The following is a 56945-nucleotide window of genomic DNA, read 5'->3' as shown; positions in this document are numbered from 1 at the left end:
TGCGGCCAGGAAGCGGAAGTCGCAGCCGGTGTCGGCCTGGGTGATCTGTTCCTGGTAGAGCGCGCCGTAGCCGCGGCCGTAGCGGGGCTCGGGCGCCCGCAACCCGGCCCTGCGGCGGTCGAGTTCGGCGTCCGGGACCTCCAGGCGCAGGGTGCGGGCCGGCACGTCGAGGGTGACCGGGTCGCCGGTGCGGACCAGGGCGAGCGGGCCGCCGACGTAGGACTCGGGGGCGATGTGCAGGACGCAGGCGCCGTAACTGGTGCCGCTCATCCGGGCGTCGGAGATCCGCACCATGTCGCGGACTCCCGCTCTGAGCAGGTGGTCGGGGATCGGGAGCATGCCGTACTCGGGCATGCCGGGGCCGCCGAGCGGGCCGGAATTGCGCAGCACCAGCACGCTGTCCGCGGTGATGCCCAGATCCGGGTCGTCGATGGTGGCCTGCAGCGTCCGGTAGTCGTCGAAGACCACGGCGGGCCCGGTGTGGGTGAGCAGCTGCGGCTCGGCGGCTATGTGCTTGATGACGGCGCCGTCCGGGCACAGGTTGCCGCGGAGCACGGCGATCCCGCCCTCGCCGGCCAGCGGGTCGGCGGCGGTGCGGATCACGTCGTCGTTGTGCACGGCCGCGCCGGCCAGCTGCTCGCGCAAGGTGGCGTGGCCCGCGGTGGGGCGGTCCAGGTGCAGCAGTCCGGTGATCCGGGACAGCAGTCCGGGCAGGCCGCCGGCGAAGTGGAAGTCCTCCATGAGGTACCGGCCGCCGGGGCGTACGTTGGCGAGCACCGGGACCGTACGCGCCAGCCGGTCGAAGTCGTCCAGGGTGAGCCGGACCCCGGAGCGGCCGGCCATCGCGATGAGGTGGATGACGGCGTTGGTGGAGCCGCCCAGGGCCAGCACGGTGGTTACGGCGTCCTCGTACGCCTCGGGGGTGAGGATCGCGGAGGGCCTCAGGTCGCGCAGCACCAGGTCCACGACGCGCAGGCCGCTCGCCGCCGCCATCCGCTCGTGGGCGGAGTCGACCGCGGGGATCGAGGACGCGCCGGGCAGCGTCATGCCCAGGGCCTCCGCTGCGGCGGTCAGCGTGGAGGCGGTGCCCATCGTCATGCAGTGGCCGGCGGAACGGGCCAGACCGTTCTCCAGTTCGGCCAGCTCGCAGTCGCCGATCAGGCCCGCGCGCTTGTCGTCCCAGTATTTCCACATGTCGGTGCCCGAGCCCAGCACCTCGTCGCGCCAGTGCCCGGGCAGCATCGGCCCCGCGGGCACGAAGACGGCCGGCAGGCCGGCGCTCGCGGCGCCCATCAGCAGCGCGGGGGTGGTCTTGTCGCAGCCGCCGAGCAGGACCGCGCCGTCCACCGGGTAGGAGCGCAGCAGCTCCTCGGTCTCCATCGCCAGCAGATTGCGGTAGAGCATCGGGGTGGGCTTCTGGAACGTCTCGGAGAGGGTGGCGACCGGGAATTCCAGCGGGAAGCCGCCGGCCTGCCACACTCCGCGCTTGACGGCCTGGGCGCGGTCGCGCAGGTGGCTGTGGCAGGGGTTGATGTCCGACCAGGTGTTCAGCACCGCGATCACCGGCTTTCCCAGGTGCTCCCGGGGCAGGTAGCCGAGCTGCCGGGTCCTGGCCCGGTGGCTGAAGGCGCGCAGGCCCTCGCCCTCGTACCAGTGGCTGCTGCGCAGCGCGGGCGGGCGGGCGGCTCTGTCCTCGCTCACAGTCCCCAGCCCTCCACCGCGGCGGCGACCTCGGCCCGCCGGGCCTGCGGCAGCGCGCTGCTGGGCGGCCGTACTTCGCGGCGGCACAGGCCGAGCGCCGCCAGCGCCTCCTTGACCACGGTCACGTTGTCGGCGGACTGGCGGGCCGCGCGCAGGTCCTCGAACCCGCGGATCTGCTCCCAGACCTTCATGGCACCCGGGTAGTCGCCGGCCCGCAGCGCGGCGAGCATGTCCAGCGAGATCCGAGGCGCGACATTGGCCAGGCCCGAGGTGAAGCCGGTCGCGCCGGCCGCGAAGTAGGCGGGCGCGTACAGCTCGGCGAGGCCCGCGAGCCACACGAAGCGCTCCAGGCCGGCGTCCCGGGCGAAGGCGGCGAAGCGGGCGGCGTCGGGCACCGCGTACTTCACGCCGACCACGTTGGGGCAGCGCTCGCCGAGTTCCGCCATCCGGCTGCCGTCGAGCAGCGGGTTGCGGATGTAGGGGACCACGCCGAGTTCCGGCACAGCCCCGGCGATGGCGGCGTGGTAGGCCACCCAGCCGTCCTGCGAGACGTACGGGTGCACGGGCTGGTGCACCATCACCATCCGCGCGCCGCAGTCGCGGGCGTGCTCGGCCGCGCCGATCGCGGTCGGCAGGTCGTGGCCGACGCCGACGATCACGGTGACCGGGCGCCGCGCGGTCTCGGCGAGGGTGTCCTGCACGACCGCCTGGCGCTCCTGCGGGGTGAGGGCGTAGAACTCGCCGGTGTTGCCGTTCGGGGTGACGGCGGCGATGCCGCCGTCCAGCAGCCGGCGCAGCAGCAGCCGGTAGGCGGGTCGGTCGATGCCGCCGCCGGCGCCGAAGGGGATCACCGGGATCGCCACCACACCGGCGAGGGCGGTCGCGAGCGCGGTCCTGTCCATCACTGGCCCTCCTGTCCGTCGTCGGGGAACGCCCGGCGGACGAAGTCCGCGATGTGCGCGTGCAGCAGCCGGGCGGCATCCTGCGCGTCGCCGGCCAGGGCGACCCGCAGGATCTCCTGGTGCTCGTGCGCCTCGCGCTCCCACGACGGGTCGGCGGCCCAGGCGACGGTGGACACCAGCGCCGCCTGGTCGCGCACCTCGTCGAGCATCCTGGCCAGCAGCGGATTGCCGCACGGCAGGTAGAGCGCACGGTGGAAGTCCCGGTTGGCCAGGCTCCGGTCGGCCCGGTCCTGCGCCTGCTCGGCGCGCACCAGCGCGTCCTGGGCCGCGCCGAGCGACGCCTCCCGGGTGATGGTCCTGCGCAGCGCCTCCGGCTCCAGCAGCAGGCGTACGTCGTAGACCTCGCGCGCCATCGCGGCGTCCACGGTCCGCACGGTGACGCCCTTGTACTGGCTCATGACCACAAGACCGGTCCCGGCGAGCGTCTTGAGCGCCTCGCGCACCGGGGTCTTGGACACCCCGAACTGCGCCGCCAGGTCCGCCTCGACCAGGGCCTGTCCCGGGCTGAGCTGCCCGGTGAGGATGCGGTGCTTGATCGCTTCGAGGACGTACTGCGTCCGGGAGGGGATCGGGGTGGGAGCGAAAGTCATAGGGCTCTCAGATCTCGCGTATCAGGTCTCATATATGACGTACGAAGTACGACGCGATGAAAGTAGGGCCGCGGGGAGCCGTCGTCAATGCTCCGCGCGGGATCGGTTGCGCGCCCGGCCGTGCGCCGCCGCGGACCGCGGGAGGTCAGGGGACGACGAAGCCCCCGTCGCCGCGGGGTGCGCGGGTGACGGGGGCGGAGGGTGCGTGCGGCGCCGGGGCGGCGGCCGGTCAGCGGCAGTCGGTCAGCGGCAGTCGGGGTGGCCCCAGCCGTCGGGGTTCTTGGTGATCGGCTCGCCAGCGGCGTAGGACCGGCCGCAGCGGCAGCGGCCGGGGAATTTCGCCTTGAGGGTGCGCGGCGCTCCCCCGCCCCTGGTGTCGGACCCGGCCGTCGCCGTGCCCGCGGCGGCGCGGGGGGCCTTGCGCACGGTGTCGGTAGTGCGCGGCGGCAGCGGCGAGCCGAGGTCGCTGCCGGCCGGCTCCTGGACGATGGCGGCATGGCTGGCGGCGCGGTCCGCGAAGTCGTTGAGCCGGTCGCCGTCCACCTGATGGGCGGGGACGTAGCGGAAGTCCACCGTGCGGCCGGTCAGCAGCGCGTCGATCCGTACGACCAGCTCCTGGTTGGCGACCGGCTTGCCCGCCGACGTCTTCCAGCCCTTGCGCTTCCAGCCCGGCAGCCAGGTCGTCACGGCCTTCATGGCGTACTGCGAGTCCATCCGGATCTCCAGCGCCACCTCCGGGTCCACGTCGGTCAGCAGCCGCTCAAGCGCGGTCAGTTCCGCGACGTTGTTGGTCGCGGTGCCCAGCGGACCAGCCTCCCAGCGGACCGGTTCGCCCCGGTCGTCGGCGATGACCCAGGCCCATGCGGCGGGCCCGGGATTGCCCTTCGATGCGCCGTCACACGCGGCGATGATGCGTTCACCCACGTGTCCGAGCATGCCAGTAGACCGCCCCGGAAAGCACATCGCCCCCGTCGCGCCGCCCGGGCGCTCCGCATGCGGGCACCGCGGTCGTCGCCGAGCATGGGTACCGACAAGGACCACACCCGTGGCGGGAGGGCGCCGGATGGGCAAGGGAGCGGAGGGTCCGGTGGAGCGCGAGCAGTCGGCGGCCGGCGCCGCGGCCGACAGCGCCGACAGTACGGACAGCACGGAAGTGCGGCAGATCGACGCGATGAACCGGTTCGGGGCGGGGACCGGCGGCCCCGGGACCGGGGCCGCGCCGGATTCCGCCGCCGCCGCGGAGACCGGCCCCGCACAGGGCAGGCGGCGCGACGCGCTGCTGCTCGAAACCGGCCACGCGCTGGCAGAGGCGGAGTCGCTGCCCGCCGCCCTCACCACCGTGGCCAGGCTCTTCGCCCCGGATTTCAGCCTGGACGGGCTGGTGGTCTTCGGCGTCACCGACAAATTCCTCAACCTGCTCGGCCAGCACGGATACGCCGCCAGCGGGGCCCAGGGGATCTTCCGGATGCCGGTGACGACGGCCTTCCCGGCCACCGACGTCGTCAGGTCGGGCCGGCCGGTCTATCTGTCCTCGCCGGGCGAGTACAGCGCTCGCTATCCGGCCACCTGGCCGCTGGCCGCCCGCAACGGCCGGGAGTCGTGGGCGTTCCTGCCGCTGGTGACCTCGGGACGGATCAGCGCGGTGTGCCTGATGGCCTTCCGCCGGCCGATGGCCTTCGGCGCCGACGAGCGGGCCCTGCTGGTGCTGACCGCCCGGCTGATCGCCCAGGCCCTGGAGCGGACCAGGACCAGCAGCGCCGAGCTGGCGCTGTCGCGCGGGCTGCGGCGCAGCATGGGCGCCGCGGCGCCCGCGGTGCCCGGGATGACGGTGGCCACGCGGTACGTGCCGACCGGCGGCGGCCTGGTGGTGGGCGGCGACTGGTACGACGTGATCAACCTGCCGGAGGGCCGGCTGGCCGTGGTGATCGGTGATGTGCAGGGCCATGATGTGCACGCGGCCGGCCTGATGGCCCAGTTGCGCACCGCCGTGTACGCCTACGCCGCCGAGGGCCACGGGCCGGACGCGGTGCTGGCCAGGTCGTCGCGCTTCCTGGCCGCGCTGGACGAGGACCGCTTCGCCACCTGCCTCTACATCGAGGCGGAGCCCTCCACGGGGATGCTGCACATCGCCAGGGCCGGCCATCCGCACCCGGTGCTGCGGCTGCCGGACGGCACCTGCATGCTCAAGCACGTCGGCGGCGGTCTGCCGCTCGGTCTGATGCCGGGCACCGAGGACTACCCGGTCACCGACCTGGAGCTGCACCCGGACGAGATCCTGATGCTGTGCACCGACGGGCTGATCGAGACCGGCGGGCACGACATGTACAGCGGCTGGGTGCGGGTCAGGGACGCGATGTCCCCCGGTCCCACCGAGGACCTGGAAGGCATCGCCGAGCGCCTGATCCGCGCGGTGCACCATCCGCTGGCCCAGTCGGCGCAGCAGGAGCTGGACGAGCGGGCGGCGGACGGCGGGGGCGGGCAGCGGGAGCCGGACGCCGCCGGTGTCCGCGCCGATCTCGCGCCGCGCAACGAGGACGACATCGCGCTGCTGCTGCTGCGCCGCGACGGCGGGGTGCAGCAGCGGGTGGTGCCGGAGCGGAAGCTGGTGCTGACCATCGAGCAGGACCAGGCGGAGGGCCTGTCCGAGGCGCGGGCGGAGCTCCAGGCGCTGCTGCACGACTGGGCGCAGCCCGACCAGGTCGACACCGCGGTGCTGCTGACGTCGGAACTGGTCGGCAATGTCCTGATGCACACCGACCAGTCGGCGGCGCTGGCGGCGTCGCTGACCGGCCAGCCGGGCCGTCGCGTGCTGCGGGTTGAGGTCTCCGACACCGGCGACGAGCTGCCGCACCAGCGCACGCCAGGCGAGATGGCGTCCTCGGGCCGGGGGCTGATGCTGCTCGACATCCTGTCGGGGCAGTGGAGCGTACGGCCGGAGTCGGAGGGCAAGACGGTGTGGTTCTCGCTGTGGGAGGACGAGCAGCCGGACGAGGACCCCGAGCCGGCCGGCCCCGGATCCTCACCCTCCCCCTCGATCCCGCCGGACCTGCCGGACCTGCCGGAACAGGACCTGGCCTAGAGCCCTCTCCGGCGGAGGGGCTCCGGGCCTGCGGCTCGCGCCGGCTCAGGCCCGCGCCGCCGCGCCGGCTCAGGCGCGCGGCATCGCGTCGGCGACCTGGTCGCGCAGTTCCTCGGGCGACAGATACGCGTTGGTGAATTCGAAGTCCCGCAGGGTCGCGGCCTTGCGGGACTGGAAGCCGGTGCGGACGAAGTCGTTGCCGGCCACCGCGTTGAGCATCCAGTTGGTCAGCACCCGGGTCTTGGCCACGTTGGTGCGCAGCGCCGACCAGTGGTAGCCGCGGGCGACGGCCTGGGCGGGCAGGCCGCGCAGTTCGACGCCCATCGGCTTGGAGACCGCGTCCCTGCCGCCGAGGTCGACGACCAGGCCGAGGTCCTTGTGCCTGTACGGCTGCAGGGGCTGGTTGCGGATCGCGGCAATGACGTTCTCGGCGGCCTTGCGGCCCTGCCGCATCGCGTGCTGCGCGGTGGGCGGGCAGACCGCGTCCTCCTCGTCCTTGGCGAGGTCGGGTACGGCCGCAGCGTCGCCGAGCGCGTAGACCCCGTCGACACCGGGCACCGTCATGTCCGCGGCGACGGCGAGCCGGCCGCGTACGGTCTCCGCGCCGAGGGTGGCGATCAGCGGGCTGGCCACGACGCCCGCGGTCCAGATCAGGGTGCGGCAGGGCACCACCCGGCCGTCGGTGAAGGTGACCTCCTCCGGGCCAGCCTTGGCGATCGACACCCCGAGCGAGATGTCGATACCGCGGTCGGTGAGGATCTTCTGCGCGCTCAGGCCCAGTTTCTCGCCGAGTTCCGGCATCAGCCGGGGCGCGATGTCGATGAGGTGCCACTTGATCAGCTTCGGGTCGAGCCGCGGATAGCGGTGCAGCGCGGCGGTGGTCAGCCGCTGGAGGCAGGCCGCCGTCTCGGTGCCGGCGTAGCCGCCGCCGACGACCACGAACTGCAGCCGCGACTCCCGCTCGGCGGCGTTGTGCGAGGCGTCGGCGAGGTCGAGCTGCGCGATCACGTGGTCGCGGATGTACGCGGCCTCGGCGAGGGTCTTCATCCCGCGGGCGTTGTCGACAAGGCCGGGGATGTCGAAGGTGCGGGTGATGCTGCCGGGGGCGAGCACGATGTGGTCGTACGACTCGTTGACGATCTCGTCCGTTATCGTGCGGACCACGCAGACCTTGGCCTTGGTGTCCACCCCGACCGCCCCGCCGGGCACGATCCGGGTGCGGTACTTCTTGCTGCGGCGCAGCGAGACCGCGATCGACTGCGGGGTCAGCACACCGGAGGCGACCTGCGGCAGCAGCGGGAGATAGAGCTGGTAGGAGAACGGGGTCACCAGGCAGATGTCGGCCTCGTCCGGGGCGAGGCTGCGCTCGAGTCTGCGCACACATCCCACCCCGGCGAAACCCGCGCCCACCACGAGGATTTTCGGTCGTGCCACGATGTCCGTCCCTTCTGGGGCTGCCTGCGGTCGGCGGGACGTCTGCCCGCCGACCGCGGCTTCGCACCTCCTGTCCTACCTCGCGCGCACCCGCCCCGCCAGCCGGGTGGTACGACCGGAGGCCGGGCCGGGCGGCACCGGGGGGGCGGACCGCCGCCGAGCGGGGTCCGTTCGCGCCGCTCCTCGCTAGCATGCTGATGCTCCTGCACAGTTCGCCCCTCGCGTTCCGGGGCCGCGAACGGCCCCGGTACCCCCATATCCGGAGGTAGACATGCGCAGCAGGCACCATCGCTTACGTTCTCTCGGCACCGTCGCGGCCCTGGCCGTGCTGGGCGGTACGGTCGGCCTGTCCTCGGCCGGCGCCGCCGTGGTCTCGCCGCTCCCGGTCGGGCCGGGCCAGACCTTCGTCGGGCAGGTCAACGGCGTGACGATCGGCGCGGTCGTCAAGGTCGGCTGCTCCGGTGTGGTGACGCCCACCTCGGTCGGGCACCCGCTGGCGGGCCAGCACGTGTCCGTGCAGCTGGTGTCGGGCACCACCCCCGCCTCGGCGACCGTCGGCTACACGGGCTCATCGGCCAACGGCGACGTGGTCAGCTTCGGCAACGCGTACTCGACGGCGCCGGTCACCGAGGTCAAGGCCTACGGTCTGGCTGTCGAGATCCCGCAGACCATCAACCTGCCCTGCAACGGTCCCGGCACGGTCGCCTTCGTCCCGGCGCCGACCAGTCACACCGCCCAGACCGCGCTGGTGGATGTGACCTTCGTCAGCGTGGGTGTGAACCCGGGCGGCTGAGTCCGGCGCCGGCGGCGTCCGCCGCGGAGCCGCTGTCCCCGGCCGCCGGCAGCCCGGCGGAACGGGCGACGAGGCGGCCGGGGCGGCGGGCGCCACCGCTTTCCAGCGACATCGACAGCACCGCGAGGAGCAGCGCGACGCCGGCCAGGGCCACGCCGACCCAGCTCGCCGCGGTGTAGCCGTGGCCGGCGGAGATGACCAGGCCGCCGATCCAGGCCGCGAGCGCGTTGCCGAGGTTGAAGGCGCCGATGTTGACGGCCGAGGCGAGCGTAGGGGCGCCCGCGGCCTGGTCGAGCACCCGCTTCTGCAGCGGCGGGGTGGTGGCGAAGCCGAGCGCGCCGATCGCGAAGACGGTGACCGCGGCGGCGGCCTTGTTGTGCGCGGTGACCGTGAAGAGGGCGAGCGCCACGGCCAGGCCGCCCAGCGCGGTCATGAGCACCGGCATCAGGCGGCGGTCGGCGAGCCTGCCGCCGACCAGGTTGCCCAGCACCATGCCGAGCCCGAGCAGCACCAGCAGCCAGGTCACCGACCCGTCGGCGTATCCGGTGACGTCGGTCAGCATCGGCACCAGGTAGGTGATGGCGGCGAAGACGCCGCCGAAGCCGAAGACGGTCATGCCCATCGCGAGCAGCACCTGCACATTGCGGAAGACGGCGAGTTCATGGCGCAGGCTGACCCCTTCGGGCCGCGGCAGGTCGGGGACCAGCCGGGCGACGCCGAGCAGCCCGAGCACGCCGAGGCCGGCGACGATGACGAAGGTGATCCGCCAGCCAGCGCTCTGCCCGACGAAGGTGCCCAGCGGCACGCCGACGACATTGGCGACGGTCAGCCCGGTGAACATCGTCGCGATGGCGCCGGCCCGCTTGGCCGGGGCGACCACTTCCGCGGCGACGACCGAGCCGATGCCGAAGAAGGCGCCGTGCGCGAGCGAGGTGATCACCCGGCCGATCAGCATGACGGCGAAGACCGGGGCGGCGGCCGAGACCAGGTTGCCGATCACGAACAGACCCATCAGCAGCACCAGCATCCGCTTGCGGGTCACCTTGGTGCCCAGCGCGCTCATCAGCGGCGCGCCGGCCACCACGCCGAGCGCGTAGCCGGTGACCAGCAGGCCCGCGGTCGGGACGCTGACGCCGAAGTCGCCGGCGACCTGGGGCAGCAGCCCGATGATGACGAATTCGGTGGTGCCGATCCCGAAGGCCCCGATGGCGAGGGCCAGGAGCGCGAGAGGCATGAGGGACACCCTTCCCAGATGAGTGCAGGAGCGCTTAACAGGCGCTGACAATAATTGTGCACGCGGGTTATTTGCAAACGCGTTAGAGTGGTGCATGCGCCCATCACGGCACCGCGGCCGGGCGCCGACCGCCCGCGGAGGGCCTGGAGGACCGATGACCGCCACGGATCCGGCACTGACCGCCATCGCCGACGGCTGGTGCGCGCTGTCCCTGCTGCACGGCCGGATCGAGGCGCACATCGAGCGGGCGCTGCAGGCCGGGCACGGGCTGAGCGTCCGGGAGTTCTCACTGCTCGACGTGCTCAGCAGGCAGCACGACGGCCCCGGCGGGCGGCTGCAGATGAAACGGGTCGCCGACGCGGTGGTACTCAGCCAGTCCGCCACCACCCGGCTGGTCACCCGCCTGGAGGAACGCGGTCTGCTGGCGCGCTATCTGTGCCCGACCGACCGCCGCGGGATCTACACCGATGTGACCCCGGCCGGCTCGGACCTGCTCGCCGCGGCCCGCCCCACCAACAACACGGCGCTGCGCGAGGCGCTGGACCTGGCCGCCCGCGACCCGCAGCTGGCCCCGCTGGTCACCGCGGTCGAGCAGATCCGCCGCCCGGTCGCGGCCTGACACCGACGCAGGGCACGCAGGCGGCGGGACGCCGGCCAGGGGCGGGGCGAGGGCGGTGGGCACCTCTGCGGCGGACACCCGAGGTGGGGACGGCACAACAGCGGGGGCACCCGGGCGCGGCGGGGACGCCGGCGTCCGGTCACCGGCGGTCCTGAGCGGTGGCCGGTACGCTCGGCCGGGGTCGTACCCGCGGCCCTGGCGCCACCGCGCCGAGCCGGGGCCGGGCGGCCGCCGCCGCACGCCCGGCCGCACCAGGAGGACACCGTGCGGATCGTGGTCTTCGGCAGCACCGGCGCCACCGGACGCCAGGTCGTCGCGCAGGCGCTGGACGCCGGCCACGAGGTGGCCGCCTTCCTGCGCGACCCGGCCAAGGCGCCGCCCGCCAGGGGCGGCCTGACCATCGCGGTCGGGCAGGTGACGTCGGACCAGGCCGCGGTGACCGCGGCCGTCACCGGCGCGGACGCCGTCGTGAGCGCGCTGGGCGTGGAGCGCAGCCTGCGGGGCCTGCGCTCGCCCGGGGTGATGGCCGCCGCCGCGCCGCGGATCGTGCGCGCGATGCAGGACGCGGAGGTCGGCCGGCTGGTGTGGCTCTCGGGCCTGGGCGTCGGCGACACCATGGCCGAGGTGCCGCCGCTGCCGCGGCTGAGCTACCGCGTGCTGCGCCGGGTCTACGCCGACAAGGCGGCCGGTGAGCAGGTGCTGCGCCGCAGCCCGCTGGACTGGACGCTGGTCTACCCGGTGATGCTCACCAACCGCGCCCGCACCGGCCGCTACCGGCACGGCGAGCACCTTGAGCTGCGCGGAGTGCCGACGGTCCCGCGGGCCGATGTCGCCGATTTCATGCTCGGCCGGCTGACCGCGGGCGACTATCTGCGCAAGATCGCGGTGATCGCCGGCTGAGCGGTACGCGGCGGGCGCTACCATCGTCCGGCCCGCGAGTGCGTCCGCACCCGCAAGGACGGCAGGAAGGCGGCGGCGAACCGCGATGAAGGTGGTGGTCTTCGGTGCCTCGGGCATGGTCGGGCACGGTGTGCTGCGGGCCTGTCTGCTGGACGACGAGGTGACCGAGGTGGTGACGGTCGGCCGCGGCCCGCTGGGCACCGCGCATCCCAAGCTGCGCGAGGTCACCCACGCGGACTTCACCGACCTGTCCGCGATCGCCGGTGAACTGGCCGGCGCAGACGCCTGCTTCTACTGCCTCGGGGTCTCCACCGCGGGGCACAGCGCCGAGGTCTACCAGCGGGTCAGCTACGACTTCCCGCTGACCGCCGCGCGCCTGCTGGCCGCCGGCAACCCCGAACTGACCTTCACCTACGTCTCAGGCGCGGGCACCGACAGCACCGAGCAGGGCCGGGTGGCCTGGGCCAGGATCAAGGGCCGCACCGAGAACGCGCTGCTGGCGATGGACATGCGCGCGTACATGTTCCGGCCCGGCTGGATCCGGCCGATGCACGGCGCGGTCTCCCGCACCAGGACCTACCGGACCATCTACGCGCTGACCTCCTGGCTGTACCCGCTGGTGCACCGGCTCGCGCCGGACCAGGTGACCACCACCGAGCTGCTGGGCCGGTCGATGCTCGGCGTCGTACGCCTCAAGGGCGCCGGGCCGCACATCCTGTCGCCGCGGGACATCAACCGGCTGGGCGCCGGGCCCGCGGCCTGACCCGTTCGGCGAGTCGGGCGGACTTCGCGGCGGCGGGACATACCCGGGCGGGTCAGCGGGCACAAGCTGCGTCATGACCGAGATCGGCCTGCCCGCTACTGTCCGCGCCTGCCTCTTCGACCTCGACGGGGTCCTCACTCCGACGGCTCTGGTGCACGCCGCCGCGTGGAAGGAGACCTTCGACTCCTTCCTGCGCCGGCTCCAGGGCCCGGAATTCGAGCCCTTCGACGCGACCGCCGACTACGACGAGTACGTGGACGGCCGGCCGCGCGCCGACGGGGTGCGCACCTTCCTGGCCTCGCGCGGCATCGAACTGCCCGAGGGCGACGAGGACGACCCGCCCGACCACGACACGGTCCACGGCCTGGGCAACCGCAAGAACGTCATCGTGCTCGACAAGATCCGCGAGGACGGCGTCGAGGCCTACCCGGGCTCGGTGCGCTACCTCAAGGCGGTACGGGCCGCGGGGCTGCGCACCGCGGTCGTGTCGTCCAGCGCGAACTGCCGTGACGTACTGGTGTCGGCCGGCATCGAGGACCTGATCGACGTACGGATCGACGGGGTGGTCGCCAGGGAGCGCGGGCTGCGCGGCAAGCCGAAGCCCGACACGTATCTGGAGGCGGCGGGCGACCTCGGGCTCGGGCCTGACGAGGCGGCCGTCTTCGAGGACGCGCTGGTCGGCATGGACGCCGGGCGCGCCGGGCGGTTCGGCTACGTGGTGGGCGTGGACCGCACCGGGCAGGCCGACGAGCTGCGGCGGCACGGCGCCGACACGGTGGTCACCGACCTGGACCAGCTGCTGGGGGCGAAGTCGTGATCACCGACCCGGCGTTCGAGGTGTCACCGTGGTCGCTGCGCGAGTGCGAGCTGAACCTGGACCTGCTGCCGCAGAGCGAGTCGGTGTTCGCCCTGTCCAACGGGCACATCGGCTGGCGCGGCAATCTCGACGAGGGCGAGCCCAACGGCCTGCCGGGCACCTATCTCAACGGGCTGCACGAGCTGCACCCGCTGCCGTACGCGGAAGCCGGCTACGGCTACCCGGAGTCCGGGCAGACCGTCATCAACGTCACCAACGGCAAGCTGATCAGGCTGCTGGTGGACGACGAGCCGTTCGACCTGCGCTACGGCACGGTCCGGTCGCACGAGCGGGAGCTGGACCTGCGGGCCGGGGTGCTGCGCCGGACGTGCGAGTGGGTGTCGCCAGCCGGACGGGCGGTGCGGGTGCGCTCCACCCGGATGGTGTCCTTCCAGCAGCGCGCGGTGGCCGCCATCGCCTACGAGGTCGAGCCGCTGGACGGCGAGGTGCGGGTGGTGGTGCAGTCGGAGCTGGCCGCCAACGAGGAGGTGCCGCACTCCCCCGGCGACCCGCGGGTGTCGGCCGTGCTGCAGTCGCCGCTGCAGCCCGAGGAGCACTCCGCGGACGGGACCAGGCTGCAGCTGGTGCACTCCACCACCCGCAGCCGGCTGCGGCTCGCCGTGGCCGCCGACCACCGCATCGACGGCCCCGACGGCACCACCCAGGTCTCGGCGGACTCCGGCGACGACGTGAGCCGGCTGACCATCACCTCGGTGGTGAAGGCCGGCCAGCGGCTGCGGCTGGAGAAATTCGTCGCCTACGGGTGGTCGGCGACGCGGTCGCTGCCCGCGCTGCGCGACCAGGCGGACGCGGCGCTGGTGGGCGCCCGGGACACCGGCTGGCAGGGCCTGCTGGACCAGCAGCGGGCGTATCTGGACGACTTCTGGGAGCGGGCCGACGTCGAGGTGGACGGCGACACCGAGATCCAGCAGGCGGTGCGCTTCGCGCTCTTCCATGTGCTCCAGGTCGGGGCGCGGGCGGAGGAGCGGGCCATCCCCGCCAAGGGCCTGACCGGGTCGGGCTACGACGGCCACACCTTCTGGGACGCCGAGACGTTCGTGCTGCCGCTGCTGGCCTTCACCTCGCCGCGGGCCGCCGCCGAGGTGCTGCGCTGGCGGTACAACATGCTGCCGGTCGCGAAGGACCGGGCCGGCCAGCTGGGCCTGGCCGGAGCCGCCTTCCCGTGGCGGACCATCAACGGCGAGGAGGCGTCCGGCTACTGGCCGGCCGGCACCGCCGCCTTCCACATCAACGCCGACATCGCCGACGCGGTCGTCCGCTACGTGGCCATCACCGGCGACACGGCCTTCGAACGCGACACCGGCCTGGAACTGCTGGTGGAGACGGCCCGGCTGTGGCGTTCGCTGGGCCACCACGACAACTCCGGCGCCTACCACATCGACGGCGTCACCGGACCCGACGAGTACAGCGCGATCAGCGACGACAACGCGTACACCAACCTGATGGCGCAGGCGAACCTGACCGCGGCGGCCGACGCGGCCGAACGGCACCCGCGGCACGCGGCGACGCTCGGCGTCAGCGCCGAGGAGACGGCCGCCTGGCGTGACGCGGCGGCGGCGATGACGCTGCCCTACAACGACGAACTCGGAGTGCACGAGCAGTCGGCCGGCTACACCCAGCACCAGACCTGGGACTTCGCGAACACCGCCGCCGACCGCTATCCGCTGATGCTGCACTACCCGTACTTCGACCTCTACCGCAAACAGGTCGTCAAGCAGGCGGACCTGGTGCTGGCGATGTACCTGCGCGGCGACGCCTTCACCGACGAGCAGAAGGCCCGCAACTTCGCCTACTACGAGCCGCTGACGGTCCGCGACTCCTCGCTGTCGGCCTACTGCCAGGCGGTGATCGCCGCCGAGGTCGGGCATCTGCAACTGGCCTACGACTACCTCGGCGAGTCCGCGATGATCGACCTGGAGGACCTGGAGAACAACGCGCGCGACGGGCTGCACATCGCCGCGCTGGCCGGCACCTGGACCGCGCTGGTGGCCGGGCTCGGCGGGATGCGGCTCTTCGACGGCGACTCGATCCGCTTCGCGCCGCGGCTGCCCGACGCGCTCAGCCGGATCGCCTTCCGGCTGCTCTTCCGCGGCCGGCGGCTGCGGGTGGAGTTCGGCAGGACCACCGCGACGTACTCACTGGCGGACGGCGAGCCGCTGGAAATCCTGCACTACGAGAAGCCGTTCACCCTCACCGCGGACAAGCCGGTGGTCCGCGACCTGCCCGTGGCCACCCACCGCCCGCCGCCGTCCCAGCCGCCGGGCCGCCGCCCGCTGCGCCGCCCCCAGCACCTGAACTAGGACCCGCGGTAGGAGGACTCCAAGGACGGACCCCCGGGCGGCCGTCCTTCGGGAGGAGAAGCGGTGACGCGGGGCGCGGCGGGCTGACAGACTGGGCCGGTGCGCGACTTCGACATCCTGGTGATCGGTTCCGGCCCCGGCGGGCAGAAGGCGGCCATCGCGGCGGCCAAACTCGGGCGGCGGGCAGCGCTGGTGGACCGTGCCGACCGCCTCGGCGGGGTGTCGCTGCACACCGGCACCATCCCGTCCAAGACGCTGCGCGAGGCGGTGCTCTACCTCACCGGGCTCAACCAGCGTGACCTGTACGGGCAGAGCTACCGGCTCAAGGAGGACATCACCGTCGCCGACCTGACGGCCAGGACCCAGCACGTGGTCGGCCGCGAGGTGGACGTGGTCCGCAACCAGCTGTCCCGCAACCGGATCACGGTGCTCGACGGCACCGGGCGCTTCCTCGACGAGCACACCGTGGCGGTCAGGGACGCCGGCGGCCAGGACCGGGTGCTGACCGCCGACCACATCGTGATCGCCACCGGCACCCGGCCGGCCCGCCCGGCGACCGTCGAGTTCGACGACCGCACGGTGATGGACTCCGACAGCGTGCTGAACATGGAGCGGGTGCCGCGCTCGATGGTGATCGTCGGGGCTGGGGTGATCGGCATGGAGTACGCCTCGATGTTCGCCGCCCTGGGCAGCCGGATCACCGTGGTCGAACAGCGCGACTCCATGCTGGACTTCTGCGACACGGAGATCGTCGAGGCGCTGAAGTACCACCTGCGGGACCTGGCGGTGACCTTCCGATTCGGCGAGACGGTGGCGGCGGTCGAGCGGCACGAGCGCGGCACGCTGACCGTACTGGCAAGCGGCAAGAAGATCGCGGCCGACGCGGTGATGTACTCGGCGGGCCGGCAGGGCCTCACCGACGGGCTCGGCCTGGAGCAGGCGGGCCTGACGGCCGACAAGCGCGGCCGGATCTCGGTGGACGGCGCCTACCGTACGGCCGTGCCGCACATCTACGCGGTCGGCGACGTCATAGGTTTCCCCGCGCTGGCCGCGACCTCGATGGAGCAGGGCCGCAATGCCGCCTACCACGCGTTCGGGGAGCCGGTGAACGGGCTGCAGGACCTGCAGCCGATCGGCATCTACACCATTCCGGAGATCAGTTTCATCGGGCGGACCGAGGACCAGCTCACCGAGGCCTCGGTGCCGTTCGAGGCGGGCGTGTCCCGCTACCGGGAGCTGGCCCGCGGCCAGATCATCGGCGACGCGCACGGCATGCTCAAGCTGCTGGTCTCGCCCGTGGACCGCAAGCTGCTCGGGGTGCACTGCTTCGGCACCGGGGCGACCGAGCTGATCCACATCGGGCACGCGGTGATGGGCTGCGGCGGCACCGTGGACTATCTGGTGGACGCGGTCTTCAACTACCCGACGCTGGCGGAGTCCTACAAGGTCGCGGCGCTCGACGTGACGAACCGGATCCGGCAGATCGACCAGCTCGGCGCCTGACCCGCAGGAGCGGCGGCCGGGGCCGGTTACGTACCGGGGCATTGACAAGAAGCACCGCCGCGCCAAATATGGGAGCGCTCCCACGCGTTCGCACGCCCCCCACGTCCCGCCTCGCGAAGGTGAGAACTTCCGTGCGCCCAGGCATTTCGCTCAGCTCGGCCCCCCTGCGCAGACGGCTCGCCGCCTGCGCCTCCGTCGTGGCACTCGGCGCCACGCTGCTGGCCGGCGGCGGGACCGCCCTGGCCGACCCCGGCGACCCGGCCGCCCCCGCGGTGGACGTCACGGTGAACGCCGCCGAGGGGCAGGGCACCATCCCCGGCACCGCCTACGGCCTCAACAGCGCGGTGTGGGACTCGCAGATGAACGTCCCCGAGGTCCAGAACCTGCTGTCGGCGGCGAACATCGGCATGCTGCGCTACCCCGGCGGCTCCTACGGCGACATCTACCACTGGCAGGACAACACCGCGCCGGGCGGCTATGTCGCGCCCGGCACCGACTTCGACTCCTTCATGGGCACCGCCAAGAAGGTCGGCGCCCAGCCGATCCTGATCGCCAACTACGGCTCGGGCACCACGAAGGAGGCCGCCGACTGGGTGCGCTACGCCAACGTCACCCAGCACTACGGCGCGAAATACTGGGAGATCGGCAACGAGCTGTACGGCAACGGCCATTACGGCTCCGGCTGGGAGCAGGACGACCACGCCGACACCTCCCCGACGGCGTACGCGCACAATGTGATCGACTACGCGACCGCCATGAAGGCGGTGGACCCCTCGGTGAAGATCGGCGCGGTCCTGACGCTGCCCGGCAACTGGCCGGACGGGGTGATGGCCGCGGGCGAGACCGCCGACTGGAACCACACGGTCATCCCGCTGATCGCGGGCAAGGCCGACTTCGTCATCGTGCACTGGTACCCGGGCGGCTCGGACGCGGCGGGGATGCTCAACACCCCCTCCCAGCTGGCCGGTGAACTCGCCCAGCTCAACGACCAGTTGACCGCAGGCGGGGCGGGCGGCACGCCGGTCGCGCTGACCGAGCTGAACTCCAACGTCTTCGAGGACACCCAGCCCAACGCCCTCTTCGGCGCCGACGCGTACCTGACCGCGCTGCAGAGCGGTGTCTTCACCGTGGACTGGTGGGACACCCACAACGGCCCCGGCAGCATCAGCACCGCGCCCGACGGCGCCACCGACTACAACGACTACGGCATCCTCTCCAGCGGCACCTGCGTCGGCACGGTGTGCGAGCCGCCGCTGAACACCCCCTTCGCGACCTACCACGCCATCTCGATGCTCAGCCGGCTCGGCACACCCGGCGACCAGCTCGTCGCGGCGGGCAGCGGCAGCCCGCTGGTGGCCGCGCACGCGGCGCACCGGGCCAACGGCGACCTGAGCGTGATGCTGATCAACAAGGACCCGGCGAATTCCCGAACCGTCGCGCTGCACTACGCCGGCTTCACCCCCGACGGGTCCGCGGCGACCGTGGCCACCTTCCGCGACCAGGCCTCGGCGGTCGACACCACGACCGCGGCGGACACCGGGACATGGACGCTGCCGCCGTACTCGATCACCACCGTGACCGTGCACCCGAAGTCCGGCACCTCCTCGGCCCTGTCCGCACCGGGCGCGCCGAAGGTCACCGCGGCAGGCGCCACCAGCGCCACCGTCAGCTGGACGCCCTCGGCCGGCGGCAAGGCCGACCGCTACGAGGTCTACCGGCAGCTCGGCACCACCAGCGAGCTGCTGGCCACCAGCACCGGCACCTCGGCGACCGTGCCCAACCTCACCCCGGGCAGCACCTTCACCTGGAACGTCCTCGCCAGGGACGCCAACGGCAGGCTGTCCCGGCCCTCGGACCCGGTCACTGTGCGCACCGGGACGCCGCGGAACGCGCCCTGCACGGTCTCCTACGGCCTGACGGGCGGCTGGGGCAACGGCTTCAACGCCAGTGTGACGGTCACCAACACCGGGCCGACGCCGATCACCGGCTGGACGCTGGCCTTCACCTTCCCCAGCAGCGGTGAGTCGGTCAGCGGCTTCTGGAACGCCCACCTCACCACCGAGGGCGCCCATGTGGTGGCGACACCGGTGGACTGGAACGGCACACTGGCCGCCAACGGCGGCAATTCGGCGACCTTCGGCTTCACCGGTGCCAACAACGGCGCCTATCAGGATCCGACGGTCTTCACCCTCAACGGGGCGGTCTGCACGACCCTGTGACAGCGCCGCCCCGACGACCGCCTGCCGCGTCCGGTGCCTGCCAGAGGCCGCCGGACGCGGCAGGTCCACTCAGGTCCCCGGGTCCGCCGGTACCTGCCGGGACCTGGTCCAGCCGAGCAGGTCGTCGGCGGTCCAGGTGGTGATGATCCGCCCGGCCGGGATGCCGGCCTCCTCCGCGCGGGCGCAGCCGTAGGCCTGCCAGTCGAGCTGGCCCGGCGCGTGGGCGTCGCTGTCGATCGCGAAGAGGGCGCCGGCGTCCCTGGCGAGCGCGAGCAGGCGGCGCGGCGGGTCGAGGCGCTGCGGGCTGCTGTTGATCTCCACGGCGGTGCCGCCCGCCGCGCACGCGGCGAAGACCTCCGCCGCGTCGAAGCCGGACTCGGGGCGCTCGCGGGAGCCGATGAGCCGCCCGGTGCAGTGGCCGAGCACATCGACCAGCGGATTGCCGACCGCGGCCAGCAGCCGCCGGGTGTAGGCGGGGGCGGGCATCCGCAGCTCGGAGTGGACCGAGCCGACGACCACGTCGAGCCGGTCGAGCAGGTCGTCCTCCTGGTCCAGCGAGCCGTCCGGCAGGATGTCGCACTCGATGCCGGTGAGCAGCCGGAAGGGCGCGAGCCGGGTGTTGAGGTCGGCGACGGCGTCGAGCTGGCGGCGCAGCCGGTCGGCCGTCAGGCCGTGGGCGATCCGCAGCCGCGGCGAGTGGTCGGTGAGCACCGCCCAGTTGTGTCCCGCGGCCCGGGCGGCGAGCGCCATGGCTTCGATCGGGCTGCCGCCGTCGGACCAGTCGGAGTGCAGATGGCAGTCGCCGCGCAGGGCCGCGCGCAGCGCGGCGCCGCCCTGGGCGAGCGGGCCGCCGCTGCCGGCTTCGAGGTCGGTCAGATAGCCGGGGGCGCGGCCGGCGCTGACCTCGGCGAGGACGGTGCCCGTGGTGGCGCCGATGCCCTTGAGGTCGGTGTAGCGGCCGGCCGCCGCACGCCGTTCCCGCTCGGCGGGCGGCAGCGCGGACAGGACGGCGGCGGCGTTGCGGAACGCCCTGATGCGGTAGACGGGCGCGTCGGCGCGTTCCAGCAGGAACGCGATCCGCTCCAGTGCCTCGATCGGCTCCATGGACTCCCGGTTCCCGGTCGGGCGTGCCGCGTAACGGCCCTGCCGCCCGGGTCACACGTTCGGGACGTGCAGCGCGTCCCAGGTCTCCTTGCCGGGCGGCCATTTCAGCGCCGAGCCGGTCCAGCCCTTGTGGTGGTCGGTGTTGTACTTGCGCTGCCAGGCCTCGTAGGAGGCCACGTCGCCCGAGCCGACGACGTCCTTGTCGGCGGTGCCGGCGTAGTGGTTGCAGCCGACGGCGACCAGCCGGTCGTGCATCGCGGCCACGATCGGCGAGCGGCGCCCGTGGGTGAACCAGCCGGCGCCGGGGAAGGGCTCGTAGCGCGGCGCCGCGCCCTTGCCCGCCCAGGCCACCAGGGCGGGCCGGCCGCTGAAATTCCCCACGTTGAGGTCGTGGCCGTCCTGGACGCTGTACTGGTGGAAGAGCCAGGGGTGCTCGATCCCGGGGTGGCCCTTGGGGGCGGACGGGTCGGCGATCCACAGGCCGTCGGCGCAGAAGGACGTGGTGTCGCGGTGCAGCCAGAAGTCCTTGTTGCAGTAGAGGATCACCCGGTGATCGGGCGCCTTGGCCTGCACGTGCCGCAGCCAGCCGTCCTTGTCGGCGCCGGAGACCCCGGTGTCCTCCCAGTCGAACGCCAGGATGTCCCCGGCCTTCACACCGGCCTGCGCGAGGAAGTAGTCGGCCTGGGCGGACATCGAGCCGGGCCTGGCGAAGTGGTAGTGGCCGACGACCAGGCCGTGCGCCCGGCCGGTGGCGATCTGCGCCGCGTGCTTGGGGTTGACGTAGCTGGAGCCCTCGGTGGCCTTGACGATCACGAAGTCCAGGCCGCTGGTGCTGTAGTCGCTGCTCTGGTAGGAGGCGACGTCGATTCCGTTGACCGTCACGGGCGGTCCTCTCAGTGCACGGCGCCGACGTCGAAGGTGCCGCCGCAGACGACGGGGTTCGACGTGGCGAGGGTCATGGAGTCGGTGGATCCCGGCGGATAGACCATGATCAGGGTGGGCGCGCGCCAGCAGCCGCCGCTCTTCACTCCTTCGTTGAGCGTGTGCAGATCGGCCTCGACGGTCTGTCCCGGCGCGAGGCGTACGGTGGCCGCGCCGGCGCCCCGGCGGACGGCCGGCCTGCCGATGACGGTGCCGTCGCCGCGCAGCAGCGACACGCCGGGGAAGCCGTCGAGAGTGCAGGCGCGCGAGGTGGTGTTGGTGAAGTCGATCGGGTAGTAGATGTTGCCCGCTCCCGGGTCGCCGCGGCCCAGCGTCATCCTGAGCCCGGTGACGGTGCAGCGGGCGGTGGCGGCCCGCGGCGGCGGTGCCTCGGGGGTCGCGGCGGGCGGCGCCGTGCTGCCGGGTGCGCCGGACCCGGTGGGCCCGGTGGGCTCGGTGGGCTCGGTGGGCGCGCCGCCGGCGGTGTCCCCTGCCGCGCCGGCCGGGGCGCCGGGTGTCGCCGTCGCGGACGAGGTCAGCGGTGCGCCGGTGGTGCTGGTGGCGCTCGCGGGCGAGCCGGACGCGGAACCGTGGCCGCAGCCGGCCGCGGCCGCGGACAGCAGTGCCACGGACGCTGCGGCGAGTGCGGTCCGGCGGCGCCGTGTCCGCGGCGGCCCGCCGGGGGGCACGGGGTGGGGTGACGAGATGGGCATACTGCTCGATTTGCTCTCATCCGGCCCACTTCGAACCTGTGGACACCGGATTGTTGCTGTCTCGGCACATTGTCACCGCAAAGAACCCCGGAAAGCGCACACGTATACGCCCCGGGAACGGCTACGCGGTTCCTAGTCGCGGTCGCCGGGCTCGTCGTGGCCGTCGTCGTCCTCGCGCTCGCTGCGGTGCCGGCGGATCTGCCACACCACCAGGGCGGCCACCACGACCACCGCGACCGTGACGGCCACCGCCGTGCCCGCCGTCTTCTCGACCTTCTGGTAGGCGCCGCCCGCGAAATACCCCAGCAGGGTGAAACCGACGCCCCAGACCAGCCCTCCGAGCGCGTTGAAGAGCAGGAACGTCGGGTAGGGCATCCGCGAGATACCGGCGAGCGCGGGCATCAGGGCGCGGAAGAAGGCGATGAAGCGGCCGAGGAAGACCGCGACGGGACCGCGCCTGCGGATGAAGTCCCTGGCCTGGTCGATCCGCTGGTGGTGCCCGCGCAGCGCCTTGGTCTCCAGGATGCGCGGGCCGAACCGCCGGCCGACCTCGTACCCGACCGAGTCCCCGGCGACCGCGGCCAGCACGACCGCGGAGGCCAGCCAGTAGACCGACACCCGGCCCTGCCCGGCGACCACCCCGCCGAGCACCACGGCCGTCTCGCCGGGCAGCACGAAGCCGAAGAAGAGGGCGTCCTCGCAGAAGACCAGGGCGGCCACGACCGCGTAGACCGCGGGACCCGAGGAGCGTGCGAGCCAGTCGGTGATGGAGTGCATGGGCCGAGCCTTCCCGCTGCGCCGCGCCCTGCACGGCAAAGCGTCGGGTGACGCGCCCGAAGTCCGTGAAATGGGCGCCGGGCGGGGGCGGTCAGCCGGCCCGCGGCGGGATCCGCCGCCGCGGGCGTGCTCATACGCGGTAGAGCTCCCGGTAGCAGGGGAAGACCCCGCCGGGTCCTTCGACGCTCTCGGCGGCCAGTACGGCATGCCGCACCGCGCGGGTGAGCGCGTCGGCGCCCGCGGCCAGCACCTCGTTCAGCGCCCCCGCCTCGATGTGCACGCCGAAGGCGGGGTCGGCGGCGCTTTCACCGGGCGGCACCAGCGGGCGGCGTCCGGTGGCCATCGCGAAGACGGTGTCGCCGTCGGACAGCAGGTGCACCGGGCGGACCGCGCGCGCCAGCCCGCCATGCGCGGTGCCGGCGAGCTTGTGCGCCTGGGTGCGGCTCAGCACGGCGTCGGTGGCGACCACGGCCAGCGTCGTGTTGAACGGCCGCGCCTGCCGGCCCGCGGTCGCCGCAGCAGCCTCCGCGAGCCGCCGGCGCGCCCGTGCCAGCACGTCGGGCGGGACGGGGCCGCCTGCGGCGGCCGACCCGGCCGCCGGCCCCGGTCCCCCGGAGGTGCCGGGACCCGCCCACAGGGCGCCGGTGTCGGGGTCGACGACCGAGCCGGCGGCATTGACCACCGCGAGCGCCGCCACCGTGGTGCCCGACGGCAGGACCAGGCTCGCGGTGCCGACCCCGCCCTTGAGGCCGCCGGCCACCGCGCCCGTACCGGCGCCGGCGTTGCCCTGCGGGACCGGTGCGCCCTCCTGCGACGCCGCCGCGGCCTCGACCGCCGCGCGGCCCAGTGCCGGACCCGGGCGGGCGCCCCAGTCGCCGCCGCGGCCGAGGTCGAAGAGCGCGGCGGCGGGCACCACGGGCACCACCTGGCCGGGGCCGCCGACCCGGAAGCCGCGGCCCTGCTCCTCCAGCCAGGCCACCACTCCCGGGGCCGCGTCCAGGCCGAAGGCGCTGCCGCCGGTCAGCACGACCGCCTCGACGGACGGGACGAGGTTGCGCGGGTCGAGCGCGTCGGTCTCCCGGGTGCCGGGGCCGCCGCCGCGTACGTCGACCGCGGTCACCGCACCGCCCTCGGGGGCCAGCACGACGGTGACACCGGTCAGCCAGCCGTCCCCGGCCCGCCCCGCGTGTCCGACCCGCAGTCCCGCCACATCGGTCAGCGCGTCGGCCGCGCCCCGCCGTATCGCCTCGCCCATCGGGCCGCCCGCCTTCGTCCTGCCGCCGGTGCCGCTGTCCCGCCCCGGGACCTGGCCACACTGTGTCATCCGGGGCGCCGCCCGGCATCCGGCAGGCCTTCGCCGGGCGCCCCGGTCCGCACCCGGCGCCGTGTCAGGGCTGGAGCGTGGACTGCGCCACGGCGTCCTCGCCGGCCTCCAGGAGGTTGGCGGCGGCGCCGACGATCAGCGGGTCGGGGGTGCCGACCACCTCGTCGTCGCGGTCGGTGTAGTCGAAGCGGGCCAGCACGCTGCGCATCGCCTCGACCCGGGCGCGCTTCTTGTCGTTGCTCTTGACCACCGTCCAGGGCGCGTATTCGGTGTCGGTCTCGTGGAACATCGCGACCTTCGCCGCGGTGTAGTCCTCCCACCGGTCGAGCGAGGCGAGGTCCATCGGGCTGAGCTTCCACTGCCGCACCGGATCGACCTGCCGGATGGTGAAGCGGGTGCGCTGCTCGTCGCGCGAGACCGAGAACCAGAACTTCACCAGGGCGATGCCGTCGTCGACCAGCATCCGCTCGAAGGCGGGCGCCTGCCGCATGAAGCGGTGGTATTCGTCGTCGGTGCAGAAGCCCATGACGCGCTCGACGCCGGCCCGGTTGTACCAGGACCGGTCGAAGAGCACGATCTCGCCCGCGGTGGGCAGATGGGCGGCGTAGCGCTGGAAATACCACTGCCCGCTCTCCCGCTCGCTGGGTTTCTCCAGCGCCACGACCCGGGCGCCGCGCGGGTTGAGGTGCTCGATGAAGCGTTTGATGGTGCCGCCCTTGCCCGCGGCGTCGCGGCCCTCGAAGAGGATGACGAGGCGCTGCCCGGTCTCCTTGACCCAGCTCTGCAGCTTGAGCAGTTCTATCTGCTGGAGCCGCTTGTGCACCTCGTACTCGGGGCGCTCCATCCGGGCGTCGTAGGGGTAGTTCTCCCGCCAGGTGTCCACGACGCTGCCGTCGGGGCGGACCAGGACCGGGTCGTCCTGGTCGGTGTAGTCCACCCGCATCCCCGCGAGGAGGCCCTCGCCGGAGTCGGTGCTCGCCATGGTCCCGCCTTTCGCCGCCCGGCCGTCAGTGGAACTGCGGAACGATCAGGTACATCCCGTAGAGCACGGCGGCCGCGCAGACCGCGAAGCACGCGCCGGCCGCGGTGGCCTGCGCCGTACCGTCCAGTCCCGCGGTACGGGCCGCGTCACGGCCGGCCATCGCCCGTACGCCCAGGGCGAAGAGCAGCACCACCGCGACGGTGGCGCCGAAGCTCACCACCGCGACCTCGCCGAGGGATCCCCACTTCACGTCCATACGCTGCTGCTCCCAGTCCGTTGCGGTGCCTTGATGGCTTGTGCCCACTCGATCGCGGTGTGATCACCCGGCCGCCCCCGCGGGCGCCGCCGGGCGGACGGAGGTGGTCCCGGCGTTGTTCACATTGTCGGCGTGCACCGGGTCGCGGCGCGACAGCACGACGATGACGCCGGCGACGGCCGCCGCGGCCAGCGCGATCAGCACGATGCCGGCGGTGCCGCCGTGCACGACGACCCCGGCGGCGAGCGCGCCGACCGCGGCGGCGGCCGGCAGCGTCACCAGCCAGGCCAGTGCCATCCGGCCCGCGGTGCTCCAGCGGACCTCGGCCAGCCGGCGGCCGACCCCGGCGCCCAGGATGCCGCCGGAGCAGACCTGCGTGGTGGACAGCGCGAAGCCGAGGTTGGCCGAGCTGAGGATGACCGCGGTCGCCGCGGACTCGGCGGCGAAGCCCTGCGGGGACTCGATGTCGACCAGGCCCTTGCCCATGGTGCGGATGATCCGCCAGCCGCCCAGGTAGGTGCCCAACGCGATGGCCAGGCCCGCACTGAGGACCACCCACACCGGCGGCCCCGCGTCGTGGCCCAGCGCGCCGCAGGAGATCAGCGCGAGGGTGATGACACCCATGGTCTTCTGGGCGTCGTTGGTGCCGTGCGCGAGCGAGACCAGCGAGGCGGAGGCGATCTGCCCGGCCCTGAATCCCCTGGAGACGCCGTCCTCCGGCGCGCGGGCGGTGATCCGGTACGCCAGATACGTGGCCGCGAGCGCGGCGAGTCCCGCCACCGCCGGGGAGGCGACCGCGGGGATGAGGATCTTCTCGACGACCTTGTCGAAGTGCACGCCGTGCCGCCCGGCGCCTACCCACACCGCGCCGATCAGACCGCCGAACAGCGCGTGCGAGGAGCTGGACGGCAGGCCGAGCAGCCAGGTCATCAGATTCCACAGGACGGCCCCGACCAGCCCGGCGAAGATCATGCCGGGCGTGACCAGGGCGTCGTCGACGATGCCGCCGGAGATCGTCCTCGCCACCTCGGTGGACAGGAAGGCGCCGGCCAGGTTCAGTGCGCCGCTGATGGCCACGGCGGCCTTGGGGCGCAGGGCGCCGGTCGCGATGGACGTCGCCATCGCGTTGGCGGTGTCATGGAACCCGTTCGTGAAGTCGAAGGCCAGGGCCGTGACGATGACCATTGCCACGAGGAAGGTGATGTGGTCCATCGCCCCAGGCAATCAGCGGCAGGCGTACGGGCGGCGAAGGGCGTGTGAAGCTGCGGTACGCGCAGGAGACGTCTGTGGCGCAGGTCACACCGATGCCGCTTCCCGGGCATATCCGGCAGCCGGTGCCGGGGCCAGCACCGGCACCGGCTGCCGGCACGGCACGGCACGGCACGGCACGGCACGGCACGGCACGGCACCGGAGCGTGATCAGTGGCCAGATGTGGCCTTGAGGCCCACCACCGCGACGAGCAGCAGGGCGACGAAGAAGATCCGGGCCGCCGTGGCGGGCTCGCCGAGCAGCAGCATGCCGACGACGGCGGCGCCGGCCGCGCCGATGCCGACCCAGACGCCGTACGCCGTACCGACCGGAAGGGTCCGGGTGGCCTGGGACAGCAGCAGCATGCTGGCGGCGATACCGGCGCCGGTGAACACACTCGGCCACAGCCGCGTGAAGCCGTCGGTGTACTTCATGCCGATCGACCAGACGACTTCGAGCAGGCCGGCGACAACGATCAGAACCCATGCCATGAGGGCACCTCCGTGGGATGTGGACTTACGGGGGTGCGCCGTCTTTGCAGGGTCCCGGTACGACGCGCTCGTCGGGTTCCTTCAACCGTAGCAAATTCCGGCAGCGCGGCCAGGGGGCCGAGCGCGCCGCCCTCCGCATCGCCGGCCTCACCCGCACGGCGAGAGATCCGATGTCAGGACGCATCCGGAGCCGAATCCACCGCGAATCGCGTCATGGGCGATTCAGTCATCCGAACTCTTCGCCGTCGCAAGGGGATTGGCGTGGACCATCGAGGGAACTACAGTTCCACTTCCCCCACCACAGGAGGCCCCTGTGCAACCTCATGCGCGTTCCTTGCGCCGCGCCGCCGTCCTGGCCGCCGGCGTGCTGGCCGCCGGGCTGGCGGTCTCGGCGCCGGCCACCGGTGCGACCGCCGCCACCCCGGCCGCACCCGCTTCCGTTCCCGCTGCCGCACCCGCCTCGGCCGCCGCTCGCGCTTCCGCCGCCGCGGCGGACGGCTGGACCGGTACGTGGTCGGTGTCGCCGCAGAGCGGCGGCCCGTCGTACAACCAGCAGACGCTGCGGCAGATCGTGCACACCGGGATCGGCGGCAGCGCGGCGCGGCTGCGGATCTCCAACGCCTTCGGCTCGGCGCCGCTGACCGTCGCCGATGTGCATGTCGCGCAGCGCACCTCGGGCTCCTCGGTAAACACCGGCACCGACCGGGCGGTGGCCTTCGGCGGGCAGACCTCGGTGACGGTGCCGGCCGGCGGTTCCGCGGTCAGCGATTCGGTGGCCTTCACCGTGCCCGCGCTGTCCGACGTCGCGGTCAGCCTCTACCTGCCGCAGTCCACCGGCTCGGCGACCTACCACCAGCAGGGCACCCAGACCAACTATCTGGCCGGTGGCGACGTCAGTGCCGCCGCCACCTTGAACGGGGCTTCCACCAGCGGCAGTTACTCCTTCCTGACCAATCTGGACGTGCAGAATCCGGCCGCGCAGGGTGCGGTCGTCACCCTGGGCGCGTCGATCACCGACGGGGTCGCCTCGGCACAGGACTCCAACCGGCGCTGGCCCAACGACCTGGCCAGGCGGCTGGCCGACAGCGGACGTACGGTCGGCGTGCTCAACCAGGGCATCAGCGGCAACAAGCTGCTCAGCGACGGCGCCGGGCAGAGCGCGCTGACCCGCTTCGACCGGGACGTCGTCGGCCAGCCGGGAGTGCGCTGGGTGGTGCTGTCCGACGACCCGATCAACGACCTCGGCTCCGGCAGTCCGCCGAGCGGCGCCCAACTGATCACCGGCATCCAGCAGTTGATCTCCCGTACGCACCAGGCGGGGCTGTCCTTCCTGTGCTCGACCCTCACGCCCTTCCAGGGCTCGGGCGGCTGGACGCAGGCCGGCGAGAATTCGCGCGCGGCGATCAACGCGTTCGTCCGCGGCACGGGCAGCGGCTGCGACGGCCTCCTCGACCAGGACACCGCGACCCACGACCCGGCCAATCCCACCCGCTACCTGCCCGCTTACGACGCGGGCGACCATCTGCACCCGAACGAGGCCGGGTTGCAGGCCATCGCCGACGCGGTGAACCTGTCCTACTTCGGCCCTCCCGGTCAGCCCGCGACCGGCTGGATCGCGCTGCGCGCGCACGCCAACGGCAAGTTCGTGACCGCGCCGAACGGCGGCGGCTCCGCGCTGATCGCGTCGGCCGACTCGGCGGGCACCGCGGCGCAGTTCGACGAGCTGAACCAGGGCAACGGCCTGATCGCGCTGCGGGCGCACGCCAACGGGCTGATCGTGACCGCGGAGAACGCGGGCGCGGCGCCGCTGATCGCCAACCGTACGGCGGCCGGGTCCTGGGAGACCTTCCAGCTGATCCAGAACCCGGACCACAGCGTCAGCCTCAAGGCCCAGGTCAACGGGAAGTACGTGACGGCCGAGAACGCGGGCGCCGCGTCACTGATCGCCAACCGGGACGCGATCGGTCCGTGGGAGGAATTCGACCTGGCCACCTCCTGACCTGGGAAGCGCGGCCGGTCGCCGCCCCCGTACGGTCGGCTTCGGCAGCGGGCGGCTGCTCGACGGCGACTGGATGCGGGCGCTGGACCCGCGCGACCCGGCCGCGCCCCTCTCCGACCGCCCCGACCACGGCGCGGCCGGCGCCTTCGCCGCCTGGCCGGGCGCGACCGCGTACGGCCTGTGCCGGCTGGGCCGCTCCGACATCGCGGTCGGCCTGCTGCGCCGCGCCCACCGGACCACCTCGGGCGGCCTGTGGGGGCAGGCGGTGGAGGGGACCTACCGGGTCGCGGAACGCGGGGTGTCCAACCGGGAGAGCGTGGCCGCGGTCGCGGTCACCGAGGCGGTGATCGCCGGCCTGTTCGGCATCGAGGCCGGCCTCGGCACCCTCGCAGGGCCGCCCGAGGGCGTGACCCGGACCGAGTTCGGCGAGCTGCACGGGGTGCGCGGTCGGCTTCGACCTGGAAGGAGGCCCGCGGGCCGTTCCTTAGCTCCACGACCCGGGGGGGCGGCCGGCGGGCCCGCCCCGCCCCCCCCCCCCCCCCCCCGCCGGGGGGGGGGGGGGGGGGCGCCCCCCGCCGCGGTACGCGGGTGGTCCCCGCGCCCCCGCCGTACGCACCGCCGAGGTCGGCTCGGGCGGTACGCACGGCGGGGCGCCCGGACCCGCTCACACCCGGACCCGCTCGCCTCCGGGCCGCGTCACACCCGGGCCAGTTCACAGCCCGTCCGGGTCCGCGCCGAAATCGCCGCGGCGACCGGGCCGTTCGACGTCGCGAGCGGGCTCGCGCGGCCCGCCGGACGCTAGCCTTGTCGCATGCTGCGGCCGTGCGGTGGGCGCGACGCGGGCGGGCCAGGGGGGCACATGAGAAGAACAGGTGCGGGGAGCGTCGCGCTGGGGCTGGCGGCGACCTCGATGGTCGGTTTCACGTCGGCGGGGCCGGCGGGAGCGCTCACGGCGCCGGTGGCGATGACCGCCGACGACCTGGCGACCTGGCAGACCAACGGAGTGGTGTGGGCGCTGGCCCAGGCGGGCGGGGTGGTCTTCGCCGGGGGGACGTTCTCCACGGTCAGACCGCCGGGAGCCGCCGCGGGCAAGGGCGAGCAGAAGGCGCTCAACTTCCAGGCGTTCGACGCCGCTTCGGGCGCCCCGACCTCGTGCCGGCTGTCGTTCACCGTCGGCACCGGCACGTCCACCGTACGGGCGCTCGCGGTGTCGCCGGACAAGTCGACGCTGTACGCGGGCGGTACGTTCGGGTCGGTCAACGGGACGCCGGTCAGCAATCTGGCGGCGATCGACATCGCCACCTGCAAGGTGAGGACCGGCTTCAAGGTGGCGGTCTCGGCGCAGGTGCGCGCCATCGCGGTGACCGCGGACACCGTCTACTTCGGCGGCAACTTCACCACCGTCGCGGGCAAGGCCCGGCAGCACTTCGCCGCGGTCGGCACCGCCGGCGCGCTCAAGCCCTTCACCGCCGCCGCCGACAAGGCGGGCAAGGCGCTGCTGGTCACGCCCGACGGCTCGAAGGTGGTGCTCGGCGGCGACTTCACCAAGGTGAACGGCGCCAGTTCGCACGCGCTCGCCGTGGTGAACGCCACGACCGGCGCGAACGTGCGGACGTATCCCGGCTTCATCCCGCCGACCTCGACCGTGCAGTCGCTCGCCGCGGACGCCACCGGCTTCTACACCGGCAACGAGGGCACCGGGACCGGTGTCTTCGACGGCCGGATCGCGGTGGACTTCAGCACCCTGAACCAGCGCTGGCGCGACACGTGCCTGGGCGCCACCCAGGCGGTGCAGGTGTACAAAGGGGTGCTCTACAGCTCCTCGCACGCCCATGACTGCTCCAGCATGGGGCAGTTCCCGCAGATGAACGACCGGCAGCACCTGCTCGCCGAGTCGGTCGGCAATCCGCGCCCGCTGCTCGGCTGGTTCCCCGACACCGACGACGGCCCGGCCGGCACCGAGAAGATCGGCCCGCGGGCCATGACCGTCGCGTCCGAGGGCGGCACCGACTACCTGTGGGTGGGCGGCGAATTCACCCGGATCGCCAGCAACGGCAACCGGCCGCAGCAGGGCTTGGTCCGGTTCGCGAACACCCCGGACACCCGCGCCCCCTCGGTGCCGCAGAAGGTCACCGCGACAGCGGTCACCGGCGGTGTACGGGTCGCCTGGCAGGCCGCGCTGGACCTGGACGACTCGGCGCTGGCATACACGGTCTACCGCGACGGGACCGCGGTCGGCACGGTCGCCGGCACGTCCGTCTTCTGGAACCGCCCGACGCTCGCCCTGACAGACACCGCGACCCGGCCGGGTACGGCCTACGCCTACCAGGTCACGGCCCGCGACCCGGCCGGCAACACCACCGCCCGGTCGGCCGCGGCGAGTGTCACCACGCCCGGCACACCGGTGTCGGCCACGGTCACCGTCACGGCCGGCGCGGACTCGTACGCCAACGCCGCCGCGCCGAACGCCACCTACGGCTCCGACCAGCAGCTGGCGGTGCGCGGCAGCTCCGCGTACACCGCGTATCTGCGCTTCACGCTGCCCGCCGCGCCCGCCGGGACGGTGCTCAAGAGCGCCCGGCTGACCGTACGCACCAGCTCGGACCCGCTCGCGCCGTCCGCCGGTCCGCTCAACGTGCAGCATGTCACGGGGAGTTGGACCGAGGCCGGGGTGACCTGGGCGAACCGGCCGGCGCTCGGCCCCGGCGCGATCGGTGCGCTTCCCGCGCCCACCGCGGCGCAGGGCGACTACTCGGCGCCGCTGGCCCTGCCCTCGCTCACCGCGGCGCTCGGCCGTACCTACGATCTGGCGCTGACCTCGGCGAGCACCGACTCGGCGTGGTTCTGGTCCCGCGAGGCGCCGGGGACCGCGGGGCACCCGCAGCTGACCTTGACCTTCGGGAAGCCCTGACGACCCGTTCCGGCCCGGGCCGCCGGGTAATCGGCAGGCCAGGGGGGTGGCGGCCGACTAGGATGCGCGGATTGCCCCGGGGGACGTCGTCCGGGGGCGGATCGGAGGGGTTCCGGTGGCTGCTGCCGCACCGGGGAGCACGGCCGAAGGCGCGGACGCGGACGGCAGCGGGGGCGGCCTGTGGCGGGCCGTGACAGCCGGGGTCATCGCCGCCTTCGTCGGCTTCGCCAGCTCCTTCGCCGTCGTCCTCGAAGGCCTGACCAAGGTCGGCGCCTCACACGCCCAGGCGGCGTCCGGGCTGATGGCGCTCTCCCTCGCGATGGGCGCCTGCGCGATCTTCCTGAGCCTGCGGTCGCGGCTGCCGATCAGCGTGGCCTGGTCGACGCCGGGTGCCGCGCTGCTCGCGGGATCCGCGGTGCCGCACGGCGGATTCCCGGTGGCGGTGGGAGCCTTCCTGGTCACCGGCGTGCTGATCGTGGTCTCGGGCCTGTGGCGGCCGCTGGGCCACTGGGTGTCCGCGATCCCGGCGCCGCTGGCGAACGCCATGCTGGCCGGCATCCTGCTGCCGCTGTGCCTGGCGCCCGCCGAGGCCGTGCACTCCGACCCGGCCATCGGCCTGGCCGTGGTGCTGACCTGGGCGGTCGTCGGCAGTGTGCGCAAGCTCTACGCGGTGCCGGCCGCCGTGCTGGTGGCGGTCGTGCTGATCGCCACCACCACCCGCATCAAGACCGCCACGCTCGGTCCGATGTGGCCGCACCCGGTCGCCGTCGCACCGCACTTCACCGTCGCCGCCGCGATCGGCATCGCGCTGCCGCTGTACGTGGTCACCATGGCGTCGCAGAACATCCCGGGCATCGCGGTGCTCGGCGTCAACGGCTACCACCCGGCGCCCGGCCCGCTGTTCGGCTGGACCGGGGCCTTCTCGCTCCTGTCGGCGCCCTTCGGCGGCCACGCGGTCAACCTGGCCGCGATCACCGCCGCCCTGTGCGCGGGTGAGGAGGCGGGACCCGACAGGGCCGGGCGCTATCGCGCGGCGGCGACGGCGGGCGGCGTCTACATCCTGCTCGGGCTGGCGGCGAGCGCGGCCGTCGCGCTGGTCAACGCGGCGCCGCCGCACATCATCGAGGCGGTGGCCGGCCTCGCCCTGCTGGGCGCGCTGGCCGCTGCGCTCACGGGGGCGATGGCCGACCCGGGGCAGCGGGAGGCCGCGGTGGTCACCGTCGTGGTGACGGTGTCGGGGGTGACCTTCTTCGGTGTCAGCGGCGCCTTCTGGGGTCTGCTGGCTGGCGGCGCGCTCTACGCCGTACGGCACTGGCAGTCGCAGCGGGCGCAGGGCGGCGGACCGGCCGCCGTGCCGGCGGCGCGGAGCGCCCCCGACGACAGCAGGGTGCCGGAGCCGGACCGCAGCTGATCCCTCGGCAGCTGCGGCCCGGCAGGTCCGTGGCGCAGGGCGGCCGGACGCCGGAACGTCCGGCCGCCCTGTCTGGAACACGATGTAACGTTCCCCGGCGGACCGTGTGGAGATCCAGCACACCGCTTGCGACCCGGCCATGTCAACACACGCAGGTCCGGCGCTAGGCTGTGCGCATGAAACAGTGCGGTGTAACGCGTGGCTAGGCAGCCGGGCTCCAGGGCCACGGTCCGGGCCATCGCGGCGGAGGCCGGCGTATCGATCGCCACCGTCTCGCGGGTGATGAACGGTCAGGCGAACGTCGCCCCCGACACGCGTGAGCTGGTGCGCCGGGCGGTGGCCCGGCTGGGCGCCCCCGCACCGGCCAGACGCGGTACGGCGGGCGGCGCGATCTACGTGCGCTGCCCGTACGTGCTCACCGACTACTTCGGGGTGATCGTCTCCTCGATCGCCGAGACGCTCGACCTGTACGGCAGGCGCCTGGCGCTGAGCGCCGGCGACGCAGCCCGTGAGCTGCACGTGCTCGGCGACCTGCCGGGCGACCCGGCGATCGCGGGCGCGGTCCTCATCGTGCCGCCGGAACCGGAGCGGGATCTGGAGGCCTTGCGCGCCGCCGACTTCCCTTTCGTGGTGGTCGACCCGCGCACCCCGCTGCCGCAGGACATCGCCTCGGTCTCCGCCGCCAATCTCACGGCCGCGCGTACGGTCAGCGCCCACCTGGTGGGCCTCGGCCACCGGCGGATCGGGGTGATCGGCGGCCCCGGCGACTGGCTCGCCAGCCGGTCCCGGCTGGCCGGCCACACCTCCGCGCTCGCCGACGCGGGCGTACTGCCCTCCCCCGAGCTGCTGCGCAGCATCGAGCCGACCGCCGACTGGGGCTACGACGCGGCCTGCGAGCTGCTCGACCTGCCGCAGCGCCCCACCGCGCTGGTGGCCTTCAACGACAAGGCCGCGGTCGGCGCGCTGCGCGCCGCGTACGAGCGGGACCTGCGGGTGCCGGAGGACCTGTCGATCACCGGCTTCGACGACATCGACCTGAGCCGCAGCACCGTGCCCCGGCTGACCACCGTCCGCCAGCCGCTGGAGGAGATGGGGCGGATGGCGGTCTCGCTGCTGATGCGGCTGCTGGACCGGCACACCGTGGACGCGCTGCACGTCGAGCTGGCCACCCAACTGGTCCTGCGCGGCTCCACCGGCCCGGCACCCGGCACCGCCCGGGCCACCGCCACCTGACCGGGTACCGCCTCTCGAACGGCCGCCCCCGGTCACTCCGACTCGGACGGGGTTCCGCTCCACGGCGCGTCGCGCCAGGCGGTCGCGTCCGGGACCGGCGCTCGGGAGCGGCGCCGGTCAGCTCTGCCGCGGCCTGAGCCGCCGCCGTTCCTGCTGGAGGGCCTCCCGGGCCTGGGCCAGCGCCAGCGCCCTGGCCCGAAGCTGCTCGACGGACAGCGCACCGTCCACGCCCAGTTCGGCCCGCAGCGCCTCCCGGAGCAGGTGGACCGCGTCGGAGAGCGGCCCCGCGAACCACTGCTTCGCCTGGACGAGCCGCGCGTCCGTGCGTGCGAGAGGCCCCGTTCCTGAGACGTCCAGCGACAGGTACCGGATCAGGTGGTAGCCCGCGCCCAGGCACTGGTTGACCTCGTCGGCCACGTCAAGGGCGGTTGCGCCGAGGACCATCTGCGCCTGCGCGTACTGGTCGTAGTACGCCTGGCGTGCGGCGTCGAAGGCGCCAGCGTCCGCTGCCTCCCCGCGTCTGAAGGCGAGCACGATGTCTCTGCCCGCGGTGCGGTAGGCACGGGTGGTCGCGTTGAGAGCGGAATGGAGCTCGCGCTTGCTCTGGACCGCCCGTTCCTCCCGGTCCTGCTGCCGCTCCAGCGCCGCGTGCCGGTTCTGCTCGGCGACCTCCGCCCGGCGGGCGCGCTGGGCGACCACGGTCGCGCCCATGGTGCCGCCGACTCCGGCGACCGCCACGGCGAGCGTCGTCCAATCCGATCCCGACAGCATCCGCGTCCCCCCTGCCCCTCCCCCGACGCTCCGCGAGCGCCCGGCCGCAGGCTAGCGCGGCCAGCGGCGGAGGCGGGAGGGTACGCGCGGATGCGCGGCGGCTCGGGGAACGGTGGCTCGGCGGGCGAAGGATCGGCGGGCGGCGGACGGGGCGGTCAGGCCTCGGACAGTTCCACGTGCTCGGGGTAGAAGGCGACGTGGCCGGCGATCGGGCTGACGGCGTCGTAGGGCTTGTCGTACGTCCATACCGCGTCGGCGACCGTGCCGTCCGCGGTGACCAGCGAGTAGTAGGAGGCGTCGCCCTTGTACGGGCAGTACGTGCGGCTGTCGGTGGGCTCCAGGGCGGTCGGCTCGACGTCGTCCAGCGGGATGTACTGCACCGCAGGATAGGACGACTCACGCAGGGTCAGCGCCCGCGTGGTGTCGGCGACCACCCGGCCGCCGGCCCGCACGACCACCCGGGAGGGGTTGGGCTCGACGGTGATGGGGTGGTCGGGGCCCGGTGTCTTCACGGTGCGTTCCATGGCTTCTCCGTACGTGGGTGGACGGCCTTTTCGACCGTAGGCAGATCGTCCTGGCAGCGTCAAGCACGGCCCGCCGTGGCGCGGGACGGCGTGATTCCCAGCCGGCGCCGCACCTGGAGCAGGTACTCCTTGCGGTCCAGCGGGTCGGGGCCGCCGCGGGGGCGTACCGGGATCTCGCCGCGGACCGGCGCGCAGTGGTCGAAGACCGTGTCGAGGGCGCCCTCGCCCCGGGTGAGTGTGGGCAGCTGCTGCTCCAGGTCGTGCACATGGGCGGCCGGGATGTCGCCCTCCAGCAGATAGCCGCCCGGCCCCGCCGGGCGCAGGGGCGCGCGGCACCGCGCGCAGCCTGGACAGCACGGGCAGCACCGCGCCGGGCGCGTCGGCCGGCAGTTCGATGCGGAAGCGGTGCATCGGCTCGTGCACCGCGGTGCCCGCCTGCCGCAGGGCGGCCGTCAGCACCAGCGGGGTGACGTTGCGGAAGCCGCCCGAGGTGCTCGACATGCCCTTGCCGAAGACGGCGTGCGCGTGGCTCTGCCGGGCGCTGTGGCCGGCCAGCAGTTCGGTGAGCCGTGCGGTGAAGCCGGGGTCGGCCGCGGTGTACGGCAGGGCGGCGGCCCGGGTGCCCTGCGCCGACGCGGCGGCCAGCGGCGCGATGTCGGGGGTGAGCCGCGCTGCTTCTCCAGCGCGAGGGAGTCGGCCTGCGTGCTTCCCCGGTCGACGCTGCCGATCGTGTCGATCGCTCCTGCGGAGTACAGCAGCCGTTCGGTGAGGCTGGTCTTACCTGCGTCGATGTGCGCGAGAATGCCGAGGTTGAGCGAAGGCACAGCCGGTCATGTCCTCAAGATAGGGGGAAATTCCTGTCTGAGCGGGCATGACGGAACCGCGCATGATCACTGCTCCTCGGTCGGCAGCGGTTGGCTCATCGACTACAGCAGAGCGGCGCCGCGGGCGGCAATCGTGGCGGCTCAGCCCCTGGGGACCTTCCGCGCGGCGCGCAGCCACTCCTTGTTCAGCGCGCTGATCGAGGTGAGCGGGATGCCCTTGGGGCACGCGGTCGCGCACTCGCCGGTCAGGGTGCAGCCGCCGAAGCCCTCGGCGTCCATCTGCGCGACCATGTCGAGCACCCGGGTCTCGCGCTCCGGCGCGCCCTGCGGCAGCACATTGAGGTGGTTGACCTTCGCCGAGGTGAAGAGCATCGCGGAGCCGTTGGGGCAGGCGGCCACGCAGGCACCGCAGCCGATGCACTCGGCGTGCTCGAAGGCGCTGTCGGCGGCGGCCTTGGGCACGGGGGTGGCGTGCGCCTCGGGCGCGGAGCCGGTGGGGACGCTGACGTAGCCGCCGGACTGGATGATCCGGTCGAAGGCGGCGCGGTCGACGACCAGGTCGCGCACCACGGGGAAGGCGGCGGCCCGCCACGGCTCGACGTCGATGGTGTCGCCGTCGCGGAAGGACCGCATGTGCAGCTGGCAGCTGGTGGTGCGCTCGGGGCCGTGCGCCTCGCCGTTGATGACCAGGCTGCACGCCCCGCAGATGCCCTCCCGGCAGTCGTGGTCGAAGGCGACCGGGTCCTCGCCCTCGACGGTGAGGCGTTCGTTGAGGGTGTCGAGCATTTCCAGGAACGACATGTCGGGCGAGATGCCGTCCAGGTCGTAACTGGCCATCGCGCCGGGCGCTTCGGAGTCGTGCTGGCGCCAGATGCGCAAGGTGAGCTTCATGCGTAGCTCCGCTGGGTGGGGTGGACGTAGGCGAAGGCGAGGTCTTCGCGGTGCAGGACGGGGGCGTGGCCGGTGCCGGTGAATTCCCACGCGGCGACGTAGGAGAAGTCCTCGTCCCTGCGGGCGGCCTCGCCGTCCGGGGTCTGCGACTCCTCGCGGAAGTGGCCGCCGCAGGACTCTGCGCGGTGCAGGGCGTCCAGGCACATCAGCTCGGCGAGTTCGAGGTAGTCCACGACGCGGTTGGCGCGCTCCAGCGACTGGTTGAACTCGCGCTCGGTACCGGGGACCTTGATGCGGCGCCAGAATTCCTCGCGGATCTGCGGGATGCGGTCGAGCGCCTTGCGCAGGCCGTCCGCGTTGCGGGACATACCGCAGAACTCCCACATCAGCTCGCCGATCTCGCGGTGGAAGGAGTCGGCGCTGCGGTCGCCGTCAACGGTGACCAGACGGTGCAGCCGCTCCGTGGTCTCGGCCAGGGCGGCGGCAACCGCCGGGTGTCCCGGCTCGGGGGCGTCCTGGCCCGGGTGCCGGGCGAGGTAGTCGTTGACGGTGGCGGGCAGCACGAAGTAGCCGTCGGCCAGGCCCTGCATGAGGGCGGAGGCGCCGAGCCGGTTGGCGCCGTGGTCGGAGAAGTTGGCCTCGCCGATCGCGAACAGGCCGGGGATCGTGGTCTGCAGGTCGTAGTCCACCCACAGCCCGCCCATCGTGTAGTGCACGGCCGGGTAGATCCGCATCGGGACCTCGTACGGGTTCTCCGCGGTGATCCGCTCGTACATCTCGAAGAGGTTGCCGTACTTCTCCTCGACGGACCTGCGGCCGAGCCGGGCGATGGCATCGGCGAAGTCGAGGTAGACGCCCTGGCCGCCGGGACCGACACCGCGGCCCTCGTCACAGACGTTCTTGGCCGCGCGGGAGGCGATGTCGCGGGGCACCAGATTGCCGAAGGCGGGGTAGGTGCGCTCCAGGTAGTAGTCGCGCTCGTCCTCGGGGATCCCGGCGGCGGGCCGGTTGTCACCGGCGGCCTTGGGGACCCAGATCCGGCCGTCGTTGCGCAGCGACTCGCTCATCAAGGTGAGCTTGGACTGGTGGTCGCCGGTGCGCGGGATGCAGGTCGGGTGGATCTGGGTGAAGCAGGGGTTGGCGAAGTGCGCGCCGCGGCGGTGGGCCCGCCAGATCGCGGTCGCGTTGGAGTTCATGGCGTTGGTCGACAGGTGGAAGACGTTGCCGTAGCCGCCGGAGGCGAGCACGACGGCGTCCGCGACGTAGGTCGAGATCTCACCGCTGACCAGGTCGCGGGCGACGATGCCGCGGGCGCGGCCGTCGATGACGAGCAGGTCCAGCATCTCGGTGCGGGCGTGCAGTTCGACGTTGCCCGCGGCGATCTGCCGGGACAGCGCCTGGTACGCGCCGAGCAGCAGCTGCTGTCCGGTCTGGCCGCGGGCGTAGAAGGTGCGGGAGACCTGGACGCCGCCGAAGGAGCGGGTGTCGAGCAGGCCGCCGTACTCACGGGCGAAGGGCACGCCCTGCGCCACGCACTGGTCGATGATCTCGACCGAGATCTGCGCCAGGCGGTGGACGTTGGACTCCCGGGAGCGGAAGTCCCCGCCCTTGACGGTGTCGTAGAACAGCCGGTGGATCGAGTCGCCGTCGTTGCGGTAGTTCTTGGCGGCGTTGATACCGCCCTGGGCCGCGATGGAGTGGGCCCGGCGCGGGGAGTCCTGGTAGCAGAACTGCACCACGTGGTAGCCCTGTTCGGCGAGGGTGGCGCCGGCCGAGCCGCCGGCCAGGCCGGTGCCGACGACGATCACGGTGTGCTTGCGGCGGTTGGCGGGGTTGACGAGCCCGGCGGTGAAGCGGCGGGTGTCCCAGCGCTGTTCGATCGGCCCGTCGGGCGCCTTGGTGTCGGCGAGCGGTTCGCCGGCCGTGTAACGGGTGTAGTCGGTCATGTCAGCTTCACTCAGCTCACTCAGCTCACTCAGCTCACGAGTCCGGTCATGACGCCGACGGGGACGGCGATGAAGCCGGCCGTCAGCACCAGGGCGAGGGCGTCGGCGGTGCCTTTCAGCACCCGGTCGCGGGTGGCGGTGCCGGCGCCGAGGGTCTGGGCGGCGCTCCAGAAGCCGTGCCGGATGTGCAGGCCGAGGGCGAGCATCGCCGCGATGTAGATGACGTTGTTCCACCAGTCGTGGAAGGCGGCCACCACGTTCTGGTACGGGTGGCCGGGCTCGAAGCCCGACTGGACGGTGCCGGTGGTCAGGTCGAGGATGTGCCAGACGATGAACAGGCCGAGGATCACCCCGCCCCAGCGCATCGTGCGGGTCGCGTAACTGCTGCGTGCCCGGGTGTGGACGTAGCCGACCGGCCGCGAGCGCAGATCCCGCCGGCTGAGCTGGTACGCGCACACCGCGTGCGCCACCACCGCGGCGACCAGGGCCGCCCTGATGATCCACAGCGCCCACTCGTAGTGCAGGAACGGTTCGCCGAGGGTGCGCAGCCAGTGGGCGTAGCCGTTGAAGGTGCCGGGGCCGAAGAAGATCTTCAGGTTGCCGAACATGTGGACGACCAGGTAGAGCAGCATCACCAGGCCGCTCACCGCCATGACGGTCTTCTTGCCGACGGTCGATCCCCAGACCGTACGGACCATCGACGGCCGCCGGTCCGGCCGTGTTGCCAATGCCATGAACACGACGCTACGGCCGGGGGTGACCAGTGGTCCAAGACATGATCAGGCTGGACTCGATAGGTGATGACTATCGAGGAGTACGCTGGCGGTATGCAGTTCCAGCAGCTGGCGTACTTCGTGGCCGTCGCGGACGCCCGGCACTTCACCCGGGCCGCCGAGGCGGTGCATGTCTCGCAGCCGTCGCTGTCCCAGCAGATCAGGGCGCTGGAGAAGGAGCTGGGAGCGGCGCTCTTCAGCCGGGCGCGCGGCAATATCGCGCTCACGGACGCCGGCGAGGCGCTGCTGCCGCTGGCCCGGCGGATCCTGGCCGACGCCGACACCGCCAGGCACGAGGTGCTCGAACTGGCGCAGCTGCGCCGGGGCCGGGTGCGGCTCGGCGCGACGCCGAGCCTGGCGACCGGGCTGCTGCCCGATGTACTGCGCGCCTTCCACGACCGGCACCCGGGCATCCGGCTGATCATCGAGGAGGGCGGCTCGCACGACCTGGTACGCCACCTGGCGCGCGGGGCGCTCGACCTGGCGCTGATCGTGCTGCCGCTGCCGAGTCCTTCGCCCGCGCTGACCACGGTGGAGCTTTTCCAGGAGGACCTGGTGGTGGTCTCGTCGGCCGCCGACGAGGCGCCGGCGTCGCCGCTGGGGATCGCCGATCTCGAAGGGCGCCCGATGGTGATGTTCCGGCACGGCTACGACCTGCGGGACCTCACGCTGGCGGCGTGCAGGGCTGCGGGCTTCGAGCCGTACTTCACCGTCGAGGGCGGTGAGATGGACGCGGTGCTCGGCTTTGTCCGGGCGGGTCTCGGGATCGGGGTGGTTCCGATGACGGTCGCCACCCGGGCGGGCCATGATCTGCGGGTGACGCGGTTGGCTCCGCCGGGCCTGCGCAGGACGGTGGCCCTGGCGCACCGCAGTGACGTGGCGCCGCCCCGGGCCGCGCGGGTCCTCCAGGACGTCCTCCTGACAGCGAGCTTTCCCTGACGGGGCCGCCCGGGGCTTCCCCCCGCCCAGCCCCTGCGGGCCGCGTCCCGGGACAGCAGGTACCGAGCACGCCGAGGACGGAGGCGACAGTCGGCGAGCCGCCCGCCGAGCAGCAGGAAACCGCCGAGGACGGTGCCGTACGCGGTGACGACGAACTGCAGGTCGCCGTCGGCCATGACCAGGCTGCGCTGGATCGAGGGCAGCGCCACGTTCACGATCGTGACGTCGAGGTAGACCACCGACTGCGCCCCGCAGAGGAAGGCCAGGACCAGGCCCGGTCGTTCGGTGACCGGAGCGCGGGAGGAACGGCTGCGCTGGGAAGCGGCGGCGGTTGTCATGCCGCGAAGCCGGCAGCGCGAATATAGTAGGTACCTAGAGGATAGTGACTAATCCGGAGGCGCCGCCATGGCCGACACCGCTCCCGTTCTCGGCCGCCCCACGGGCAGAAGGGCGGCGAAGGTCCACGCCGAGCCCTGTCCGGTCAGCCCGGTGGTCGACCTGGTCTTCAGCCGCTGGACGACGCCGATCCTGTGGCTGCTCAACGAGTTCGGGCGGCAGCGCTTCGTGGAGCTGGAGCGCCGGATCGGCACCATCACCCCGAAGGTGCTGACCCAGCGGCTGCGGCAGATGGAGCGCGACGGCCTGGTCGTCCGCACGTACCACCCGGAGGTGCCGCCGCGGGTGGAGTACGAGATCAGCGAGCTGGGCCTGAGCCTGGCACCGCTCTTCCAGCACCTGGTCGAGTGGTCGCGCGCCCACCTCGACGAGGTCGCGGCGGCCCGGACCGACTACGACGACCGCGGCCAGCCGATGCCCTGAACGGGACCACTCGGCCCGGGCGCTCGGCCCCCGGCCGGCGGAGCGGCCCAACCCGCCCCCGTCTCAGGGCAGTCGGCGTCTTGCGGACAGCACCCACGGCAGGTCCGCCTTACCGACCGCGCCCGGGGATGCAGCGCGGAGAGGCCACGCCCATGGACGCCGCAGACGTACCGCGGACGGCTCGTGCTGCCCGCGGTACGGCCCGGCGCGCAACGGCCGGCCGTCAGGCGACCGCTTCCGGAGCCGCCGGGCAGCCGCGGCCGAGCGGCGCCCCGCCGGCATGGCACGGGCGGAGAAAACGGTCGGCACCACCGCCCTCACCCTCACCCTCAGGGTGAGACCCGGTCAGTCCTGGTAGCCGTTGTCGGCCAGGATGCGGTCGATACGGGCGCGGTGCGCGGCCTCCCAGCCGTCGAGGCTCTCGCCGGCCTCCTTCGCCAGCTTCTTCCGGGCGTCGGCCAGCACCTGCGCCGCCCGGGCGGCCGGGACGACGGCGACGCCCTCCTCGTCGGCGACCACGATGTCGCCCGCGTGCACCTCGACGCCCCCGCAGCGCACCGGGCCGCCGTGCGGCACGACCACCGACTTCTCTCCCGGACAGGGGACGATGCCCCGCGCGAAGACCGGGAATCCCATCGCGCGGATCTCGCCGAGGTCGCGGATCACCCCGTCGATGACGAATCCGGCGATGCCCCGGCGGTGCGCGACCGCGCACACGTTGCCGCCGGCCACCGCGTGGTCCACGTCGCCGCCGGACTCCATGACGATCACCGAGCCGGGGGCCGCCCGGTATATCGCCGCGTGCAGCATGAGGTTGTCACCGGGCGGACAGCTCACGGTGAAGGCAGGTCCCGCGATCCGCGGCCCGGGCCCCCACAGCGGCCGTACGCCGGCGTCCAGGACCTGGCCGCGCCCCAGCACATCGGCGAGGGTGGTCGGGGGGATGTCCCGGAATTCGTTCGCGTCGTCCATGCTCACCCTTCGTCCGTGCCCCTGACCAGGGCAGCTTCGTTCGCACGCTACCCGACGGCCGGCGCCGCCCCCGCTGGGGACTTGTTACCGTTCCGCTGTGAGGCGATCGCGTACCGGGGCGGAGGCGGCACACGGGGGTACCGCCGGCCCGCTTCGGGCGGCGCGGCACGTAGGGCCCGCGCCGCCCTGGGCCCGGGACGGCGCCCGGGTCAGCCGGTGGCGATGGCCGGGTCGCTCACCCCGGGCCTGCCGTTCTCCACGTGCCCGGCCAGCCGCCGCAGATAGCCGGGGTCGTGGTCGGCGGTCACGGCGAGGTCGTACCAGCGCCTGCTGCGGCCGAGGTCGACGGCGTGCGTCTCGCGGCGGCCCGCGCGGACGGTGTACGCCGTGCGGTGGCCGTCGTAGGAGTTGCGGACGGTGAGGCGGACGTCCTGGGAGCCCGGGTTGGTGAAGGTCAGCTCGATCCGTCCGGCGGCGGCGTCGTGGCGGGCGGCCACCTCGGGTTCCGCGTGGGCCGCGGAGCCCTTGAAGGTGCGCAGGAAACCGGCCGGGCCGTACGCCGTCAGGTCGTACGCGCCGCCCTGGGCGGTGGTGTCCCAGCTGCCGGAGAGCTTCTTGCCGGCCTCGGCGGTGTAGGTCCACGGGCCGTCGGTGCGGCCCGCGGCGGTCACGTGGAAGCACACGCCGGCGGCCACCCCGCCGCCGAAGGTGAGGGTGACGCGTTTGTTGGAGGGTGTCACGGCCGCGTCGACCTGCGGAGCGTACGGCAGCGGGCGGGTGGGGCGGCTGCCCTTCTCCTGCACCGGCAGGGCGGGGTGGGCGGGCGGCACCGGCACATAGCTGTCGTGCCGGTCGCGGTCGGGCGGCTGGTAGGCGTCGGTGTCGGGCAGCGGCGCCGGCCTGCCGTGCGTGAGGCCGAAGTCGAAGGCGGAGGTGAGGTCGCCGCAGACCGCCCGCCGCCACGGCGAGATGTTCGGCTCGCGCACCCCGAAGCGGCGTTCCATGAAGCGCACGATCGAGGTGTGGTCGAAGACCTCGGAGCAGACGTAGCCGCCGGTGCTCCACGGGGAGACCACCGTCATCGGCACCCGCTGGCCCAGCCCGTAGGGACCGGCCGCGTAGGTGCCGTTGCCCTCGAAGACCTCCAGGTCGGTGCTGACGGTGGAGGCGCCGCGGTGCTCGGCCGGCGGTGCGAACGGCGGCACGACGTGGTCGAAGTAGCCGTCGTTCTCGTCGTAGGTGATGAACAGCGCGGTCCTGCTCCACACCCCGGGGTCGGAGGTGAGCGCGTCGAGGACCTGCGAGATGTACCAGGCGCCGTAGTTGGCGGGCCAGTTGGGGTGTTCGGAGAAGGCCTCGGGTGCGGCGATCCAGGAGATCTGCGGCAGCCGGCCCGCCGTGACGTCGGCCTTGAGGACGTCGAAGAGGCCGTCGCCCGCCTTTGCGTCGGTGCCGGTGCGGGCCTTGTCGTAGAGCGGGTCGCCGGGCTGGGCGTTGCGGTAGTTGTCGAAGTACAGCAGCGAGTTGTCGCCGTAGTTGCCGCGGTAGGCGTCCGGGATCCAGCCCCAGGAGTTGGCGGCGTCCAGGCCGTCGCCGATGTCCTGGTAGACCTTCCAGGACACGCCGGCCTTCTCCAGCCGCTCGGGGTAGGTGGTCCAGGAGTAGCCGAGTTCGGAGTTGTCCAGGACCGGGCCCGCACCCTTTCCGTCGTTGCCCGTCCAGCCCGACCACATGTAGTAGCGGTTGGGGTCGGTGCCGCCGATGAACGAGCAGTGGTAGGCGTCGCAGATGGTGAAGGCGTCGGCGAGCGCGTAGTGGAACGGGATGTCGTCCCGGGTCAGATAGGCCATCGTGCCCGCCGACTTGGCGGGGATCCAGCGGTCGTACCGGCCGTCGTTGAAGGCGGCGTGGCTGCCGGTCCACTCGTGGTTCAGACCCTCGATGAACTGCAGGCCCAGGTCCTTCGCGTCCGGGTGGTACGGAAGGACGTCCTTGCCGCTGCCGTCCGGCTGGTACCAGACCGGTCTGCCGTTCGCGAGCCGCACCGGTCGCGGGTCGCCGAAGCCGCGCACTCCGCGCAGCGAGCCGAAGTAGTGGTCGAACGACCGGTTCTCCTGCATCAGGACGACGATGTGGTCGACGTCCTTGATGGTGCCGGTGCGGCGTCCTGCCGGGATCGCGGCGGCGCGGCTGATGCTGCTGGACAGGGCGGTGAAGCCCGCGGTGGCGCCGGCGATCTGCAGGAAGCGCCGCCGGGTGGGTTCGGCCATGGCTCGGAGTACCTCTTCGCAAGGGGAGGGTGCGGGGGCGTGAAGGGTGATCCCCACAGCAGCGACCGCAGGCGACCTGGCCGTGTCGCCGGAGTGACAGCCCGCGGTACGCATCACGAACAGCCATGCCCGGTACGGGAGATGCGGAATCGCGGGGCCGGCGGGCGGGGCCGGCCCGGGCGGTCGCCGGCCCCCGCCGTCTTCCGACGTGATGCGGACAGGCGGTGTTCAACTGGCCGTCGCCGGGGGGCGCGAGTCTTCACGCATATCGCAGCCCATGCACCAAGGAGCAACGATGGTCGCACAGATGGACACACCGGAGCCGTCGGGAGACCGCCTCAGCCGGCGCACCGCGGTCGGCCTGCTCGGCACCGCGGGAGTCGGCGCGGTCACCGTGCCGCTGCTGAGCGCGGCTCCCGCCGCGGCGGCACCGGCCGGGGCGCCCGCCTTCCACCCCACCCCCGACGCGAGCGGCGCCCCGCCCGTACAGGGCCTGCATCTGACCTTCGGCAAGGACCCGGCCACGCAGATGGCGGTGTCCTGGCTCACCGACGGGCCGGTCAAGCGCCCCCGGGTGCTGTACGGCACGCTCGGCCACGGTCTCGGCTCGGGCGCGTCGGCGCAGACCCGGGTGTACACCGACGGCACGTCGGGCCGGGTGGTGTACGTCCACCACGCCCTGATCAGCGGGCTGCGCCCCGGCACCGACTACCTCTACCTGGTCTCGCACGACGGTGCCACGCCGGACAGCGGCACCTTCCGCACCGCGCCGCGCGGCCGTCAGCCGGTGACCTTCACCAGCTTCGGCGACCAGTCAGCCCCGCAGGTGACCTGGGCCAGCGACGGGACGGCGGCCTTCGACGCGAACTCCACCCCGGCCACCAAGGACATCGTGACCGGCATCGAGCAGGTAGCGCCGCTCTTCCACCTGCTCAACGGCGACCTGTGCTACGCCAACCTGGACGTGGACCGGGTGCGTACCTGGAACAACTTCTTCACCAACAACACGCGCTCGGCGCGCTTCCGGCCGTGGATGCCCGCCGCGGGCAACCACGAGATCGAGTCGGGAAACGGCCCGATCGGCCTGGGCGCGTACCAGACCTACTTCGACCTGCCGTCGACCGAGTCCGACGACGAACTCGCGGGCCTGTGGTACGCGTTCACCGCGGGCTCGGTGCGGGTGATCGTGCTGCAGAACGACGACATCGCGCTCCAGGACGGCGGCGACGTCTATGTGCACGGCTACTCCGGCGGACGCCAGCGCGCCTTCCTGGAACGGGAGCTGAAGGCGGCCCGGCGGGACACCGGCATCGACTGGATCGTCGTGGCGATGCACCAGGTGATGATCAGCTCCTCCGACGCCAACGGCGCCGACCTGGGGCTGCGCGCCGCCTACGGCCCGCTGTTCGACCGCTACCAGGTGGACCTCGTGGTGTGCGGCCACGAGCACAACTACGAGCGGTCGCTCGCGGTGCGCGGGGTCGTCGGCGGCAGCGAGACGCTGACCCCGAACCCGGCGTCGGCCAGGACCGACGACATCGACACCGGCCTGGGCACCGTCCACATGGTGCTGGGCGGCGGCGGTGTCTCGGGCACCACCAACCAGTCCTTCTTCAAGGACGGCACCGCGAAGGTGATCACCGCCGTGGCCGCCACCCGCCCCGAGGGCGGCAAGCGGGCCGCGACGTACGTCAAGGAGCAGGCGGTGTGGACGGGCGTGCGCGACATCGAGCACCCGTACGGCTTCGCCGCCTTCACCGTGGACCCGGGCCGCTTCCCCGGCGACACCACCAGGATGCACGTCACCTACTACAACGTGAACAAGCCGCACGGCGAGCTGTCGGTCTTCGAGAAGTTCACCCTGCACCGCAAGCGGTCGGACGGCCGCCACTGACCGGGGCCGGGTGACCACGGACGGTCCGCGGGATGTCCTCCGCGGGCCGTTCCCGCGACGGCCGGCGGGCCGCGAAGTGCCCGGCGGCCGGTGCGCGACGCACCAACCGGGCCGATAAAGCCGCGCCGCCGCGTGGCGCCGGGGCGCCTCCTGCGGGACTCTGGAGGTACGGGCTGACATCCTGCCCGGACGCGGGCGGAGGGAGGGTCCTCCAATGGCCGGTCGTACGAGCACCGACGGACACCGGGCCGACCGGGATCCGATCGTGCGGCGCATCGCGGAGCGCCGCGCGCAGCTGGGCCTGAGCGAGAGCGCGCTGTCGACCCGCGCCGCCATGTCACCCCGCTATCTGCAGCACCTGCTGGACACCGGTCCCGGTTTCGACCCCGGCGGACTGCTTCGGGTCGCCGCCGCGCTCGACCTGACCTACCAGGAACTGCTGGAGGGCCGCGGTGCCCCGCCGCCGGGCCAGCCCGGCCGGGGACCCCGGCCGGTGCTGGAGCAGCTGACCGCGGCCGAATGCTGGGACAAGCTCGGCACCCACGGTGTGGGCCGGGTCGCCGTGCCGGTCCAGCCCGGTCCCGCGGTGCTCCCGGTGAATTACACGGTGGACGATGGAGCGATCGTCTACCGGACCTCCCCCGGGGACGCGGCGGCGCCCGCGCCGGGTGAGGCGGTGTCCTTCCAGGTGGACCGGGTGGACGACCACCTGAGCCGGGGCTGGAGCGTCCTGCTCACCGGCATCGCGGACCGGATCGAGGACCCCGCGCAGATCGAGCGGCTCGCCGCGCGCGCCCCCGAGCCGTGGGCGGGCGGCGACCGGGCGGTGTGGATACGGATCCGGCCGGGCAGGGTGACCGGGCGCACCGTCGACACCAGGTGAAGGCCGTGCCGCCCGGCGCGCTCAGCTTCTGCGGGCCAGCACCAGGGCGGCCCGCGGGCTGCCGTCCTTACGGCGGCCGAAGCCGCCGAGCGCGGTGACCTCCACCTCGAAGCCGGCCGCCGCCAGGTCCTCGCGCACCGCGGAGAGCGGGAAGGTGCGGTAGTACATCACGAAGGGCGGGCGCCACAGCGCGTTGCGCACCCGCATGGCGCCGTCGAAGCCGGCCATCGCCCAGTACCAGGGCGAGGTGACCGGCGGCGGCGCGCCGACCGGGAAGGCGAACAGGCCGCCGGGGCGCAGCGCCCGGTGCACCTGGGCGAAGAGCCCGGGGCGCTCGGCGGGCAGGAAGTGCCCGAAGGCGCCGAAGCTCACCGCCAGGTCGAAGGCCGCGTCGAAGGGCAGCGCGCGGGCGTCGGCCCGCACCCACTGCGGCGCCGGTCCCCCCGCGGCCGGCCCGGCGTCCCCGGCCGCCCGCGCCAGCATCCCGGCGCTGAAGTCGACGCCGGTCAGCCGCTTGCGGCACAGCGGGGCGAGCGCCCGCAGCCCCGCGCCCGTACCGCAGCACAGGTCGAGCCCTGCGTCGAAGGGTCCGAACGGTGCGAGCGCGGCGGCGGTCGCGTCGAGGAAGCGGTCGGGCGTACGGAAAGGGGTGTGGTCGAACGTCGGCGCGAGCAGGTCGTAGCCGCGGTCCACGGAGGACAGCGCCTGGACGGCCAGCTCGCGCAGTGCGGGTCCCTCGGGTGAGAACACCCGCTCAGGATAGGCCGACCGCCCGCGGCCGTTCAGGGCGTCGCGGGGAGCGCGGACGGCCGGAGCCCTCCGACTGCCTCGGAAAGCGGGCCGCGCCGGACCGGGCGCAAAGGCTCAGGTCATGTCCGGTGTGCGCGGGCGCCCGGAAAATTCCCGAGTCGGGTGTGCGGTTTCCCTCATCGTCATGAAACGGAATCATCATTCCTGATCCCTTATCCTGAGTTCCGGAATGATCGTTCCGTTTCATCTTTCTGAAGGAGTTCCATGGCGTCCGAGGCCCGGCGCACACACCACCAGGTCACGTTCGCGGTCCTTGCGGCCGGTGTGAGCGCGTACGCGCTGCTCCAGTCCCTGGTCACCCCGGTACTGCCGACGATCCAGGCCGACCTGCACACCACCCAGAACACCGTGACCTGGGTGCTGACCGCCTATCTGCTGTCCGCCTCGATATTCACGCCGATCATGGGCCGGGTGGGCGACATGATCGGCAAGGAACGCGTCTTCGTCGCGACGCTCATCGCCCTGGCCGCCGGGTCGCTGCTCGCGGCCCTGGCGACCAATGTGACGGTGATGATCATCGCCCGGGCGATCCAGGGCATCGGCGGCGGCGTCCTGCCACTGGCGTTCGGCATCATCCGCGACGAATTCCCGCGCGACAAGCTCAACGGGGCGGTCGGCATGATCGCCTCGATCCTCGCGGTCGGCGGCGGCCTGGGCATCGTGCTCGCGGGACCGATCGTCAACGCGCTGGACTACCACTGGCTGTTCTGGCTGCCGATGATCCTCACGCTGATCTCGGCGGTGGCGGCCCACTTCATCGTCCCCGAGTCGCCGATGCGCACGCCGGGCCGGATCAGCTGGGCGCCCGCGGTGCTGCTGTCCGCCTGGCTGGTGGCCCTGCTCGTCGCGCTCAGCCAGGCCCCGGTGTGGGGCTGGGGCTCGGGCAAGGTGCTCGGCCTGATCGCCGCGGCCGTGGTGCTCGCGGTGGGCTGGGTGCTGGTCGAGCTGCGGTCGGTGACCCCGCTGATCGACATGAAGATGATGGCCCGCCCCGCGGTGTGGACCAACAACCTGGTGGCGCTGCTGGTCGGCGTCGGAATGTACGCGGTCTTCGCCTTCCTGCCGGAATTCGTGCAGACTCCGAAGTCCACCGGCTACGGCTTCGGCGCGAGCATCACCCAGTCCGGGCTGATCCTGCTGCCGATGTCGGTGGCGATGTTCATGGTCGGCCTCGGTGCGAACGGCCTGGCCAACCGCATCGGCGGCAAGAAGGTCGTGCTGATGGGCTCGCTGATCGGCGCCGTGTCGATGGCGCTGCTGGCCTTCGCCCACACCAGCACCTGGGAGCTGTACGTGGCCACCGCCATCATGGGCGCCGGCTTCGGACTGACCTTCGCCGCGATGTCCAGCCTGATCGTCAGCGCGGTCCCGCCCGCGCAGACCGGCGTGGCCAGCGGCATGAACGCCAACATCCGTACCATCGGCGGCTCCATCGGTGCCGCGCTGATGGCCAGTGTCGTCACCGCGAGCCCTGCCGCGGACGGCCTGCCGAAGGAGTCCGGCTATACCAACGGCTTCGCCATGCTGGGCGGCGCCATGGTGGTCGCGGCCATCGCGGCGACGCTGATCCCGGTCGGCCGGCGCACCAGCCGGATCGACTTCGCCGACGAGCCGCAGCACCCGGAGCTGGCGCTGATCCCCGGGGGTACCGTCGTAGGGGACAAACCGGAATGAGCCGGGAAGCGGCGGGTATCGGGCGGGAGTGAGTGAGCGACGATGACTGGACACGCGCGCCCGGCGGTACCGGCGCCGGCGCCAGGGCCCGCGGCGGCCGAGCAGGACCCGCCCGCCCGGCCGCTCCGGCGGGACGCGGTACGCAACCACCAGCTGGTGATCGACGCGGCGCGGGAGGTGCTCTCCGAGTTCGGCACCGACGCCAGCATGGAGCTGATCGCCTCGCGCGCCGGTGTCGGCGTCGGCACGGTCTACCGGCGCTTCCCCAACAAGGAGGCGCTGGTCGACGAGATCGCCGGGCTGATGCTGAGCGAACTCACCGAGGTGGCCAGGCGGTCGCTCGCCCTGCCCGACGGGTCGGGCCTGGAAGCCTTCCTGCGGGTCATCGGCCGCTCGCTGAGCAAGCACCGCGGCTACGCCGACAAGCTCGTCGGCCACTCCAAGACGGCCTGCGTGGAGGTGCTGCGCGACCGGATCACCGAACTCCTGGTCCAGGCGCAGAAGTCGGGGCGGGTCGCGCCCGGCGTCGAGCTGGGCGACGTCATGGCGCTGATCTGGGGCCTGCGCGGCATCGTCGAGACCAGCGGGGCCGTCGTACCGGACGCCTGGCAGCGGCAGTTGGACATCCAGCTGGCGGGCCTGCGCTCGGTGGCGGTGCCGCAGGACGGGCCGCCCGCGGTGACGCGGGCGCAGTTGCGGCTGATCGGTGCCGGGGGCACGTCCCCGCGGGCGTGACGGCCGCTTCCCCGGCGGGCGTCGGGGGCGGCCAGAGCCGGGGGCGACCGGACTCGCGGCGGCAATCCCACTATTCACTTCAGGTGGTCTGGACCTCAGTCGCCTCGGCACGGCATAGTGGACTGCGCAAGATCAACGGCTGCTCAGGAGCCGGGTGATCCGCGTCGGCCCGGGCGCCGCGGTGATCCGTCACCGACCCCCGTCTGCGGTGTCGCGCGCCGAACACCCGGCGCGCGGCCGCGGCGGTCAGGGGGCCTTCCGGCATCGCACCGGCGCCACATGCCGGTGCGATGCCGTGGCAGCGGTCCAGGGCGCGGCGAGCCGCCGCAGCAGTGGGATTCCGCGGATCGCACCGGTCGGGGCTGCCGTGCTGCGGCCCCGACGCGGGGCGTCAGGGCCGAGCGGCGCTGCCACGGTCTGCGGGCCGGTCAGCCCTGGCGGGCCTTGGAGCGCGGGTCCTTGCGGTTGATCACGTAGACCTTGCCGCGCCGGCGCACGATCTGGGCGCCCGGACGGTTCTTCAACGACCGCAGCGAATTGCGTACTTTCATGGGGGCGCCTTTCTCTTCGTGTACTCGTCATAATCGGTTGTGCACGGACCACAACGGCAGCGCCCCCGCATTCATTCCGCGCGGCGCGTCCCGCACGGAGGAGACGGCATGAGCGACGAGCCTTCGCACCACGAGGAGCCGGACTTCTCACCGGGTTTCTCCAGCCCGGACTTCTCCAGTCCCGACTTCAGCGGACCCGGCTCCACGATCGGCGACTACACCCCGCCCGACTACGTCGTCCCGCCCTTCGAGGGCCCGGACTACGAGGCCGAGGACGCCGACGACCTCGTCCCCGACGAGGCGGGCTTCTCAAGTCCGGGGTTTTCCAGCCCGGACTTCACGACGCCGGGCGCGATGGGGGAATAGGCCCGCTACGGGCCGGGGTCCGCCCCGGCCCGGTGCGAGCCGCCCGCGGGTACGGTCGGCCGCGGGCGTACGCCCCCGGCGGCGCGGGACGGGCCGGCCGACGGCCCGCCGGCCGCACAAATGCCTCGCGCCACGGACGGTCGCGGTGTTGACTGCCGCAGTGCCCGCAGCACCCCGTGTGCGCGGGGCACCACGACCCGACCCCCCTGCCCGCGGAGCGAACAGCTTGACCCTGGCGAAGAACGACCTGACCGTGCGCCCGATCGCCGGGCCGGAAGAACTCGGCCTCTTCTCGCGACTGCCCTACGTCCTCAACGACGAACTGGCCGACGACCTCGCCCAGGGCCGCCGTCGCCCCGAGTGGATGTGGGTCGCCCTGCGCGGCGGGCGCCTGCTGGCCAGGGCCGCCTGGTGGAGCCGTACAGGCGAGCGCGACCCGCTCTTCCTCGACGTCCTCGACCTGGACGACAGCGCCGCCGACCCCGACCTGCTGGACGTCGCCGAACACCTGGTGCGCGCCGCCACGGCGAAGGTCGTCCCGGCCGGCTCCCGGCCGCCGGAGTACAACCGCTTCGTCCCGGCCGACTGGCGGGACCATCCCGCGGCCACGCGGGCCGTCGAGGACCGCATGGCGGTGCTGGAGCGGACCGGTGCCCGGCTCCTGGTCGAGCGGCTGCGGCTGGAGTGGCGCCCGGGCACACCGGTCCCCGCGCCCGGCGGCCGGCTCGCCTTCCGGCGGGTGCGGGACGCCGAGGAGATCGTCACCCTGATGACCGCGGTGCTCGACGGCACGCTCGACGCCCACAGCCGCGCCGACCTCGCCGCGATGACGCCCCGCGAGGCGGCGCTCACCCACTACGAGGGCGAACTCGCGCTGTACACCAGCCCGCGCGACTGGTGGCGGATCGCGACGCTGCCGGGTGGCGACCCCGTCGGCTTCGTCGTCCCCGCCCGCAACAGCTACCACCCGGTCATCGCCTATATCGGCGTCCTGCCCGCGCACCGCGGCAAGGGCTGCGTCGACGACCTGCTGGCCGAGGGCACACGGATCCTCGCCGCCCACGACTCCCCCCGTATCCGGGCGGCCACCGACCTGGGCAACGTGCCGATGGCCCGCGCCTTCGAGCGCGCCGGTTACGTGAATTTCGAGCGCACCGTCACGATGACCTGGCCCTGACCGCCCGCGGCTCACCGGCGCCGCGGCGGCCCCTGGGCCAGGGCCTCGGCGGCGGCGCGGGCGACGGCGGTGGCGAGGGCGGCCAGCGGCGGGGAGTCGAGCTTCCACTGCTGCCAGTGGAGGGGCACGTCCATGGCGTGCCCCTCGGCGAGGTCGACCAGGGTGCCGCCGGCGCGGTGCGGGCCGGTCTGGATGTCGGGGAGCATGCCCCAGCCGAGGCCGGCGGCGACGGCGGCGACGAAGGACTCGGACGAGGGCACGTAGTGGCGGGGCTGGCCCGCGGTGGGGCGGCCAGGTGCGAGGGCGCGCAGGAAGCCGTCCTGGATGTCGTCCTTGCGGTCGAAGACCACCACGGGCGCGGCGGGCAGCAGTTCGGCCAGCGGGCCGTGCGCGAGGTGGCGGGCGGCGAAGGCGGGGGTCGCGCAGGCGCGGTAGGTCATCAGGCCGAGCGGGCGTACGGAGCAGCCCTGCACGGGCTCGGGCGAGGAGGTGACGGCGGCCATCACCCGGCCCTGGCGCAGCAGCAGCGCGGTGTGGTCCTGGTCGTCGCGGTGCAGGTCGAAGCAGACGTCGAGGGTACGCGCGGTCTCGGTGAGCGCGGGCAGGAACCAGGTGGCCAGCGAGTCCGCGTTGACCGCGACCGCCAGGGTGGTCGGCCCGGCGGCGGTCAGGCCCAGTTCGGCCGCCGCGTCCTCCTCCAGCCGGGCCAATTGCCGCCCGAAGCGGACGACGACCTCGCCGGAGGCGGTCAGCCGTACCGGCTTGGAGCGCAGCAGCAGGACCCGCCCGGTGCGCTGTTCCAGGGCCTTGACCCGCTGGCTGACCGCGGAGGGCGTCACATGGAGGCGTTCCGCCGCCGCCTCGAAGGTGCCCTCGTCCACGGCGGCGAGCAGCGTACGGACCTGGTCCAGGGGCAGCCCGCTCGTCATCACGATCGCTAATCTTAGCTAAGAATCCTTAGCTGGACCGAAAGTACCAGCGCTTCCTAGCATCGGCCCATGAACACGGCGCTCCTCGCGGCCCTGGCCGGACTCGGCACCGGCATGTCACTCATCGTGGCGATCGGTGCGCAGAACGCCTTCGTCCTGCGCCAGGGCATACGCCGCGAGCACGTCGCCGCGGTGGTGGCGATCTGCGCGCTGTCCGACGCCGTCCTGATCGCGGCCGGCGTCAGCGGCATCGGCTCCGTGGCCGGGGCCTGGCCGTCCGCGGTCACCGTGACCGGCTGGATCGGCGGCGCCTTCCTGCTGTCGTACGGTCTGCTGGCCGCCCGCCGGGCGCTGCGGCCGGAGCGGCTGGAGGCGGCGGGCGCCGCGGGCGGCTCACTGCGGGCCGCGGTGCTCACCTGCCTGGCGATGACCTGGCTGAACCCGCATGTCTACCTCGACACCGTGCTGCTGCTCGGCTCGGTCGCCAACGGCTACGGCGGGGCGCGCTGGCCGTTCGGGGCCGGGGCGGTGGCCGCCAGCTTCGTGTGGTTCAGCGGTCTCGGCTTCGGCGCCCGGCTGCTGGAGCGGCCCTTCTCCCGGCCGGGTTCCTGGCGCGTGCTGGACGTGGTCATCGCCTGCACGATGATCACCCTGGGGGTGCTGATGGTGGCGCGGACCTGAGCGGTGCCGGCGGCGGCCGTCAGGCCGGGCGCTCGGCCCGCACCCGGCCCCCCGGGACCGGCCGGAAGCCGATCACGGCCGCGTCGTCGCGCCGGTCGGCGGCGGCGGCCAGCAGCCGGGCGCACAGCGTGGCCAGCGACACGCCCTGGCGGCGGGCCTGCTCGGCGTGCGCGGCCAGCGCGGCCATGCCCTCGCTCAGGTCGGTTCCCGGGACCTCGATCAGACCGTCGGTGTAGAGCAGCAGGGTCTCCCCCGGCCGCAGCTCGTGGTGCCAGGTGGTGCGGGCCATCCAGGGGGCCACGCACAGCGGCAGGTCGGGTCCGCCGCCTTCGAGGAATCGCGGCGTCCCCGCGGCGGACAGCAGCAGCGGCGGCGGGTGGCCCGCGTTGGACCAGGCCGCGTGCCAGCTGCCGCCGGGCAGCGGTTCCAGCCGGGCGTGCACGGCGGTGACCAGCGGCGCGATGTCCAGGCCCTCGGCGACCCGGTCGAGCCGCACCAGGCTCTCGGCCGGGGTGTTCTGCCGGGACCGGTCGAAGGCGATGACCCGCAGCATGCTGCGCAGCTGGCTCATCGAGGTGGCGGCCTCCAGGTCGTGGCCCGCGATGTCGCCGATGGTGAGGGTGACCGAGCCGTCCGGCAGCAGCAGCGAGTCGTACCAGTCGCCGCCGATCTCCGCGGTCCTGCTGGCCGGCTGGTAGTGCGCGGCGATCTCGGCACCGGGCACCCGGGGGGTGGGGGTGAGCAGCGCGCGCTGGAGGGTGAGCGCGGTGTGCCGGGTGCGCTGGAGTTCCATGGCCTGCCGCAGCGGGTCGCGCACCTCGCGCAGCACCTCGCCGAGCATCTGGAGGTCGGCGGGGCCGGGCGGCGGGCTGTCCGCGCAGGCGGCGGCGACGGCGAAGGCGACGACCGCCGTGTCGATCTCGACCGGCACCACGGTGATGCTGGTGGCGCGGGCCTCTCGCAGCCACGCGGCGGACAGGTCGGGCAGTACGCCGTCGGGCGGCTCGCCGGCGGGGAAGGTGAACAGCCGGGGGCGGCCGCTCTCGATGACCTGCCGGGTGATCGGGCCGACGGACGCCGGCCGGTGGCTCAGCGGGGGCAGTGGGGGCAGCCCCTCGCGGGCGCTGGAGGCGATTTGGGTGACGGTCAGGTCGCCGCCGGAGCCGGGCCCGCCCGCCGGTGACAGCAGGAAGACCCCGCACGCGTCGGTCAGCTCGGGCACCACCGCGTCGGTGACGGCGGCGAAGGCCTGCGGCACGTCGCTCGCCGCGATCACGGTCGCGACCTTGGCCAGCAGCTTCTCGCGCAGCCGGTTGCGCCACTGGTCCTCGACGTCCGCGGTGGTGCCGATCCACTCGACGGTGACCCCGTCGCGCACGATGGGCACCGCCCGGGACTGCACATGGCGGTGGAGACCGGCCGCGGTGCGCATCCGGAAGGTGCACACGAACGTCGAGGGGTCGCCCCCGGCCGCGTCCCGCCAGGTGTGCACCAGCCGGCCGCGGTCGTGCGGGTGGACCGCGGACAGCCAGTCCTGGTCGATCACCGGCCGCCACGGGATGCCGGTGAACTCCTCGAAGCCGCCGACCAGCTCCTGGATCTCACCGGTGGGCTGCATCAGCCAGACGATCTGGCTGACCGCGGACATCAGCGCCTCGTAGCGCTGCAGCGCCTGGTGCCGCTGCTCGGACAGCCGCTGCGCGTGCTCGGCGGCCGTCACCTGGGCGGTGGTGTCGATGGCCACCGCGAGCACGCCGGGACCGTGCCGGGACACCACGGGCGAGCAGCTGTAGACGAAGTGGCGGACGCCGGGCGCGCCGGGCGCGCTGCCGTCGGTGGTGCGGGGGGAGGTGACCTGGCGGGCGATGTGGCCGCGGAAGACCTCGTTGAGCATGGTGATGAAGGGGGCCGCGGCGGGTTCGTCGAACGCGTCGCGGGCCGGGACGCCGAGCCGGCGGGGGCCGAACAGCACGCGGAAGGCGTCGTTGTAGTAGACGAGCAGGTGCTCGTCGCCCGCGGTCATCGCGATGGGCACGATGGCACTGTCGAACACCTCGGGTTCGAGTTCGGGCACGCCCGCGTCGTGGCCGCTACGGCTCATCCTCCGATCATCCCGCGCGGCGGAGCGGGGGGCGCGCCGAAGCACCGCCGGGACGCCGGACCTCGGGGGG

The 56945-nt window shown here is 73.2% G+C and carries 50 protein-coding genes and 1 pseudogene (1 of these 51 running past the window's edge); 23 read left to right on the top strand and 28 right to left on the bottom strand.

The window, feature by feature from the left end; genetic code table 11:
- From araD to V7E46_RS03785, 4 genes are all read right to left on the bottom strand, one after another.
- Positions 1-1701: the 5' portion of an L-arabinonate dehydratase gene (gene araD / locus V7E46_RS03800; RefSeq protein ID WP_333767059.1), read on the bottom strand. The gene continues 33 nt to the left of window position 1, outside the view; the window shows 1701 of its 1734 coding nt (coding positions 1-1701); its start codon is at positions 1699-1701; its stop codon lies beyond the left edge, outside the window.
- Entirely contained in the window at positions 1698-2603 is a 906-nt protein-coding gene (locus V7E46_RS03795) for a dihydrodipicolinate synthase family protein (protein WP_333767058.1), read from the bottom strand. The genes araD and V7E46_RS03795 overlap by 4 nt, the downstream gene beginning before the upstream one ends.
- The gene (locus V7E46_RS03790) at positions 2603-3253 is read right to left on the bottom strand and encodes a GntR family transcriptional regulator (RefSeq protein ID WP_333767057.1); all 651 of its coding nucleotides are present in this window, start codon (positions 3251-3253) and stop codon (positions 2603-2605) included. Before V7E46_RS03790 ends, V7E46_RS03795 begins: the two co-directional genes overlap by 1 nt.
- Before the next feature lie 243 nt (positions 3254-3496).
- On the bottom strand, positions 3497-4189 hold the full coding sequence (locus V7E46_RS03785; RefSeq protein WP_333767056.1) for a ribonuclease H family protein: 693 nt from the start codon (positions 4187-4189) through the stop codon (positions 3497-3499).
- A 127-nt stretch (positions 4190-4316) separates the two neighbouring features.
- Here V7E46_RS03785 and V7E46_RS03780 point away from each other — a divergent pair, with 127 nt between their 5' ends.
- A complete protein-coding gene (locus tag V7E46_RS03780; protein ID WP_333767055.1) occupies positions 4317-6332 on the top strand; it encodes an ATP-binding SpoIIE family protein phosphatase in 2016 nt (671 codons plus the stop codon).
- A gap of 69 nt (positions 6333-6401) precedes the next feature.
- On the opposite strand, the gene V7E46_RS03775 is transcribed toward V7E46_RS03780, so the two are convergent.
- On the bottom strand, positions 6402-7766 hold the full coding sequence (locus V7E46_RS03775) for an NAD(P)/FAD-dependent oxidoreductase (protein WP_333767054.1): 1365 nt from the start codon (positions 7764-7766) through the stop codon (positions 6402-6404).
- Positions 7767-8037: 271 nt separating this feature from the next.
- On the opposite strand from V7E46_RS03775, the gene V7E46_RS03770 reads away from it, so the two are divergent.
- The gene (locus V7E46_RS03770; RefSeq protein WP_333767053.1) at positions 8038-8559 is read left to right on the top strand and encodes a hypothetical protein; all 522 of its coding nucleotides are present in this window, start codon (positions 8038-8040) and stop codon (positions 8557-8559) included.
- Here the strand turns inward: V7E46_RS03770 and V7E46_RS03765 are convergent.
- Positions 8531-9793, bottom strand: a complete 1263-nt coding sequence (locus V7E46_RS03765; protein ID WP_333767052.1) for an MFS transporter — start codon at positions 9791-9793, stop codon at positions 8531-8533. The genes V7E46_RS03770 and V7E46_RS03765 overlap by 29 nt on opposite strands.
- Positions 9794-9947: 154 nt before the next feature.
- On the opposite strand from V7E46_RS03765, the gene V7E46_RS03760 reads away from it, so the two are divergent.
- From V7E46_RS03760 to V7E46_RS03730, 7 genes are all read left to right on the top strand, one after another.
- Positions 9948-10412, top strand: a complete 465-nt coding sequence (locus V7E46_RS03760; protein ID WP_333767051.1) for a MarR family winged helix-turn-helix transcriptional regulator — start codon at positions 9948-9950, stop codon at positions 10410-10412.
- 264 nt (positions 10413-10676) lie between these two features.
- Complete coding sequence (locus tag V7E46_RS03755; RefSeq protein WP_333767050.1) at positions 10677-11312, top strand: NAD(P)-dependent oxidoreductase; 636 nt, start codon at positions 10677-10679, stop codon at positions 11310-11312.
- A gap of 85 nt (positions 11313-11397) precedes the next feature.
- Positions 11398-12075: an NAD-dependent epimerase/dehydratase family protein gene (locus tag V7E46_RS03750; protein ID WP_333767049.1), complete on the top strand. Its 678-nt coding sequence runs from the start codon at positions 11398-11400 to the stop codon at positions 12073-12075.
- A 73-nt stretch (positions 12076-12148) separates the two neighbouring features.
- On the top strand, positions 12149-12892 hold the full coding sequence (locus V7E46_RS03745; protein ID WP_333767048.1) for an HAD family hydrolase: 744 nt from the start codon (positions 12149-12151) through the stop codon (positions 12890-12892).
- Positions 12889-15252 carry a glycoside hydrolase family 65 protein gene (locus V7E46_RS03740; RefSeq protein WP_333767047.1) on the top strand — a complete coding sequence of 788 codons (2364 nt, stop codon included), beginning with the start codon at positions 12889-12891 and terminating at the stop codon, positions 15250-15252. The genes V7E46_RS03745 and V7E46_RS03740 overlap by 4 nt, the downstream gene beginning before the upstream one ends.
- A gap of 99 nt (positions 15253-15351) precedes the next feature.
- The gene (gene sthA / locus V7E46_RS03735) at positions 15352-16755 is read left to right on the top strand and encodes a Si-specific NAD(P)(+) transhydrogenase (protein ID WP_333767046.1); all 1404 of its coding nucleotides are present in this window, start codon (positions 15352-15354) and stop codon (positions 16753-16755) included.
- A 131-nt stretch (positions 16756-16886) separates the two neighbouring features.
- Positions 16887-18974, top strand: a complete 2088-nt coding sequence (locus V7E46_RS03730; RefSeq protein WP_333767045.1) for a cellulose binding domain-containing protein — start codon at positions 16887-16889, stop codon at positions 18972-18974.
- 69 nt (positions 18975-19043) lie between these two features.
- Here the strand turns inward: V7E46_RS03730 and V7E46_RS03725 are convergent, their stop codons facing one another.
- The 9 genes from V7E46_RS03725 to V7E46_RS03685 form a co-directional block, all read right to left on the bottom strand.
- Entirely contained in the window at positions 19044-20078 is a 1035-nt protein-coding gene (locus V7E46_RS03725) for a PHP domain-containing protein (protein ID WP_333767044.1), read from the bottom strand.
- A gap of 51 nt (positions 20079-20129) precedes the next feature.
- The gene (locus tag V7E46_RS03720) at positions 20130-20960 is read right to left on the bottom strand and encodes a GH25 family lysozyme (RefSeq protein WP_333767043.1); all 831 of its coding nucleotides are present in this window, start codon (positions 20958-20960) and stop codon (positions 20130-20132) included.
- Between the two features lie 11 nt (positions 20961-20971).
- The gene (locus tag V7E46_RS03715; protein WP_333767042.1) at positions 20972-21628 is read right to left on the bottom strand and encodes a DUF4232 domain-containing protein; all 657 of its coding nucleotides are present in this window, start codon (positions 21626-21628) and stop codon (positions 20972-20974) included.
- A gap of 216 nt (positions 21629-21844) precedes the next feature.
- Positions 21845-22489, bottom strand: coding sequence for a DedA family protein (locus V7E46_RS03710; RefSeq protein WP_333767041.1), 645 nt, complete (start codon positions 22487-22489; stop codon positions 21845-21847).
- A gap of 130 nt (positions 22490-22619) precedes the next feature.
- A complete protein-coding gene (locus tag V7E46_RS03705; protein ID WP_333767074.1) occupies positions 22620-23744 on the bottom strand; it encodes a P1 family peptidase in 1125 nt (374 codons plus the stop codon).
- A 133-nt stretch (positions 23745-23877) separates the two neighbouring features.
- On the bottom strand, positions 23878-24795 hold the full coding sequence (gene ppk2 / locus V7E46_RS03700) for a polyphosphate kinase 2 (protein ID WP_333767040.1): 918 nt from the start codon (positions 24793-24795) through the stop codon (positions 23878-23880).
- Between the two features lie 25 nt (positions 24796-24820).
- Positions 24821-25051 (bottom strand): hypothetical protein, encoded by a 231-nt coding sequence (locus V7E46_RS03695; protein WP_333767039.1) that lies wholly within the window; start codon positions 25049-25051, stop codon positions 24821-24823.
- A gap of 63 nt (positions 25052-25114) precedes the next feature.
- Positions 25115-26263, bottom strand: a complete 1149-nt coding sequence (locus V7E46_RS03690; RefSeq protein WP_333767038.1) for an inorganic phosphate transporter — start codon at positions 26261-26263, stop codon at positions 25115-25117.
- Between the two features lie 207 nt (positions 26264-26470).
- A complete protein-coding gene (locus tag V7E46_RS03685) occupies positions 26471-26791 on the bottom strand; it encodes a DMT family transporter (protein WP_329171810.1) in 321 nt (106 codons plus the stop codon).
- 313 nt (positions 26792-27104) lie between these two features.
- Between V7E46_RS03685 and V7E46_RS03680 the strand changes: the two genes are divergently transcribed.
- From V7E46_RS03680 to V7E46_RS03660, 5 genes are all read left to right on the top strand, one after another.
- Complete coding sequence (locus V7E46_RS03680) at positions 27105-28790, top strand: GDSL-type esterase/lipase family protein (protein WP_333767037.1); 1686 nt, start codon at positions 27105-27107, stop codon at positions 28788-28790.
- A gap of 73 nt (positions 28791-28863) precedes the next feature.
- On the top strand, positions 28864-29592 hold the full coding sequence (locus tag V7E46_RS03675; RefSeq protein WP_333767036.1) for a hypothetical protein: 729 nt from the start codon (positions 28864-28866) through the stop codon (positions 29590-29592).
- A 57-nt stretch (positions 29593-29649) separates the two neighbouring features.
- On the top strand, positions 29650-31701 hold the full coding sequence (locus tag V7E46_RS03670; protein ID WP_333767035.1) for a CBM96 family carbohydrate-binding protein: 2052 nt from the start codon (positions 29650-29652) through the stop codon (positions 31699-31701).
- Positions 31702-31816: 115 nt separating this feature from the next.
- The gene (locus V7E46_RS03665; protein WP_333767034.1) at positions 31817-33112 is read left to right on the top strand and encodes a benzoate/H(+) symporter BenE family transporter; all 1296 of its coding nucleotides are present in this window, start codon (positions 31817-31819) and stop codon (positions 33110-33112) included.
- A 198-nt stretch (positions 33113-33310) separates the two neighbouring features.
- Positions 33311-34345 carry a LacI family DNA-binding transcriptional regulator gene (locus tag V7E46_RS03660; protein WP_333767033.1) on the top strand — a complete coding sequence of 345 codons (1035 nt, stop codon included), beginning with the start codon at positions 33311-33313 and terminating at the stop codon, positions 34343-34345.
- Between the two features lie 117 nt (positions 34346-34462).
- On the opposite strand, the gene V7E46_RS03655 is transcribed toward V7E46_RS03660, so the two are convergent.
- The 7 genes and pseudogenes from V7E46_RS03655 to V7E46_RS03625 form a co-directional block, all read right to left on the bottom strand.
- Positions 34463-35116, bottom strand: coding sequence for a hypothetical protein (locus tag V7E46_RS03655; RefSeq protein WP_333767032.1), 654 nt, complete (start codon positions 35114-35116; stop codon positions 34463-34465).
- 155 nt (positions 35117-35271) lie between these two features.
- Entirely contained in the window at positions 35272-35640 is a 369-nt protein-coding gene (locus V7E46_RS03650; protein WP_333767031.1) for a DUF427 domain-containing protein, read from the bottom strand.
- 59 nt (positions 35641-35699) lie between these two features.
- Entirely contained in the window at positions 35700-35906 is a 207-nt protein-coding gene (locus tag V7E46_RS33795; RefSeq protein WP_443053970.1) for a hypothetical protein, read from the bottom strand.
- A 399-nt stretch (positions 35907-36305) separates the two neighbouring features.
- Positions 36306-36464, bottom strand: a pseudogene (locus V7E46_RS03640) (GTP-binding protein); the annotation flags it as partial.
- Between the two features lie 141 nt (positions 36465-36605).
- A complete protein-coding gene (locus tag V7E46_RS03635) occupies positions 36606-37355 on the bottom strand; it encodes a succinate dehydrogenase/fumarate reductase iron-sulfur subunit (RefSeq protein ID WP_333767030.1) in 750 nt (249 codons plus the stop codon).
- The gene (locus V7E46_RS03630) at positions 37352-39301 is read right to left on the bottom strand and encodes a fumarate reductase/succinate dehydrogenase flavoprotein subunit (protein ID WP_333767029.1); all 1950 of its coding nucleotides are present in this window, start codon (positions 39299-39301) and stop codon (positions 37352-37354) included. Before V7E46_RS03630 ends, V7E46_RS03635 begins: the two co-directional genes overlap by 4 nt.
- Positions 39302-39330: 29 nt before the next feature.
- Positions 39331-40035: a succinate dehydrogenase cytochrome b subunit gene (locus V7E46_RS03625; protein WP_333767028.1), complete on the bottom strand. Its 705-nt coding sequence runs from the start codon at positions 40033-40035 to the stop codon at positions 39331-39333.
- Between the two features lie 93 nt (positions 40036-40128).
- On the opposite strand from V7E46_RS03625, the gene V7E46_RS03620 reads away from it, so the two are divergent.
- Positions 40129-41013, top strand: a complete 885-nt coding sequence (locus V7E46_RS03620) for a LysR family transcriptional regulator (RefSeq protein ID WP_333767073.1) — start codon at positions 40129-40131, stop codon at positions 41011-41013.
- A 405-nt stretch (positions 41014-41418) separates the two neighbouring features.
- The gene (locus V7E46_RS03615) at positions 41419-41832 is read left to right on the top strand and encodes a winged helix-turn-helix transcriptional regulator (RefSeq protein WP_333767027.1); all 414 of its coding nucleotides are present in this window, start codon (positions 41419-41421) and stop codon (positions 41830-41832) included.
- Between the two features lie 345 nt (positions 41833-42177).
- Here the strand turns inward: V7E46_RS03615 and V7E46_RS03610 are convergent, their stop codons facing one another.
- Both V7E46_RS03610 and V7E46_RS03605 read right to left on the bottom strand, forming a co-directional pair.
- A complete protein-coding gene (locus tag V7E46_RS03610) occupies positions 42178-42804 on the bottom strand; it encodes an RraA family protein (RefSeq protein ID WP_333767026.1) in 627 nt (208 codons plus the stop codon).
- 209 nt (positions 42805-43013) lie between these two features.
- Positions 43014-45074, bottom strand: coding sequence for a phosphocholine-specific phospholipase C (locus V7E46_RS03605; RefSeq protein ID WP_333767025.1), 2061 nt, complete (start codon positions 45072-45074; stop codon positions 43014-43016).
- A 295-nt stretch (positions 45075-45369) separates the two neighbouring features.
- Here V7E46_RS03605 and V7E46_RS03600 point away from each other — a divergent pair, with 295 nt between their 5' ends.
- A complete protein-coding gene (locus V7E46_RS03600) occupies positions 45370-46968 on the top strand; it encodes a purple acid phosphatase family protein (protein ID WP_333767024.1) in 1599 nt (532 codons plus the stop codon).
- Between the two features lie 214 nt (positions 46969-47182).
- On the top strand, positions 47183-47851 hold the full coding sequence (locus tag V7E46_RS03595; RefSeq protein ID WP_333767023.1) for a pyridoxamine 5'-phosphate oxidase family protein: 669 nt from the start codon (positions 47183-47185) through the stop codon (positions 47849-47851).
- Between the two features lie 21 nt (positions 47852-47872).
- On the opposite strand, the gene V7E46_RS03590 is transcribed toward V7E46_RS03595, so the two are convergent.
- Positions 47873-48601 carry a class I SAM-dependent methyltransferase gene (locus V7E46_RS03590; RefSeq protein ID WP_333767022.1) on the bottom strand — a complete coding sequence of 243 codons (729 nt, stop codon included), beginning with the start codon at positions 48599-48601 and terminating at the stop codon, positions 47873-47875.
- A gap of 264 nt (positions 48602-48865) precedes the next feature.
- Between V7E46_RS03590 and V7E46_RS03585 the strand changes: the two genes are divergently transcribed.
- Both V7E46_RS03585 and V7E46_RS03580 read left to right on the top strand, forming a co-directional pair.
- Positions 48866-50335 carry an MFS transporter gene (locus V7E46_RS03585; RefSeq protein WP_333767021.1) on the top strand — a complete coding sequence of 490 codons (1470 nt, stop codon included), beginning with the start codon at positions 48866-48868 and terminating at the stop codon, positions 50333-50335.
- Positions 50336-50377: 42 nt separating this feature from the next.
- Positions 50378-51070 (top strand): TetR/AcrR family transcriptional regulator, encoded by a 693-nt coding sequence (locus V7E46_RS03580; protein ID WP_333767020.1) that lies wholly within the window; start codon positions 50378-50380, stop codon positions 51068-51070.
- Between the two features lie 428 nt (positions 51071-51498).
- Here V7E46_RS03580 and ykgO read toward each other — a convergent pair whose 3' ends face one another.
- Complete coding sequence (gene ykgO, locus V7E46_RS03575; RefSeq protein ID WP_033172643.1) at positions 51499-51621, bottom strand: type B 50S ribosomal protein L36; 123 nt, start codon at positions 51619-51621, stop codon at positions 51499-51501.
- 108 nt (positions 51622-51729) lie between these two features.
- Here ykgO and V7E46_RS03570 point away from each other — a divergent pair, with 108 nt between their 5' ends.
- Together V7E46_RS03570 and V7E46_RS03565 are read left to right on the top strand one after the other, a co-directional pair.
- Positions 51730-51987 (top strand): hypothetical protein, encoded by a 258-nt coding sequence (locus V7E46_RS03570; protein WP_333767019.1) that lies wholly within the window; start codon positions 51730-51732, stop codon positions 51985-51987.
- 226 nt (positions 51988-52213) lie between these two features.
- Positions 52214-53164 carry a GNAT family N-acetyltransferase gene (locus tag V7E46_RS03565; RefSeq protein ID WP_333767018.1) on the top strand — a complete coding sequence of 317 codons (951 nt, stop codon included), beginning with the start codon at positions 52214-52216 and terminating at the stop codon, positions 53162-53164.
- Between the two features lie 11 nt (positions 53165-53175).
- Here the strand turns inward: V7E46_RS03565 and V7E46_RS03560 are convergent, their stop codons facing one another.
- A complete protein-coding gene (locus V7E46_RS03560; RefSeq protein WP_333767072.1) occupies positions 53176-54093 on the bottom strand; it encodes a LysR family transcriptional regulator ArgP in 918 nt (305 codons plus the stop codon).
- 69 nt (positions 54094-54162) lie between these two features.
- Here V7E46_RS03560 and V7E46_RS03555 point away from each other — a divergent pair, with 69 nt between their 5' ends.
- Positions 54163-54774, top strand: coding sequence for a LysE/ArgO family amino acid transporter (locus V7E46_RS03555; RefSeq protein WP_329171856.1), 612 nt, complete (start codon positions 54163-54165; stop codon positions 54772-54774).
- A 19-nt stretch (positions 54775-54793) separates the two neighbouring features.
- On the opposite strand, the gene V7E46_RS03550 is transcribed toward V7E46_RS03555, so the two are convergent.
- Positions 54794-56875, bottom strand: coding sequence for a SpoIIE family protein phosphatase (locus V7E46_RS03550; protein WP_333767017.1), 2082 nt, complete (start codon positions 56873-56875; stop codon positions 54794-54796).
- Positions 56876-56945 lie beyond the last annotated feature (70 nt).

The organism is Streptomyces sp. IBSBF 2435 (assembly GCF_036815005.1).
Classification (GTDB): domain Bacteria; phylum Actinomycetota; class Actinomycetes; order Streptomycetales; family Streptomycetaceae; genus Actinacidiphila.
The sequence above is the reverse complement of the archived record's forward strand: the minus strand, read 5'-3'. Positions and strand labels throughout refer to the sequence as shown.

Coding starts and splice junctions, on each gene's coding strand:
- V7E46_RS03790 (WP_333767057.1), bottom strand. CDS start 3,253: ATGACTTTCGCTCCCACCCCGATCCCCTCCCGGACGCAGTACGTCCTC.
- V7E46_RS03550 (WP_333767017.1), bottom strand. CDS start 56,875: ATGAGCCGTAGCGGCCACGACGCGGGCGTGCCCGAACTCGAACCCGAG.
- V7E46_RS03620 (WP_333767073.1), top strand. CDS start 40,129: ATGCAGTTCCAGCAGCTGGCGTACTTCGTGGCCGTCGCGGACGCCCGG.
- V7E46_RS03600 (WP_333767024.1), top strand. CDS start 45,370: ATGGTCGCACAGATGGACACACCGGAGCCGTCGGGAGACCGCCTCAGC.
- V7E46_RS03655 (WP_333767032.1), bottom strand. CDS start 35,116: ATGCTGTCGGGATCGGATTGGACGACGCTCGCCGTGGCGGTCGCCGGA.
- V7E46_RS03615 (WP_333767027.1), top strand. CDS start 41,419: ATGGCCGACACCGCTCCCGTTCTCGGCCGCCCCACGGGCAGAAGGGCG.
- V7E46_RS03560 (WP_333767072.1), bottom strand. CDS start 54,093: ATGACGAGCGGGCTGCCCCTGGACCAGGTCCGTACGCTGCTCGCCGCC.
- V7E46_RS03695 (WP_333767039.1), bottom strand. CDS start 25,051: ATGGACGTGAAGTGGGGATCCCTCGGCGAGGTCGCGGTGGTGAGCTTC.
- V7E46_RS03670 (WP_333767035.1), top strand. CDS start 29,650: ATGAGAAGAACAGGTGCGGGGAGCGTCGCGCTGGGGCTGGCGGCGACC.
- V7E46_RS03745 (WP_333767048.1), top strand. CDS start 12,149: ATGACCGAGATCGGCCTGCCCGCTACTGTCCGCGCCTGCCTCTTCGAC.
- V7E46_RS03780 (WP_333767055.1), top strand. CDS start 4,317: ATGGGCAAGGGAGCGGAGGGTCCGGTGGAGCGCGAGCAGTCGGCGGCC.
- V7E46_RS03770 (WP_333767053.1), top strand. CDS start 8,038: ATGCGCAGCAGGCACCATCGCTTACGTTCTCTCGGCACCGTCGCGGCC.
- V7E46_RS03630 (WP_333767029.1), bottom strand. CDS start 39,301: ATGACCGACTACACCCGTTACACGGCCGGCGAACCGCTCGCCGACACC.
- V7E46_RS03650 (WP_333767031.1), bottom strand. CDS start 35,640: ATGGAACGCACCGTGAAGACACCGGGCCCCGACCACCCCATCACCGTC.
- V7E46_RS03570 (WP_333767019.1), top strand. CDS start 51,730: ATGAGCGACGAGCCTTCGCACCACGAGGAGCCGGACTTCTCACCGGGT.
- V7E46_RS03635 (WP_333767030.1), bottom strand. CDS start 37,355: ATGAAGCTCACCTTGCGCATCTGGCGCCAGCACGACTCCGAAGCGCCC.
- V7E46_RS03760 (WP_333767051.1), top strand. CDS start 9,948: ATGACCGCCACGGATCCGGCACTGACCGCCATCGCCGACGGCTGGTGC.
- V7E46_RS03750 (WP_333767049.1), top strand. CDS start 11,398: ATGAAGGTGGTGGTCTTCGGTGCCTCGGGCATGGTCGGGCACGGTGTG.
- V7E46_RS03710 (WP_333767041.1), bottom strand. CDS start 22,489: ATGCACTCCATCACCGACTGGCTCGCACGCTCCTCGGGTCCCGCGGTC.
- V7E46_RS03705 (WP_333767074.1), bottom strand. CDS start 23,744: ATGGGCGAGGCGATACGGCGGGGCGCGGCCGACGCGCTGACCGATGTG.
- V7E46_RS03580 (WP_333767020.1), top strand. CDS start 50,378: ATGACTGGACACGCGCGCCCGGCGGTACCGGCGCCGGCGCCAGGGCCC.
- V7E46_RS03585 (WP_333767021.1), top strand. CDS start 48,866: ATGGCGTCCGAGGCCCGGCGCACACACCACCAGGTCACGTTCGCGGTC.
- V7E46_RS03605 (WP_333767025.1), bottom strand. CDS start 45,074: ATGGCCGAACCCACCCGGCGGCGCTTCCTGCAGATCGCCGGCGCCACC.
- V7E46_RS03795 (WP_333767058.1), bottom strand. CDS start 2,603: ATGGACAGGACCGCGCTCGCGACCGCCCTCGCCGGTGTGGTGGCGATC.
- V7E46_RS03685 (WP_329171810.1), bottom strand. CDS start 26,791: ATGGCATGGGTTCTGATCGTTGTCGCCGGCCTGCTCGAAGTCGTCTGG.
- V7E46_RS03725 (WP_333767044.1), bottom strand. CDS start 20,078: ATGGAGCCGATCGAGGCACTGGAGCGGATCGCGTTCCTGCTGGAACGC.
- V7E46_RS03555 (WP_329171856.1), top strand. CDS start 54,163: ATGAACACGGCGCTCCTCGCGGCCCTGGCCGGACTCGGCACCGGCATG.
- V7E46_RS03595 (WP_333767023.1), top strand. CDS start 47,183: ATGGCCGGTCGTACGAGCACCGACGGACACCGGGCCGACCGGGATCCG.
- ykgO (WP_033172643.1), bottom strand. CDS start 51,621: ATGAAAGTACGCAATTCGCTGCGGTCGTTGAAGAACCGTCCGGGCGCC.
- ppk2 (WP_333767040.1), bottom strand. CDS start 24,795: ATGGCGAGCACCGACTCCGGCGAGGGCCTCCTCGCGGGGATGCGGGTG.
- V7E46_RS03765 (WP_333767052.1), bottom strand. CDS start 9,793: ATGCCTCTCGCGCTCCTGGCCCTCGCCATCGGGGCCTTCGGGATCGGC.
- V7E46_RS03675 (WP_333767036.1), top strand. CDS start 28,864: ATGCGGGCGCTGGACCCGCGCGACCCGGCCGCGCCCCTCTCCGACCGC.
- V7E46_RS03610 (WP_333767026.1), bottom strand. CDS start 42,804: ATGGACGACGCGAACGAATTCCGGGACATCCCCCCGACCACCCTCGCC.
- V7E46_RS03785 (WP_333767056.1), bottom strand. CDS start 4,189: ATGCTCGGACACGTGGGTGAACGCATCATCGCCGCGTGTGACGGCGCA.
- V7E46_RS03690 (WP_333767038.1), bottom strand. CDS start 26,263: ATGGACCACATCACCTTCCTCGTGGCAATGGTCATCGTCACGGCCCTG.
- V7E46_RS03625 (WP_333767028.1), bottom strand. CDS start 40,035: ATGGCATTGGCAACACGGCCGGACCGGCGGCCGTCGATGGTCCGTACG.